46 protein-coding genes and 1 pseudogene (1 of these 47 running past the window's edge) are annotated in these 57,671 nt (G+C 41.2%); 25 read left to right on the forward strand and 22 right to left on the reverse strand.

Annotated features, from left to right (window positions below; genetic code table 11):
* Positions 1 to 209 (forward strand): annotated as a pseudogene (locus tag UYK_RS24385) (hypothetical protein); the annotation flags it as partial.
* A 342-nt stretch (positions 210 to 551) separates the two neighbouring features.
* Here the strand turns inward: UYK_RS24385 and UYK_RS0119050 are convergent.
* A complete protein-coding gene (locus UYK_RS0119050; protein ID WP_009454097.1) occupies positions 552 to 2,945 on the reverse strand; it encodes a CHASE2 domain-containing serine/threonine-protein kinase in 2,394 nt (797 codons plus the stop codon).
* A 765-nt stretch (positions 2,946 to 3,710) separates the two neighbouring features.
* On the opposite strand from UYK_RS0119050, the gene UYK_RS0119055 reads away from it, so the two are divergent.
* From UYK_RS0119055 to UYK_RS0119070, 5 genes are all read left to right on the forward strand, one after another.
* Positions 3,711 to 4,235: a LabA-like NYN domain-containing protein gene (locus tag UYK_RS0119055; protein WP_009454098.1), complete on the forward strand. Its 525-nt coding sequence runs from the start codon at positions 3,711 to 3,713 to the stop codon at positions 4,233 to 4,235.
* A gap of 90 nt (positions 4,236 to 4,325) precedes the next feature.
* The gene (locus tag UYK_RS0119060; protein WP_009454099.1) at positions 4,326 to 5,921 is read left to right on the forward strand and encodes a 2-isopropylmalate synthase; all 1,596 of its coding nucleotides are present in this window, start codon (positions 4,326 to 4,328) and stop codon (positions 5,919 to 5,921) included.
* 129 nt (positions 5,922 to 6,050) lie between these two features.
* A complete protein-coding gene (locus tag UYK_RS27390; protein WP_143766825.1) occupies positions 6,051 to 6,230 on the forward strand; it encodes a hypothetical protein in 180 nt (59 codons plus the stop codon).
* Positions 6,231 to 6,249: 19 nt separating this feature from the next.
* Complete coding sequence (locus tag UYK_RS27605; RefSeq protein WP_257998895.1) at positions 6,250 to 6,372, forward strand: hypothetical protein; 123 nt, start codon at positions 6,250 to 6,252, stop codon at positions 6,370 to 6,372.
* A 222-nt stretch (positions 6,373 to 6,594) separates the two neighbouring features.
* Positions 6,595 to 7,461 carry a hypothetical protein gene (locus UYK_RS0119070; protein WP_016871970.1) on the forward strand — a complete coding sequence of 289 codons (867 nt, stop codon included), beginning with the start codon at positions 6,595 to 6,597 and terminating at the stop codon, positions 7,459 to 7,461.
* Positions 7,462 to 7,565: 104 nt separating this feature from the next.
* Here the strand turns inward: UYK_RS0119070 and nadA are convergent, their stop codons facing one another.
* The 4 genes from nadA to UYK_RS0119090 all read right to left on the reverse strand — a co-directional run bounded on the left by nadA (position 7,566) and on the right by UYK_RS0119090 (position 11,741).
* Positions 7,566 to 8,540 carry a quinolinate synthase NadA gene (nadA, locus tag UYK_RS0119075; RefSeq protein ID WP_009454102.1) on the reverse strand — a complete coding sequence of 325 codons (975 nt, stop codon included), beginning with the start codon at positions 8,538 to 8,540 and terminating at the stop codon, positions 7,566 to 7,568.
* Between the two features lie 259 nt (positions 8,541 to 8,799).
* Entirely contained in the window at positions 8,800 to 10,107 is a 1,308-nt protein-coding gene (locus UYK_RS0119080) for a dihydroorotase (protein WP_009454103.1), read from the reverse strand.
* A gap of 10 nt (positions 10,108 to 10,117) precedes the next feature.
* The gene (locus UYK_RS0119085) at positions 10,118 to 11,473 is read right to left on the reverse strand and encodes a histidine phosphatase family protein (RefSeq protein WP_009454104.1); all 1,356 of its coding nucleotides are present in this window, start codon (positions 11,471 to 11,473) and stop codon (positions 10,118 to 10,120) included.
* A 73-nt stretch (positions 11,474 to 11,546) separates the two neighbouring features.
* Positions 11,547 to 11,741 (reverse strand): class I SAM-dependent methyltransferase, encoded by a 195-nt coding sequence (locus UYK_RS0119090; protein ID WP_016871972.1) that lies wholly within the window; start codon positions 11,739 to 11,741, stop codon positions 11,547 to 11,549.
* 60 nt (positions 11,742 to 11,801) lie between these two features.
* Between UYK_RS0119090 and der the strand changes: the two genes are divergently transcribed.
* The 4 genes from der to UYK_RS0119110 all read left to right on the forward strand — a co-directional run bounded on the left by der (position 11,802) and on the right by UYK_RS0119110 (position 16,416).
* Positions 11,802 to 13,163 carry a ribosome biogenesis GTPase Der gene (gene der, locus UYK_RS0119095; RefSeq protein WP_009454105.1) on the forward strand — a complete coding sequence of 454 codons (1,362 nt, stop codon included), beginning with the start codon at positions 11,802 to 11,804 and terminating at the stop codon, positions 13,161 to 13,163.
* A 73-nt stretch (positions 13,164 to 13,236) separates the two neighbouring features.
* Positions 13,237 to 14,178 carry an energy-coupling factor transporter transmembrane component T family protein gene (locus UYK_RS0119100; protein ID WP_009454106.1) on the forward strand — a complete coding sequence of 314 codons (942 nt, stop codon included), beginning with the start codon at positions 13,237 to 13,239 and terminating at the stop codon, positions 14,176 to 14,178.
* A 236-nt stretch (positions 14,179 to 14,414) separates the two neighbouring features.
* Positions 14,415 to 15,506, forward strand: coding sequence for a 4-hydroxyphenylpyruvate dioxygenase (hppD, locus tag UYK_RS0119105; protein WP_009454107.1), 1,092 nt, complete (start codon positions 14,415 to 14,417; stop codon positions 15,504 to 15,506).
* 205 nt (positions 15,507 to 15,711) lie between these two features.
* Positions 15,712 to 16,416: an HAD family hydrolase gene (locus UYK_RS0119110; RefSeq protein ID WP_009454109.1), complete on the forward strand. Its 705-nt coding sequence runs from the start codon at positions 15,712 to 15,714 to the stop codon at positions 16,414 to 16,416.
* A 42-nt stretch (positions 16,417 to 16,458) separates the two neighbouring features.
* Here the strand turns inward: UYK_RS0119110 and UYK_RS0119115 are convergent, their stop codons facing one another.
* Positions 16,459 to 17,088 (reverse strand): CPP1-like family protein, encoded by a 630-nt coding sequence (locus UYK_RS0119115; protein ID WP_009454130.1) that lies wholly within the window; start codon positions 17,086 to 17,088, stop codon positions 16,459 to 16,461.
* A gap of 688 nt (positions 17,089 to 17,776) precedes the next feature.
* Here UYK_RS0119115 and UYK_RS0119120 point away from each other — a divergent pair.
* Positions 17,777 to 18,496, forward strand: coding sequence for a response regulator transcription factor (locus UYK_RS0119120; RefSeq protein WP_016871974.1), 720 nt, complete (start codon positions 17,777 to 17,779; stop codon positions 18,494 to 18,496).
* 463 nt (positions 18,497 to 18,959) lie between these two features.
* Here the strand turns inward: UYK_RS0119120 and UYK_RS0119125 are convergent, their stop codons facing one another.
* From UYK_RS0119125 to UYK_RS0119135, 3 genes are all read right to left on the reverse strand, one after another.
* Positions 18,960 to 19,157 (reverse strand): DUF2811 domain-containing protein, encoded by a 198-nt coding sequence (locus tag UYK_RS0119125; protein WP_009454132.1) that lies wholly within the window; start codon positions 19,155 to 19,157, stop codon positions 18,960 to 18,962.
* Between the two features lie 545 nt (positions 19,158 to 19,702).
* Positions 19,703 to 20,353 carry a bifunctional phosphoribosyl-AMP cyclohydrolase/phosphoribosyl-ATP diphosphatase HisIE gene (gene hisIE / locus UYK_RS0119130; protein WP_009454133.1) on the reverse strand — a complete coding sequence of 217 codons (651 nt, stop codon included), beginning with the start codon at positions 20,351 to 20,353 and terminating at the stop codon, positions 19,703 to 19,705.
* Positions 20,354 to 20,452: 99 nt separating this feature from the next.
* Positions 20,453 to 20,641: a ChaB family protein gene (locus UYK_RS0119135; protein WP_009454134.1), complete on the reverse strand. Its 189-nt coding sequence runs from the start codon at positions 20,639 to 20,641 to the stop codon at positions 20,453 to 20,455.
* A 108-nt stretch (positions 20,642 to 20,749) separates the two neighbouring features.
* Between UYK_RS0119135 and hemL the strand changes: the two genes are divergently transcribed.
* Positions 20,750 to 22,048 (forward strand): glutamate-1-semialdehyde 2,1-aminomutase, encoded by a 1,299-nt coding sequence (hemL, locus tag UYK_RS0119140; protein WP_009454135.1) that lies wholly within the window; start codon positions 20,750 to 20,752, stop codon positions 22,046 to 22,048.
* A 64-nt stretch (positions 22,049 to 22,112) separates the two neighbouring features.
* Here the strand turns inward: hemL and UYK_RS25275 are convergent, their stop codons facing one another.
* A complete protein-coding gene (locus UYK_RS25275; RefSeq protein WP_009454136.1) occupies positions 22,113 to 22,274 on the reverse strand; it encodes a metallothionein in 162 nt (53 codons plus the stop codon).
* A gap of 592 nt (positions 22,275 to 22,866) precedes the next feature.
* Between UYK_RS25275 and UYK_RS0119150 the strand changes: the two genes are divergently transcribed.
* Positions 22,867 to 24,483: a serine/threonine-protein kinase gene (locus UYK_RS0119150; RefSeq protein WP_026086518.1), complete on the forward strand. Its 1,617-nt coding sequence runs from the start codon at positions 22,867 to 22,869 to the stop codon at positions 24,481 to 24,483.
* Between the two features lie 652 nt (positions 24,484 to 25,135).
* Positions 25,136 to 25,864, forward strand: a complete 729-nt coding sequence (locus tag UYK_RS0119155; protein ID WP_009454138.1) for an FHA domain-containing protein — start codon at positions 25,136 to 25,138, stop codon at positions 25,862 to 25,864.
* A 226-nt stretch (positions 25,865 to 26,090) separates the two neighbouring features.
* Here the strand turns inward: UYK_RS0119155 and recA are convergent, their stop codons facing one another.
* The gene (recA, locus tag UYK_RS0119160) at positions 26,091 to 27,170 is read right to left on the reverse strand and encodes a recombinase RecA (protein WP_009454139.1); all 1,080 of its coding nucleotides are present in this window, start codon (positions 27,168 to 27,170) and stop codon (positions 26,091 to 26,093) included.
* Positions 27,171 to 27,556: 386 nt separating this feature from the next.
* On the opposite strand from recA, the gene xseA reads away from it, so the two are divergent.
* Both xseA and xseB read left to right on the forward strand, forming a co-directional pair.
* A complete protein-coding gene (xseA, locus tag UYK_RS0119165) occupies positions 27,557 to 28,825 on the forward strand; it encodes an exodeoxyribonuclease VII large subunit (protein ID WP_009454140.1) in 1,269 nt (422 codons plus the stop codon).
* Entirely contained in the window at positions 28,818 to 29,057 is a 240-nt protein-coding gene (gene xseB / locus UYK_RS0119170) for an exodeoxyribonuclease VII small subunit (RefSeq protein ID WP_009454141.1), read from the forward strand. The genes xseA and xseB overlap by 8 nt, the downstream gene beginning before the upstream one ends.
* A gap of 46 nt (positions 29,058 to 29,103) precedes the next feature.
* Here the strand turns inward: xseB and UYK_RS26885 are convergent, their stop codons facing one another.
* The 7 genes from UYK_RS26885 to UYK_RS0119205 form a co-directional block, all read right to left on the reverse strand.
* Entirely contained in the window at positions 29,104 to 29,277 is a 174-nt protein-coding gene (locus UYK_RS26885; RefSeq protein WP_009454142.1) for a hypothetical protein, read from the reverse strand.
* A gap of 63 nt (positions 29,278 to 29,340) precedes the next feature.
* A complete protein-coding gene (locus UYK_RS0119180; protein WP_016871976.1) occupies positions 29,341 to 30,348 on the reverse strand; it encodes a glycosyltransferase family 2 protein in 1,008 nt (335 codons plus the stop codon).
* Between the two features lie 137 nt (positions 30,349 to 30,485).
* Entirely contained in the window at positions 30,486 to 31,763 is a 1,278-nt protein-coding gene (locus tag UYK_RS0119185; protein ID WP_009454144.1) for an ABC transporter ATP-binding protein, read from the reverse strand.
* A 2-nt stretch (positions 31,764 to 31,765) separates the two neighbouring features.
* The gene (locus UYK_RS0119190; protein ID WP_016871977.1) at positions 31,766 to 32,626 is read right to left on the reverse strand and encodes an ABC transporter permease; all 861 of its coding nucleotides are present in this window, start codon (positions 32,624 to 32,626) and stop codon (positions 31,766 to 31,768) included.
* Positions 32,627 to 32,777: 151 nt separating this feature from the next.
* Positions 32,778 to 34,268 (reverse strand): asparagine synthetase B family protein, encoded by a 1,491-nt coding sequence (locus UYK_RS0119195; protein ID WP_009454146.1) that lies wholly within the window; start codon positions 34,266 to 34,268, stop codon positions 32,778 to 32,780.
* A gap of 36 nt (positions 34,269 to 34,304) precedes the next feature.
* Complete coding sequence (locus UYK_RS0119200; RefSeq protein ID WP_009454147.1) at positions 34,305 to 35,378, reverse strand: glycosyltransferase family 2 protein; 1,074 nt, start codon at positions 35,376 to 35,378, stop codon at positions 34,305 to 34,307.
* 77 nt (positions 35,379 to 35,455) lie between these two features.
* Complete coding sequence (locus tag UYK_RS0119205; protein ID WP_016871978.1) at positions 35,456 to 36,745, reverse strand: glycosyltransferase; 1,290 nt, start codon at positions 36,743 to 36,745, stop codon at positions 35,456 to 35,458.
* Between the two features lie 546 nt (positions 36,746 to 37,291).
* Here UYK_RS0119205 and UYK_RS0119210 point away from each other — a divergent pair.
* Positions 37,292 to 38,854: an FAD-dependent monooxygenase family protein gene (locus UYK_RS0119210; protein ID WP_009454149.1), complete on the forward strand. Its 1,563-nt coding sequence runs from the start codon at positions 37,292 to 37,294 to the stop codon at positions 38,852 to 38,854.
* A gap of 150 nt (positions 38,855 to 39,004) precedes the next feature.
* On the opposite strand, the gene UYK_RS0119215 is transcribed toward UYK_RS0119210, so the two are convergent.
* Positions 39,005 to 40,291, reverse strand: coding sequence for an aspartate aminotransferase family protein (locus UYK_RS0119215; RefSeq protein ID WP_009454150.1), 1,287 nt, complete (start codon positions 40,289 to 40,291; stop codon positions 39,005 to 39,007).
* A 141-nt stretch (positions 40,292 to 40,432) separates the two neighbouring features.
* On the opposite strand from UYK_RS0119215, the gene UYK_RS0119220 reads away from it, so the two are divergent.
* The 7 genes from UYK_RS0119220 to UYK_RS0119250 all read left to right on the forward strand — a co-directional run bounded on the left by UYK_RS0119220 (position 40,433) and on the right by UYK_RS0119250 (position 53,241).
* Complete coding sequence (locus UYK_RS0119220) at positions 40,433 to 41,497, forward strand: potassium channel family protein (protein WP_009454151.1); 1,065 nt, start codon at positions 40,433 to 40,435, stop codon at positions 41,495 to 41,497.
* A 694-nt stretch (positions 41,498 to 42,191) separates the two neighbouring features.
* The gene (locus UYK_RS0119225) at positions 42,192 to 43,421 is read left to right on the forward strand and encodes a transaldolase (RefSeq protein WP_009454152.1); all 1,230 of its coding nucleotides are present in this window, start codon (positions 42,192 to 42,194) and stop codon (positions 43,419 to 43,421) included.
* A gap of 10 nt (positions 43,422 to 43,431) precedes the next feature.
* Entirely contained in the window at positions 43,432 to 44,070 is a 639-nt protein-coding gene (locus UYK_RS0119230) for a histidine phosphatase family protein (protein WP_009454153.1), read from the forward strand.
* An 83-nt stretch (positions 44,071 to 44,153) separates the two neighbouring features.
* Entirely contained in the window at positions 44,154 to 45,377 is a 1,224-nt protein-coding gene (locus tag UYK_RS0119235; RefSeq protein ID WP_016871979.1) for an acetate/propionate family kinase, read from the forward strand.
* Between the two features lie 502 nt (positions 45,378 to 45,879).
* Entirely contained in the window at positions 45,880 to 48,435 is a 2,556-nt protein-coding gene (locus UYK_RS0119240; RefSeq protein ID WP_026086519.1) for a dynamin family protein, read from the forward strand.
* A gap of 126 nt (positions 48,436 to 48,561) precedes the next feature.
* The gene (locus UYK_RS0119245) at positions 48,562 to 51,978 is read left to right on the forward strand and encodes an acetate and sugar kinases/Hsc70/actin family protein (protein WP_026086520.1); all 3,417 of its coding nucleotides are present in this window, start codon (positions 48,562 to 48,564) and stop codon (positions 51,976 to 51,978) included.
* Between the two features lie 123 nt (positions 51,979 to 52,101).
* On the forward strand, positions 52,102 to 53,241 hold the full coding sequence (locus UYK_RS0119250) for a hypothetical protein (protein ID WP_009454158.1): 1,140 nt from the start codon (positions 52,102 to 52,104) through the stop codon (positions 53,239 to 53,241).
* Positions 53,242 to 53,272: 31 nt separating this feature from the next.
* Here the strand turns inward: UYK_RS0119250 and UYK_RS0119255 are convergent, their stop codons facing one another.
* Positions 53,273 to 53,560 carry a hypothetical protein gene (locus tag UYK_RS0119255; protein ID WP_009454159.1) on the reverse strand — a complete coding sequence of 96 codons (288 nt, stop codon included), beginning with the start codon at positions 53,558 to 53,560 and terminating at the stop codon, positions 53,273 to 53,275.
* 339 nt (positions 53,561 to 53,899) lie between these two features.
* Here UYK_RS0119255 and UYK_RS0119260 point away from each other — a divergent pair, with 339 nt between their 5' ends.
* A complete protein-coding gene (locus UYK_RS0119260; protein WP_016871982.1) occupies positions 53,900 to 54,094 on the forward strand; it encodes a hypothetical protein in 195 nt (64 codons plus the stop codon).
* 245 nt (positions 54,095 to 54,339) lie between these two features.
* Here UYK_RS0119260 and UYK_RS0119265 read toward each other — a convergent pair whose 3' ends face one another.
* Positions 54,340 to 56,181 carry a cyclase family protein gene (locus UYK_RS0119265; RefSeq protein ID WP_016871983.1) on the reverse strand — a complete coding sequence of 614 codons (1,842 nt, stop codon included), beginning with the start codon at positions 56,179 to 56,181 and terminating at the stop codon, positions 54,340 to 54,342.
* Between the two features lie 358 nt (positions 56,182 to 56,539).
* Positions 56,540 to 57,671, reverse strand: the 3' portion of a protein-coding gene (locus UYK_RS0119270) for a PAS domain S-box protein (RefSeq protein WP_009454162.1). It continues 3,155 nt past the right edge of the window; only the last 1,132 of its 4,287 coding nucleotides appear in the window; the start codon falls outside the window, past its right edge; it ends in the stop codon at positions 56,540 to 56,542.

Below are 57,671 nucleotides of genomic sequence, written 5' to 3' on the forward strand. Positions count from 1 at the left end.
ATTCAAACCCACCTACTTCAACTGGGGTAAACCCAACACCAGTAGAAACACCAACACCTCCAGTAGAAACACCAACACCTCCAGTAGAAACACCAACACCTCCAGTAGAAACACCAACACCCCCAACCCCAATTGAGTCTACTGGTGTCAATAAAACTCCACTTCCGGAGGAAACACCAACACCTCCAGGCCCTCCACAAAATCAATAGCTCAAGGGGAGAAGTGCTAATTTTTACAATCAAATTAAAAGCCCTCGATTCAAAATCGGGGGCTTTGCGTAAGTACTAATACCGATTTGAAAAAAGAATGCGACAAATAGATATTGTAGAGACGAGCTGTTTGAAGCATCTCTACATCAGGATATGTTGCAAATATTTATTGAATCGGTATGAGGCGAGTACATTCCGATAGGACTAAAAGCTTTGCCATATAAGGCTGATAAAATGTGCAAGTTAGGAGCGCCTTAGCGCTAAAGCGCTTACTAAGATCTAATTTCCAGGCTTTACTTTTCTTTACATGGTTAGATTTTTCTCGCCTACTTACTTAGTACGTCAGCTTTTATCTGTTCCGTCTTCTTGCTGTCTATTTTCTTGTATTAAAGTTTCTTTTGGGACTTCAACCCAAGGTGTAGTAGGGATTTCCGACTCTATAAAATAAACAGAATTTAACAATGATTGATTGTGGGGTGAAGTATATCTGTTTTGACGAGTAATTAAGCTGTTGAGTGCTTGTAGTGGTTCTGTTGCGGATTGATATCGCTGTTGAAAGTCTTCCTGCACCATTTTAGAGATAATTTCAGCAAAGGCAGGGCTAATATTTGCTCTGTGCATCCATTGCAATTCACCATTAGGATCTTTTTCCAGTTCGTGAGGAGGGATGCCGGTTAGCGCTTTAATGGCAATCATACCAATTGCATAAATGTCACTATTATATTGCGGACGCCCAAAACATTGCTCAGTAGGTGCATAACCTTTAGTACCAATGCCAATTGTAAAGGCGGTTTGTTCTTGACTACCCAATATTTGAGTGGTTACTTCTTTAACAGCACCGAAGTCAATCAGTATCAACTTGTTATCTGATTCTCGGCGGATGATATTGCTAGGTTTAATATCTCGGTGAATCACACCATTTTGGTGAACAAATATCAATATTTGCAATAATTCTCGCAAAATCTCGATCACTTCGTCTTCTGCAAGTTGTTTGCCCGGTAGCATTTCTTGACTGAGAGCATGACCATCAATGTATTCTTGAACTAAATAGAATTCTTCATCTTGTTCAAAATAAGCCAACAGTTGGGGTATTTGATCGTATGTTCCCAATTTTTGCAATGTTTGAGCTTCTGCGTTAAATAATCGTCTGGCAACTGCCAATTGTTCTGGTTTATGAGTAGCTGGTTTTAGTTGTTTGACTACACACAAAGGATTACCTGGGAGTTGGATATCTTCAGCTATGTATGTTTCGCTGAATCCTCCTGCGCCAAGTACTTTGACAATTTTATAGCGTCCGCCCAAGATTTTTCCTGATAATGCTATGTCCAGTTGTTGAAGTAAATCTTGTAAGTCATCTTGCTGGCTGATAATTTCTTGAACAACAGGAGAAGATTTGTATTTATTAAAAATGATTAATAATTGATGTTTTCTCAAAATTTCCTTAGCTGCTTCCGTTGCCAAATAGGAGAATCCAATTCCAGCGATCGCTATGATTGGGATGCTAGCAGGGAAAATTAACTGACCGTAGATAAATAATACATAACAAATTCCTCCCCAACTAATAGCAAGAATTAAACTGTACAAAAATCTTCTAATTACATGCTTGCTTTTAGCAATAACTATTGCACATATGCCTACTAAACTAAACACGAATAAACCACGTAAAGGTGCAGTGTGAATAGCTTGGGCAATGCTTTTTCCTTCCATCAAAGTTGCGATCGCATTGGCATGAATTTCTACTCCTGACATTGGTTCTGGATATAACCAACTAGAAGCCGCTGGTACTAAGTAATAATCTTTCGCTGATTGGGATGTGACTCCAATCAGGACAATTTTGTCTTTGAATACCTTGCCTTGTTGTAAATAAGTATTCCAATTTTCTGGGTCGAGTACATGCCAAAATGGATACATTTCAAAAGTACCCGCACTACCATAAAAATATATGCGATCGCCTTTTGGTCGAGGATAATTGATTTGAGCTGCCCTTAAAACTGCTTCAGTAAAAGAGGGAATTTTATCGGTAGGAACAAAACCTTCTTGAGCCTCTAATAATTTGGGAAACTCACTAGCTAAACGGTGTACTTTATCATCAACCTCTTTAGGAAAATTCACTGAACCTATTGACACTGAACCTGTGCGAAACATCTGATGAGGTTGGGTTAATTGCCAAAAAACACCTTGGTGAGTTTCAGAATTTTCGTAAATTGCCGCTAAGGAAACCTTATTTCCATAACGTTGCAAAACCGCCTGTAATTCGCGATCGTTTTTATTATTACTTGGTAAGTCGAATAATATATCTACGGCTACATGACGCGCTCCTGCTTGCACTAACTTTTCGATGACTTGGGCATATGCTACACGTCGAAAAGGAAAGACTTGCAGGGGTTCTAAGTAAGCATAGGCTTGCGGATTTGTTTTGTAATACTGTCCTGGTACTGATATCGACTGTTCGTCAATTGCCAAAATCACGATGTCTTCGTTGGGAACTACAGACCCTCGGACAATAAAAAAGACAGAATATGCTTGATTTTCTAGTAATTCTACCCAGCCAACACTGGAAGCACTCAGCAGTGCTGCTGCAATTGCCCAACTACCAGCAAGTAAATTACCTAAGCGCCCCATTAGCTTTGTCTGGCGTACTGATGTAGTCAGAGTTGCTTTTGTTGATTTACTTGAGGTTTGATTAGCAGCTGAGACATCTTTTTTAGCTAATGTATATATAGGTTCTTCCGGCATATCGTATTGCTGATTGACTTACTGTGATTTTATTTAATTACGCACTCTTTTAGGACAATAATCTTGAAATAAGGCTTAAATGGAAATCTTACACATTTGTAAACTAACCTCTATTTATCATCAAAGTTGCATTAGCACTGAACAGAAAATATCTGACATATTAGCTAGACAATACCTGAATTTTGACTTAACTTAGCCATTTGAGTTATTTTTGCAAACAGACATGGGTTGCAGCGAAATATTACTGCTATGAAGTAAGCTGCTATTCCATACCAAGGGATACACTTCTACAGAAGTTGCTCCCGAACCTACACTATTAGCTGTATGTAACAGTGCAATCCTTGGTCTACCTGAAGAAGTATTCTCTGTTTATAGGCTTTACTGAAAAGTAATCTCGTATCGTGTGCAATCCTTGCTCTGTCCCAAAAAATATTCTCAACCTCAACTTTACACTAAGCCTGATTACACCACTTTAGGAGTAAACTTAATTGATATACAGCCCAAGGTAAGCTGTTACTTAGTCAATTTGATTGGTAGATTTTGACTAGAGGGTGCAATTAACAGCGCCGAGTGTGAAAAATGTTAAGCACCCGGTTATCCTTAATAACTATGTTTCTAGCAATTTTATACTTTAAGAGGGGTTAAATATAACTTATATATGACATTATAATTTATAGATAATAGCAAGTCTTTCATTTTATAATTGCTATAATCTATTGTTCAATCTAAATTCTTCTTTATCTATATTTTAGGTGTAACTTTACTATGGGTTCCTCTATGAATCGTCTGTCTATTTTTGTAGACGGAAATAATATGTTCTATGCTCAACAAAAAAATGGCTGGTTTTTTGATCCGCGGCGAGTTTTAGAATACTTCAGACATGAACAGCCAGACACAACCTTAATAAATGCATTCTGGTACACTGGCTTAAAAGATCAACAAGATCAGCGAGGTTTTAGAGATGCTTTAATAAGTTTAGGATATACAGTTAGAACTAAAGTTCTTAAAGAATATTATGATGATTCTTCTGGTCGTTATTCCCAAAAAGCGAATTTAGATATAGAAATTGTAGTAGATATGTTTAATACAGTAGATCAATATGACCGAGTTGTTTTATTTAGTGGAGATGGAGATTTTGAGAGAGCAATAGAGTTATTACGTTCAAAAAATACTCATATTACAGTGGTATCAACAGAGGGGATGATTGCTAGAGAATTACGGAATGCTACGGATAGATATATAGATTTAAATGATATTCGTGATCAAATAGAAAAAGTAGACGCGTTATAATTTTAATACTTTATTTACAAATTATAAAAGCACAAAAATAAGTTTTAAGGTATTTTAAACCTCAAGTAAACACTAAACAACAAACAGCCAATGAAAACTCAACCAGAAAAAATTATTATCTTTGACACCACGCTTAGAGATGGTGAACAATGCCCGGGCGCAACTTTGAATATTGATGAAAAGCTTGTTATTGCTAAGCAACTAGCGCGCTTGGGTGTAGATGTAATTGAAGCTGGTTTTGCCTTTGCAAGTCCTGGAGATTTTGAAGCAGTTAATAAAATTGCTCAAATTGTAGGGACAGAAAATGGGCCTGTAATTTGTAGTTTAGCAAGAGCAATACAAGAAGATATTAAAGCTGCTGCCCAAGCCATCGAACCAGCTGCAAAAAAGAGAATTCACACTTTTATAGCTACTTCTGATATTCACCTCAAATACAAACTGAGAAAAAGTAGGCAAGAGGTGTTAGCGATCGCAGAAGAAATGGTGGCTTATGCAAAAAGTTTTACTGATGATATAGAATTTTCTCCTGAAGATGCGGGACGTTCTGATCCAGAATTTCTCTATGAAGTTTTAGAAAAAGCGATCGCAGCTGGGGCGACAACAGTTAATATTCCTGATACTGTTGGTTACACAACTCCAACAGAATTTGGAGCATTGATCAAAGGAATTAAAGAAAACGTTCCCAATATTGACCAAGCAATTATTTCTGTTCACGGACATAATGACTTAGGTTTAGCCGTTGCTAACTTTTTAGAAGCAGTCAAAAATGGTGCGAGACAGTTAGAATGTACCATTAATGGCATTGGGGAAAGAGCCGGAAATGCAGCCCTAGAAGAATTAGTCATGGCATTGCATGTGCGGCGGCAATATTTTAATCCCTTCTTGGGACGCCCAGCAGAATCTGAAGAACCACTCACAAATATCGACACCAAGCAGATATATAGAACCTCACGCATGGTTTCTAATTTAACAGGAATGCTGGTGCAACCAAACAAAGCAATTGTCGGTGCAAATGCCTTTGCTCACGAATCAGGAATTCATCAAGATGGTGTCTTGAAAAACAAGCTCACCTATGAAATTATGGATGCCCAATTAATTGGTTTGACAGAAAATCAAATTGTATTGGGTAAGCATTCTGGTAGAAATGCTTTCCGTACACGCTTGCGAGAATTGGGTTATGAACCAACAGAAACAGAATTAAATAAAGCATTCGTCAGATTCAAAGAAGTAGCAGATAAAAAGAAAGAAATTACAGATTGGGATTTGGAAGCTATAGTTAATGATGAAATCCAACAAGCTCCTGATTTGTTTAAATTAGAGTTGGTACAAGTTTCCTGTGGTAGCAACGCCAAACCCACCGCCACAGTCACCCTACGTAACCCAGAAGGTGATGAATTAATTGATGCTGCGATTGGTACAGGCCCTGTAGATGCAGTTTACAAAGCTATTAACCGTGTTATCAATGTACCCAACCAATTAATAGAATTTTCTGTGCAGTCAGTCACAGCTGGAATTGATGCTATCGGGGAAGTGACAATCCGTCTGCGCTATCAAGATAGAGTCTTTTCTGGTCATGCAGCAAATACAGATATTATAGTGGCATCGGCGCAGGCGTACGTTAACGCGTTGAATAGACTATATGCTTGGCTGCAAAATCAACCCAAGCAAGAAGAAGTCACTGCTTAGAAAATACTAAGATTGTAGTGAGGACTAGAGGTCTGATAAACAATATCAATTTACTGATGGAAGTTCAGCAATATAGAAACGATCTGGGTATCGCCCTCACTTATAACTGATACCTAGACGTTCCAGCAGTTGCGATCAGCCCGCTTTGGTTGTAAACTGCATTTCCCGATAGCAATGAGCGATCGCACTGTTGTCTCCACTGACTTTGAAAACCTGCACCTTGTCATTGAACTTGATTTGGCAATGGCATTAAGCCGTTGTGCCAAGTTGGAAGATATTGATTCTAGTTTGTTAGTGGTTGGTTGTTGATGGTTGTACCAGACGTGCCATGGCACGTCTGGTACATTGGTTAGTGGTTAGTAGTTATGGCTACTACTCCACCCTACGGGTTCGCCAGGTGACGCCACGTGCTACAACTCTTGGAACCCCCAAGGGCGCAGTGGCTCCTTAATGCCGGGGAAAGAGTCCACCGCACTGGCTCACCGGTACGCGTCTACACACTCCTCACACCCCTACACCCTCACAGCTATTTTCAAGACAGATTTGGCAAGCTGGTGTTTTTACCCATACAATCAAGTACAGGCTTGGTTGCATCCAACACAAGCCTGAATGTATTTCACTGATTTTTCGATTAATAATTTCGGCTGAAAAGCGATTGCACTTTCCCCAAATGATGGTAAACAGAGTCAATGACATTGCTTGGCAAGCACGTCAGGGTAGCGTTGCTGCAATTATTCAAGTGTTAAATGAAAGATTAGCCAATTCTGGTGTGAGAACCAGAGCAATTTATCATGATGGTGTATTACAAATTTTGTGTGAGGCTTCCACGCTAGATAAACTAGAGCAATCAACTTTAGTGAAGCAAATTCAGCAAATTCTCGAATCAATCCAACCTCGTAATCTTCGTAAAGTTAATATCAACAGTCGCATAGTCCAGGAACAGCAATTGTTATGGTTAGAAGAAATTATCCGTGATCCAGAAAACCAATTGCTATGGTCAGAAGAAATCATATTAGAACAGCCTAATATTTTCCAAAAATTAATTAAGAATTACCAAGAGCAAAAAACTGAAGCAGGAAAAATACACTTAAGTAAAACTCAATTATCTAAACCAATACCAATTAATAATAAATCCAAAAATTATGCTTGGAACTGGAGATTATTTTCTTTAAGTTTAAGTTTATTGTTACTCTTATCAAGCTTGATTATTTATGCAGTGTTAAATGGTAAATTACAAAATCCCTGGCTACCAGAAACAACAAGTTCTCTCACCCCAACAGCAAAATCTTCAAATTCAGAAGACTCATTTACAATAGCAGTAAGGATTGCTAACCAAGCTTCCGACGCAGGGAAAATAGCTAAAACTTCAACTCAATGGTTAGAAATAGCAGCCAACTGGCAAAGAGCTTCCGATTTAATGGCTAATGTCCCACCCAGTCACAGTCGTTATCAAGAAGCACAAATTCGGACTAAATTATATAAGAAATATAGTGAAGCGGCGCAGAAAGAAGCGGAGAAGAGTAAGGATGTAGGGATGTAGGAAGAGTCATATTTTCATGTTTGGTTGTGAGATTTTCTCGTGAATGGCTAACTTAAAAAATAGAGATGCGACAACAAAACCGCATCTCTACCAACCAAACTTAACTAAACACTCATCTCCAACATCCGTTGAATTGGACGCAACGCCGCTAGGCGTATCTCTTCAGACATCGTGATTTCCGGCGCACGATTTTTCATGGCCAAATACAATTTTTCCAAAGTATTCAACCGCATAAATGGACACTCATTGCAGTTGCAATTATTGATTGGTGGCGCAGGAATAAAATGTTTTGATGGTGCAGCTTTCTGCATCTGATGAATAATTCCCGGTTCTGTAGCCACAATAAATTCTTGAGTTGGACTTTGTTGACAATATTTAAGTAAAGCGGCTGTAGAACCGATGAAACTAGCGTGACGCAAAACAGCAGGTTCACATTCTGGGTGAGCGATCGCTTCTGCTTCTGGATGTGCTATTTTCAACTGGACGATTTTCTTTTCTGAAAAAGTCTCATGGACGATACAGCTACCTTGCCATAACACCATATCTCGCCCAGTCTGTTCCATCACATACCGTCCCAAATTCCGATCTGGAGCAAAAATTATCGGCACATCTTCGGGTATCTGCTGCACAATTTTGACAGCGTTGGAACTGGTACAAATAATATCGCTCATCGCCTTAATTTCGGCAGAGCAATTGATATAAGAAACTACTAAATGTCCGGGATGGGCTGCTTTAAATTCTGCAAACTCTTTTGGCGGACAGGTATCTGCTAAAGAACAGCCAGCATTCACATCTGGTAACAGCACTATTTTATCGGGATTGAGAATCTTGGCTGTTTCAGCCATGAAGTGAACGCCAGCGAAGACGATCACATCAGCATTGGTATCAGCTGCTGCTTTAGAAAGTTGTAGAGAATCGCCAATAAAGTCTGCAATATCTTGAATATCTGGCTCTTGATAATAATGAGCCAGGATTACCGCATTCAATTGTTTTTTTAAACTCTCGATCGCTGCAAATAAATCTAGTGGTAATGCACCCGGTTGGGTTTGATCTCGTTGAATAAGTGCAGTTGTAAACACAGTTAGGCGTAGCTTGATTTTACGAATTGTTGTCTTGTCTAAGTAATTATAGTAGTTTTTACCAAAAATGGAAGGAGGGTAACAGTCCTTAGACTCGAATTAAAGATGACGCTTCATGTAAATTCAAGCGGTGACAAAAATCATGTTTTATTATTCGACCACCGTACAAGGTGATACACACCGATAGACACAGATAGATTATCTGTTGGTAGTCCAGTGGTGTGTGTCTGGGTAATCGTGGCTAATATACCGATAATTATTAAGGTATCCAAATTTTCACTACCCTACCCGTCAACTGTTGTCCCAACCAAGGCGTATTCTGTGAGAGGGTACGAAGATTTTGTCTGTCAACTTTCCAGCTTTGCTGCGGATCAAATAGTGTTAATTCTGCCTTTTGACCAGGAGCGATCGCACTCAAATTCTGTTTTAAACACTCCGCCGGACGGCTACTCAGTGCTTGCCACAATTGTAGGGCGCTAAATTCACCAGTTTCTACCAAATGTTGCCATAACAAAGGTAGCGCTAACTCTAAACCTATTGCCCCCGGTGGTGCTTCGGCAAATGCTACAGTTTTTTCTTCGTAGGTATAGGGAGCGTGGTCAATAGCGATCGCATCTACAATACCTGTGCGTACTGCTTGCCGCAATGCTAACAAATCACTCGGATTACCCAAGGGCGGATCTAAATTTAGGTTTGGATTATAGCTTTTAAGTGATTCTGTGTCAAGTAAAACATGCATCCAAGTGGTGCTAGCGGTGATTGGTAAGCCTTGACTTTTTGCCGATGCGATTAGTTCGACGCTGCGGGCTGTGGAAACGCGCATAATGTGTACAGGCGTCTCTGTAGCAGCTACCAATTCTATTAAAGCAGCGATCGCAGAGGTTTCAGAAGTAGCAGGATTCCCTGGCAAGCCAAAGCGGAGCGAGTCTGGGCCTTCGCGCATGACTCCATTAGACTTGAGTTGGCGATCGCAACACCACAGTGCCACAGGCTTTCCCAAGGGCTGGAGATACTCTAACACGCGCCGTACCAGTGCCGTATTTTCCAAAGGCTGACCATCAGCAAAACCGACTACCCCCGCCACCGCTAAATCGGCGAACTCCGTCATTTGCTTACCAGCAACATCAAAGGTGATTGCGCCCCAGATGTTGAGATGGGGGGGAGATAAGGGAGAAAAATTGCTTCCTTGTCCCCCGTGTCCCTTTTTTCCTCCTTGCTCCCGCATCTTTTCCCAAAACTGCGCCACTACCGCCGGATTATCTACAACCGGGGATGTGTCGGGTAAGATGCTAATTCTTGTGAAGCCACCAGCCGCCGCTGCTTTTAGTAGAGAACAAAGGGTTTCCCGTTCTTCAAATCCCGGTTCTCCGGAATGGCTATACAAATCTATCAACCCTGTTCCTAAGACTAATCCACTACAGTCTTGGATGTAAGTGTCTTGTGGCACATCAGAAATATTATTGTTTACTGATTGGATATAACCATCCTCAATCAGCACATCAGCTACTTGGTCAGTACCAGAAACCGGGTCAATAATCCGTACTTGTTGTAATAATTCACTTGTCATAGCATAACTCTTACAAAGCCCCTGCTGCGGTTTTATCTAGCACCCCTCCACCCAAATGAGTGGTAATATTCATTGCTTGCAACACTGGTACACCATTCAATCCTGAAGGGTAATCTATAACACTGACTGCGCCATTACCCTGACGGAAATTCCAGAAATTATCTGGTGATAGACCTAGAATATGGCAAAGCAGAGTTTTGTTAGTAGCATCATGAGCAACAACTATACCGGTTTGGAGTTGATTTGCCAATGCTGCTTCTACAACTGATTGCCAAGTTGCGACGCTGCGTTCCCATACCTGTTGCAAATTTTCCCCTGCGGGCATTTGTACTTGGGCTGGTATTGTTCGCCAACGTTCTAGCTCTCCCGGAAATTCTTGTTCAATTTCCGATTCTAATTTTCCTTCCCAAAGTCCGTGGCTAATTTCTCTAAAACCATCTTGCAATTCTAACTTGATACTGTTGTGGTTCTGTAAGATAATTTCAGCTGTTTCCTTGGGACGTAGCATCGGACTGCTAACGGCAAAATCAAGTTTCACATCTTTGAGAAATGCGGCAGCTTTTTGTGCCTGTAGTCTACCATTTTCGTTGAGAGGAACATCAATTTGACCTTGAAATTTACCTTGGCGATTCCACTCGGTTTCGCCGTGACGGATTAGCAATAAACGTACACCATGATGATTTGGTCGCACAGAGGGGAGAATATCTCCTAAGTGTTGCGTTTGGTTCATGGATTCTAGCTGAACTGCATCTCCTAAATTACCCGCAAAATTAAGCACACTGACGCCGCAGTTAGATTGCTGGATGGAATGATAGCGAGATGGAGAAATTCTCAGTGCTGTGCTGATTAATGCTCGATTAATGCCGTTATGTCCTACTATTAAGATCGTTTGCCCCGGATGGCGGGGCAGAATTTCTTGCCAAAATTGCCGTGCTTGTTCGTACAAAGCTAAGACAGGATAATGTTCTCGGCTATCTCCCTCACTGTTTGGAACAAGCATCTGGAATTGATGGGGCGACTGTTTCCAAATGCGGTAATCTTCAGGAAACTTCTGCTTAACTTCTGCTACAAGCATTTTCTCCCACAAAGGTAAGTCAATCTCTAGCAGCAGATCAGAAGTTTGAGGAACAACAGACTGTGCAGAATTGTTTTCTTGCGATCGCCAGATGATCTGTGCTGTTTGTTTGGCTCGCTGTAGAGGACTACTATAAATAGCATTGAATGAAATATTGCTGAGGGCTTTGCCGACTAAACTGGCATCGTTACAACCTTTTTCAGTTAATTTAGACGCATCGGTGCGCCCTTGAATACGTTTTTCAGTGTTATATGTGCTTTGACCGTGGCGCACGATGATGACCCGAGTCACTTTTTGCCCTCCTCTCTCTAAAGGACTAATTCTACTGCAAAGTGTTCCAAAATATTCTCTTTACGAGATTTTGTCAGTTATGGTTAATCCAAACATAATCTTGTCTCAAATCAGAATGAAATACATAAAAACAGCCTCGATCAAATCCAAAATCAAACTCTTGATCCAAACGACTCTTAAAAATATCATCCTGTATAAAACTAATATCTAAACCTTCTTCCTTAGCCTTACTGTCAGCCTGAGTGATAGCAGCTTCAAAAATAGTCAACAGACAAAAAGCTCATCTCTAATCGCTACAATAAAGATTTGCAGTATTCTGCATCAGCTTATGAGACTTCCTATCGTAGCTATTATTGGTCGCCCAAATGTGGGCAAATCGACTCTTGTTAATCGTTTGGCAGGGGAGCAATCTGCTATTGTTTATGATCAACCAGGAGTAACACGCGATCGCACTTATTTACCCGCCTTTTGGCGTGATCGTGAATTTATGGTTGTCGATACTGGTGGTTTAGTTTTTAATGATGATACTGAATTTTTACCACTAATTCGTCAACAAGCTATGGCAGCCCTTGCGGAAGCCAGTGCAGCTATTTTTGTAGTTGATGGTCGCACTGGTCCAACAGCCGCTGACGAAGAAATCGCTACATGGTTGCGACAACAACCCGTACCCGTACTGTTGGCTGTGAATAAATGTGAATCTCCAGAACAAGGTTTAATCCAAGCTGCCGAATTCTGGAATTTAGGGTTAGGTGAACCTTTCCCTGTCTCTGCTATTCATGGTAGTGGTACGGGAGATTTACTAGATAAGCTGATCAATTATTTACAGCCAGTCCAGGATCTTCCAGATATCAATGAAATCAAAATTGCAATTGTCGGACGCCCAAATGTAGGCAAATCCAGCTTATTGAATGCTTTTGTTGGTGAAGAAAGAGCAATTGTTAGCCCAATTTCCGGTACTACTCGTGATGCAATTGATACTGAGATTGAACGTAACGGACAAACCTATCGTTTGATCGACACCGCCGGAATTCGCAAAAAGAAAAACGTAGAATACGGTCCGGAATTTTTTAGTATCAATCGGGCTTTTAAAGCAATTCGTCGCGCCGATGTCGTTTTATTGGTCATCGATGCTATTGATGGTGTCACCGAACAAGACCAAAAGTTAGCCGGACGGGTAATCGAAGAAGGTCGGGCTTGTGTTGTTGTGGTGAATAAGTGGGATGCGGTAGACAAAGACTCTTACACCATCTACGATTACGAAAAACATTTACAAGAAAGGCTGCATTTTACTGAGTGGTCAGAAACTATCTTTGTCAGTGCTTTGACTGGACAAAGGGTAGAGAAGATATTGGAATTAGTAAACCAGGCAGCTGAGGAACACAAGCGCCGCGTCAGTACCTCAGTCATCAACGAAGTTCTCGAAGAAGCAGTTCGCTGGCATTCCCCACCAGTCAGTCGCAGTGGCAAACAGGGCAAAATTTATTACGGTACGCAAGTTAGCACTCAGCCACCTACAATAGCATTGTTTGTCAATGATGCTAAACGTTTTAACGATAACTACCGTCGTTATATTGAGCGACAATTCCGGCAACAACTGGGATTTAAGGGTACTCCAATCCGATTGATCTGGCGGAGTAAAAAAGCTCGAGATGTGGAAAATGTTAATAACAACAGAGCTGCCCGCGTATAAAATTATGAATTCTGAATTATGAATTCTCAATTCAGCAATTCATAATTCATCACTCATCATTCATAATTTCACAATGGATTTACTGCGATCGCTACCAATAGGTCTTTATCTAGAACAACCACAAACTTGGTTACACAAACTCGATCCGCGTATCAAGTTTATCTGGTTGATGAGCTTTCTAACTACCTACATTTTTGCTAACAACTTGTGGCGGGTTTTACTGGTTGTATTGTTGATTATTGCTACCTTAATCGCCAGAATTCCCAAGCGAGTTTGGCAGCAGCAGATGGGTTGGTTATTAATGCTATGCTTTTTTGTGTTAGTGATTGCTGCTATTAGCCCTGATGGTTTGGGTATAAGCTATCAACCCCGCCTACCAGAAAACGATCTTATCTCAACCGAACAATCAAATCCTGCTACTTCTACTACTCCAACTCCAACTATTGAAACTTCACCTACTCACGATCAGCAGAAATATAGTTACGTACTATTTGAAAAAGGGGCAATTAAAGTAACTCGTCGTTCTTTGGATTTAGCAATTAGCCTAAGTACAATATTATTTACTGTTATTTATAGTACAAATTTATACTTACTGACAACCGCAGCAGAAGAAATCACAGCTGCACTTGAAAGCTTGATGCAACCACTACAAAGGTTTAATATACCTGTCACTGAAATCACATTAATGTTAACATTGTCGTTACGTTTTATACCTTTAGTGCTAGAAGAAGTACAGAATTTAGTTCGCTCGATCATGACAAGAGCTATCAATTGGAAAAAATTAGGATTAAAAGGAGCAGTTAAAGTTTGGATGCTTGTAGCAGAGAGACTTTTGCAGAACCTGCTACTGAGAGCAGAACAAATGGCAAACGCCATGATGGTCAGAGGTTTTACTAGTCCTAATGAACATCGAGTCCAATGGCACGACTTACGCCTCAAAAGACGCGACTGGCTAGCGATCGCTACTTTAATTCTGTTTTGGGGAGTGCGGCTGGCGATAGGTAATGAAGTTTAGTGGAAGTAGTGGAGATGGGGTGGTGAGGAGTGTGTAGACGCGCTTTGCGCGGCTTCCCGTAAGGGTGGAGTGTGAGGAGTGTGGAATAACTACTAACTACTAACCACTAACCAATGACAATTGAGAATTGACAATTGACCAATGACAAATAATCTTGCTTAGGAATGACCAGAAAATCCAGCAAAAAAGGCAAAATAACGAGACAGATAGGCTGTCGTGCTGGATTCTCCTAGCTTATGAAAATTAATTGGGTTCACTTTTACGTGGAAGATGCCAAAGCTTGGCGTGATTGGTTTGTCAGTCATCTTGGTTTTCAGGTGGTTGAAAGTTGGGCAGTTTTAACCCCCTTTATAAATACAAACAACGGGAGTTGTTTTCACACTTGTACAGAAGCAGTCAAAAGTGGTTCAGTTTGCTTTTTGTTATCTTCACCACTTTTACCCATCAGTCCAGTGGCAGATTTTCTGCATCAGCATCCCCCCGGTGTAGCAGATGTTGCTTTTGTCATTGAAGATGTAGAAGCTGTGATCGCTCGCGCTCAAGCATACGGTGCTAAAGTCTTACAACCCATCCAACACTATCAACAAGGAGACAGATACATTAAGTGGAGCAAAATAGCTGCTTGGGGTTCTCTGACACATACGTTGATAGAACAATGGGAAGATAGGGAGAAGATTTCACTCACCACCCCACCACCCCACCACCCGATCACCGCCATAGATCACATTGTCCTCAATGTTGCAGTGGGTGATCTTGAGCGTGCAGTGACTTGGTATGAAAAAATTCTGGATTTTCAACCCCAGCAGACATTTAAAATTCAAACCGATTACTCGTCTCTGTACAGCCAAGTGATGGTTTCTCGCCACGGTGATGTCCAATTTCCGATTAATGAACCTGCTTCAGCTAATTCGCAAATTCAGGAATTTCTCAATGTTAATCGAGGCCCAGGAATTCAACATATTGCTTTACGAACTGCAAATATTGTAAGTGCGATCGCTCAATTTCGTGGTTGTGGTTTATCTTTGCTCCCAGTTCCCCAAAGCTATTATTTACAGCTTAAAGAACGTCTAGAGTTTCCCCTTTCTAGTGCAGAACTAGAAGCGATCGCTCAACAAGAAATTTTGGTGGACTGGAACCAAAAGACTCCCGATGCTTTACTACTGCAAATTTTCACCCAGCCTATATTTGGACAACCCACTTTTTTCTTTGAATTTATAGAACGCCGTCGCCAAGCTCAAGGTTTCGGTGAAGGCAATTTTCAAGCTTTATTTGAAGCGATCGAACGAGAACAAATTAAACGGGGTAGCTTGTTAGAACCTAAGGAGTAGGGGAAGTGTAGTTCAGTTATCAGTTATCAAATTCTATTACTCACTGCGGCTCCTACTAACCAACCACTAACCACTAACTACTAACAGTCAATAACCAACAACCATCTGATTAGTAATTCTAAACACATTCATCAAATATTTAAAACTCAAACACCACTGCATCTGGGCTAGTCTGAAGGTAAATTTTAATGTTGTTTTTAAAAAAATGTTAAGACTTATTACAGACTTCGACGGCCCGATTATGGATGTCTCAGAACGATATTACCGCGTATATCAGTTCTGCCTAGAGGAGATCCGCCGTCCGGGTCAAAAAGTGCAAGAACTTTCTAAAGCAGAATTTTGGCAAATGAAGCGTGAACGTGTGCCAGAAACACAAATCGCTATAATTTCTGGTTTAGATGAGTTACAAGCACAAGAGTTTTCTAGCCTGCGTCGCAAAACAGTACATACAGAACCTTATTTCCAGTATGATTGCTTAGCAGTTGGCGCTGTGGATGCGCTGTTAAAAATTCAACAAGCTGGCGTTGATTTAGCGGTTATGACTATGCGCCGAGTTTGGGAGCTAGATTATGCTTTTAAACAGTATGATTTAGGTAAGTTTTTCCCCGAGAATCGCTGTTATTGTTTGAGTAATAACTATGTAAAAACCCGTGACATTGATGATAAACCCTTATTAATGACACGAGCATTAAAAGAACTACCAGCTGCTACAGATACATGGATGGTAGGAGACACAGAAGCGGATATTACTGCTGCCAAAAAACACGGTATAAAAGCGATCGCTGTGGAAAGTGGTATTCGCGATCGCTCGCAGTTAAAACTTTATCAGCCAGATTTTATTGTTAAGGATTTCAGGGTAGCTGTTGATTTAGTTTTAGAGCAAGCGTTACAACTGGCTGGAACCTGGTAATAGGTAATGGTAATAGGCGCTCTACCAATTACCTATTACCTATTACTTAAGGAAACTACTAATCAACCACAATAATACAAAAGTCAATACCGTAGAAAACTGATTTGGTGTCAGACTCACAAATTGCTGTATTTGTGGTATTGCCCAACCAGCAATCATTCCTCCGGCAATTAAACCTGTGATTAAACCAAATAGGATAAATAAAACTGCTCTACCAAACTTACCTTCCTTGCGATTGATGAAGTAAATGCTAATACCTACGCCAACTACTAACGCCATCGATAAAACTTGATCGCCGCCACCTGGATAAAATACGCTGATCGCACTTAAACCCAGATACCAAATACCAGGTAAAAGTACATCGGTTGGTGTTGGTTTATCTAGAAATTTTTGCAGCCAGGTAGGTGACTGTTCGCGAGAGACAGGAGTTTCTTTAGGTGGTGCTTGTACAAGGCGTTCTGGAAATCGGATACGTTCTGGGACTTTAATCTTTCCTTCTTGGCGCATCCGCAAGCGATCCATCAAAATCGCATCGTAAGCTGCTTCGATGACTTCTACACGCTTGCTATCGCCGCTATATTGCTGCAAGAGGCGATTACGAACATCTTGAATTTCATCGAAGCTAGCTTCTTCAGATACCCCAAGTTTTTCGTAGGGACTTTGCTCGCTCATGGTGAGTTTATTAATTTAGCCTTACTCGGCAGCAGTCTTTAAATTTGCAGAAAAATAACTCGAGATTTTGTGTCAGTCGAAACCAATGTTTCGGTCGATTTATATATCATACCTGGATAGTAGCATGGGTAAGCAGAATCGACCTGGCAGTTTTAACTATAGACACTTTAACATATTGCCATAACTCCGTGTATCCCCTCATGTCGTTCATAATTTCAAGCTCTACTCTAGAATTTGAGTTAAAAATACCTAAAAGCCTTTCTTTTATGAAAGAAATACCTTTTATATTTCAAATTTGGTTGTTGACTGTACCTTGATTCAGTTTTAATTAGGAAGTCTGACATTCTCTTGTGTCATAAAGCCGCATATGGATTTAAAATTGATAGCGTTGAAAATACTAAGTAAGTGAAATACAAAAGTATTTTACTTGACTTAGCTTTGCGGCTGAAGTGAGAGCATCTACTTAACTATAAACCAAGGTTAACAACTATTAGCCTAAAACACTTCAGGGTGGCATTATGATAATATTCGCACTCTAGTTGTCGAAAATCCTGATTAACCTAATATTTGGATTATCAGGAAATTTATGCCTTAACCTTGTAGATTTAATTTTCTCCTAAGCAGGTAATGCGTTATTTAACGCAACCTGTTGTTTATCCTAATTAACTTTTTGTGCAAAGTGATGGTCATGGCTCCCGCCAAGATTCTTGTAGTTGATGACGACCCTGCGGTTCGGAATTTAATCCAACGCTTTTTGATGAAGCAGAACTATCAGGTGGAGGCTGCTGAAGATGGTAAAGCTGCTCTAGCTCTGTTTGAGCAATTTAATCCAGATTTGGTCATTCTGGATGTTAATTTACCAGACGTAATCGGCTTTAACCTCTGCCAAGAAATGCAAAGCCGCAATGGTGTTTTTGTTCTGATGTTAACTAGCCGTGCAGATGAAGCTGACAAGATTCGCGGCTTTTCTAAAGGTGCTGATGACTATCTCACCAAGCCATTTGGTCTGGGAGAATTGGAAGTCAGAGTTGCAGCTATTTTGCGGCGTCAGCGGGTTGTAACCACAGCAGAACAAAAACGCCTCATCTTTGAAAAGTTGATGATTGACCCGGTGCGGCGAGAGGTGACGCTCAACCATGAACCAGTACCTTTAACCGCCCTAGAGTTTGACTTATTACATTTTTTGGCTAGTCATCCAGGTCGAGTTTGGCGAAGAGCTGAACTAATCCAGGAAGTGTGGGATTATGAATACGTCGGCGACCAACGGGTTGTGGATGTACACATAGGTCAAATTCGCAAGAAAATAGAAGCTGATGCTAGCCAACCAGCATTAATTCAGACTGTACGTGGTGTAGGCTATAAATTTGAATGTCCTCCTCAATCTCAACAGCCTGACAAGCCACAGTAGTCATTAGTTGTTAGTTGGTAGTTGGTAGTTGGTAGTTGGTAGTTATTTGTCATCATAATCAACAATCAACAATGTATAAGCTGTGAGCGGCGGAAGCCGCCGCTCAATTATCAAATTTGTCTTTTTGGTAGATAGCTACATCTAAGCACTCTTAACGACATTTGGGTGATTGGCACTTGAATTTTACAGATACTTATACAGGTGCAATCAAAGAGTCAGTTGTTTTGCTACCTAAAGTAACTACTTGAAATTTCATACAGCTTTGCTTGATTTTTTGGTTTCGATGCTTACCCTAAACCAATGGCCGCTTCTATTCACGAAAATCTAGCTTTTTTAGGATCCTAAGTGTTAAATGTGACCTAAAGAGCATAATCCATCTATAGCACTACTTATTGAAGCACCCATGATCAAGCTGTCTACTATATTAGCTTCTGGGCATACATTTAGTCAAAAGTATTTCTACTTAGCAGTGATGGAATAAAGTTTCCAAGTATACACGAGCAGCGCGGCGATCGCTATCCCCATTTTGGAGCAAAAACAACGATAGCGCTGCCGTTAAGACTCGGTTTTGATCCCAATCAGGATGCTTTTCTAAGTAGATTTTGAGTGATTCGTGTAGTGTTTCAGGAATTTCTGTAAAAATGCTGACAGTTGTATTCATGAGGTTTTTCTCCTTGGCAGTGTCCATTGACTAGAAAATCTTGCTTTGAGTTAGAGCCACAGGATGAGAGTGTGTAGTCCTTTGCCTGTCCAATAATTCTGTTGTCAGGTCAATGGTCATTTCACACAGACATCAGAGCAGACTAAAAAGGTAAGCCGCATCATTTTGCGGCAAAGGGGGGTGGGGTTGTCAATGCTGCGAAATGTTAAAAATAAGTTTATGAAAAGTATATACTTACGAAAGTATAGGACTTTTAAGCATTTTTTTTAAAGTTCTTAACATAAACTCAGTCTTATATATCTTCACCCGTTGTGAATAAACAATCCCCAGGCAAGAGTTAGGAAGCCCATACCATCGTCGAGTCTCTGTGGAAAACTAGGAAAAAGCCTGTGGAAACTCTGTGGAATCAGTGAGGAAAATTTCATAGAATAATTAAGAATTACAAAAAGATTAGATTAATTTATTTGGGTGATTACTTTTTAGTTATAGGTCTCTGACCAAAGGCGACTACGTAATTAGTGATCAGTGATCAATCATTTCACTGGTTAGCGACGACGCTCCTGTAACTTGCGATACACCGATTTCAAGTCAACTTGATGGTGAGCAAGAGCGACCAGGGTATGATAAAACAAATCTGCAACTTCTGCTGCGATCGCATCGTCATCACGATCCTTAAACGCCATGACGACCTCTGCGCTTTCCTCGCCAATTTTTTTCAAAATCTTGTTATCACCACCTGCCAATAGTTTACAAGTGTAGGAACTTTCCTGAGGATGATCACGGCGATCGCAAATCACAGCAAATAATTGTGACAAAGTATCAGCAGGTGGTGGAGTGATTTTCCCTTCTACCTGATGAAAACAACTACGTTCACCAGTATGGCAGGCAATATCTCCCACCTGTTCAACTCCAATTAATAGTGCATCACTGTCACAGTCATAACGAAGACTTTGCACCTTCTGAACGTGACCAGAAGTTCCTCCCTTGTGCCATAACTCCTGACGGGAACGACTCCAAAACCAAGTTTCCCCTGTTTCTAAGGTCTTTTGTAATGACTCCCGATTCATCCACGCCATCATCAAAACAGTGCCATCTAGATAGTCTTGGACAATTGCTGGGACAAGACCATGGGAATCGTAGCGAATTTGATCAACAGGGATAACTTGGTGTTCAGGATTGCTTGCAGAAAAAAACATACCAGCTGCTAAAAAAAGCGAGAATGATTCATGGGTTCACGATACCATTCTAAAGAGAGCAACTGGCATTGTTCGTCTGAAAATATTTTCTATTCAGCCTTAGACAACAGAACTCTTATGCACAGCAGACTGCATCTTAACAGCACTTAAAGCGACTTGATGAGCCTTTGTAGCTTCACCATACCAATGAATAGCCGAATTGTAAGCCGCCCGGTAAATATCCTGGTATGCCTCGGACAAGCGAGTGCGAATCTCCACAGGCAAGTCTTGGTTGGACTTGTATAACATATTGTTATTTTCTTGGTTCGGGTGATTTTATACGATATAAGTTCTGAGAAGACTTTACGCCTATCCCAAGACAGACCTTTATTATTTCCCACCGTTTAGGAGAGAACCTTGGTAAATACAACAATTAAAACAACAAAATCACAAGAAATCTTCGCTGCTGCTCAAAACCTCATGCCAGGAGGGGTAAACTCTCCAGTTCGCGCCTTTAAATCTGTGGGAGGACAACCGATAGTTTTTGATCATGTTAAAGGCGCATACATTTGGGATGTAGATGGTAATCAATACATCGACTATGTGGGTACTTGGGGACCAGCTATTTGTGGTCATGCTCACCCAGAGGTTATTGCAGCCCTGCATGAAGCCCTAGAAAAAGGCACCAGTTTTGGTGCGCCTTGTGTGCTGGAAAATGTCTTAGCAGAAATGGTGATCGATGCTGTTCCTAGCATTGAAATGGTAAGATTTGTTAACTCCGGCACTGAAGCTTGTATGGCAGTATTACGATTGATGCGGGCTTTTACCGGACGGGAAAAAGTTATCAAATTTGAAGGTTGCTACCACGGTCATGCTGATATGTTTCTGGTAAAAGCAGGTTCCGGTGTTGCAACCCTGGGTTTACCAGACTCCCCTGGTGTTCCCAAATCGGTAACAAGTAATACTCTAACTGCGCCGTTCAATGATTTAGAAGCCGTCAAAGCTTTATTTGAAGAAAACCGTGACCAAATCGCTGGAATCATTCTAGAACCAGTAGTAGGTAATGCTGGGTTCATTCCTCCTGATGCTGGATTTTTAGAAGGCTTACGGGAACTTACGCAGGAACATGGTGCTTTATTGGTATTCGATGAGGTAATGACAGGCTTCCGTATCGCCTACGGTGGCGCCCAAGAAAAGTTTGGTATTACCCCTGATCTGACAACCTTAGGCAAAGTTATCGGTGGTGGTTTACCCGTAGGAGCCTATGGTGGTCGTCGGGATATCATGTCAATGGTCGCCCCTGCTGGTCCGATGTATCAAGCAGGGACTCTTTCTGGTAACCCCTTAGCCATGACTGCGGGTATTAAGACCCTGGAATTACTGCAAAAATCTGGTACTTACGAGTACTTAGATAAGATTACCAAGAAGCTGGCAAATGGTTTGTTGCAAATTGCTCAAGAAACTGGTCATCCAGCTTGTGGCGGTTCCATCAGTGCTATGTTTGGTTTGTTCTTTACTGCTGGTCCGGTTCATAACTACGAAGATGCCAAGAAATCTGATCTGGCTAAATTTGCTCGTTTCCATCGCGGGATGTTAGAGCATGGTATTTACTTGGCACCATCACAATTTGAAGCTGGATTCACTTCTTTTGCGCACACAGAGGAAGATATTGACAGAACGCTAGAAGCGGCTAGGGATGTCATGTCTCAACTGTAAAAATATTCAACCCCGCCTACTAATGGGCGGGGTTGAAGTTTATATAGGCAGGAATAACAGCTAACTAACAGCCACAACCAGTGTGACCACAGCCTTTAGTGGTTTGATGACCGTCAGCGCAGGCTTCAGAGCAGTAGTATTTATTATCTTTTTGAATCGCATCTTCAATAGAAACGATGCATAGGCAAGATTCACAAGCACATTTCATTTGGGTTACGGTAGTCATTGCTCTCTCCTTTATGTCCTCTAGTCAATTATAGTACTATATCTGAACATATATTCATACATTTGCTTAATAAAAGTTTAATTGGTAACATAATCTACTTGGTGCAATAGATGTTTGATCTTAGGGCATGGGCAAATTACCTATCATATCATGTTCTGTTGAATACTTATACTGTCGCCTAGGCTGGTAATAGGTAATTGGTGAGACTACTTGCCGTCTTGGCTTATGCCGAGATGGCAAAGTAGCGAACCCGAAGGGTAATGGGGAAAAACCAATGACCAAAAGCGAAGCATAATCATAATATCGTAAGCAATTAGCCGAACTTGATATTACCCATTACCCGTTACCCATTACCTATTACCAAAGCGACGGGAAACACTATCCCCTCGTGAGTGGGGGGAAACCGTCCCGCCGCTTTTAATAAAATTACGTAAGTCTACTATTGCTTCACATCAGCTTAGCCTAGCTTTAGCAACTCTTCAAAGGATTTCCAGCAAAAATAACCTGGTGAAAGTAGCTTTTAATATAAATAATTGAGATTGGAGTGAGTGTACCACTCCCCATGAATCTTCGTGCAGCGAGTTGACAGTGCATGAGCTACTGCGTAAATCCTAACTGTCCCAATCCAGAAAACTTGGCATATAGCGAGAGGTGCCAGTCTTGTGGCTCGCGATTGCTGCTACGTTCGCGCTACCGAATAGTGAAAGCTTTAGGCCAAGGTGGTTTTGGAGCAACCTTTTTAGCCAGCGACGAAGCTCTACCAGGCGAACCAAGTTGCGTAATCAAGCAATTACGTCCATCAGGAACCGCACCCCACGTTTTAAAAATGGCACGGGAGTTGTTTGAAAGAGAAGCAGTGACTTTAGGCAATATTGGCAATCATCCGCAAGTGCCACGCTTGCTAGATTACTTTGAAGAGCGTGAACAATTCTATTTAGTTCAGGAATACATTAGCGGTTCCACCATACAGCAAGAGGTTAAACATACAGGAGTATTCACTGAAGCAGGAGTGAAGCAATTTTTGAGCGAGATTCTGCCATTACTGCAATATATACATGAACGCAAGGTAATACATCGCGATATCAAACCTGCTAATATAATCCGCCGTGCTCAAGATAGTAGACTAGTTCTCATAGACTTTGGTGCTGTTACCAATCAAGTCAGACAAGCTGTGGTAAATCAATCAGAACACACAGCATTAACTGCATATGCAATTGGTACTCCTGGTTTTGCCCCTCCCGAGCAAATGGCAATGCGTCCAGTCTACGCCAGTGATATTTATGCCTTGGGAATTACATGTATTTATCTACTAACTAGCAAATCTCCTAAAGATTTAGACTATAACCCCACAACAGGGGAAATTATGTGGGAACATCACGTACATGTGAGTAACCATCTAGCAGACGTTTTGCGGAAAATGCTGGAAGTTTCTGTACGCAATCGCTACCAAACAGCTGAAGAAGTACTCAGAGCATTAGAACTAGAACCGTATCTAGAGAGTTTGTCGAAAAGTTTGGTTTCTCAACCAAGCGGCGGCGTTAAAGAACGAACAGTTCACCGTTTAGAAGATTCTGGTATTTACAGCAGCAGTCCTTCCGGTGTTTCTGGTATGAGTGTGGCGCAGGTAGCAGCAGCAATTCGAGCAAGACGGGCTAAAATCGCAGAAGCTGCTGGTGTTACCTATGCAGGGGAAACACGACGACGAATGCTAACAACAAAATCAACGACTTTGGCTAGTAGTTGTGGTAGTTCTCAAGGTCAAAAAGCTCAGGCTATGCGCCAATTAGATAGCCAAAATTTGATTGCAGCTTATCTAAAAGGGAGACGGGATTTTGCCCTACACAATTTAAATCTGCTTAACTTACAAGGTGCCAATCTATCAGAAACAAATTTCCATTCTTCTCAACTGCAAAGAGTCAACCTCCAAGGAGCTAATCTCCACAATAGTGACTTTGGCAGAGCTAGTCTCAATCGAGCGAATCTTAGAGATAGTAATTTAACCAAAGCTTACTTGAATAATGCTGATTTAGAAGGAGCAGACTTACGAGGCGCGGATCTCAGCTATGCTTATCTGCAAAACGCTAACTTGCGGGGAGCTAATTTGTGTGGCGCTAATTTGACTGGTGCGAAAATTTCTGAAGAACAACTAGCACAAGCCAAAACGAATTGGATGACGGTACGTCCCAATGGCAGACGAGGGTTGTTGTAAGTCCTCTGTTAAGAAAGAAGGCAGAGGGCAGAGGGCAGAGGGCAGAAGGGAAGAAGATTTGCTTTGTTTCTTTCATTCGTAGCGGGTAGTGTACCACCAGTGCGCCTGCTGCTAAAAAACATTTCTGTTTCTTTAACGTGAGTTTGATTAATATTATCAGACTAAAAAATTGAATTGTCCGCAAGTAAATAAGTGAACAGTTATCACCCTCGTCACCAGGTTGAACCTGGTAACAAGTTGGGAATTGCTTCGTGTAAATTCAATTGTTTAATCAATATTATTTAAATAAACTGTCATATAGCATTCCTAAATCATTCGTGAAAGGCAATATCCCCAAATTCTGAAAGAAGTCGGGGATCTGGGCTTTGCTATTCTCACAAATCATATAGGACTGCTATATATTATATATTATTGTTAAACTAACTAAAGCAAATATTCTAAATCTTTTCTCAACATTAAGTAGTATTGCGGTTACTTTAAACTGGAGAGAAACTTTAATCTGGGATAGGGAAAACTTCATAATGTATGTTACTTGATGCTCAAACTCACAGCATCAAGTATGTCAGACACTATTTCAAATTATAAAATTCAGAATAATTGTTCATAACTGACTTCAAAAATAGATATTTGTTAGCAATATAAAGGCTAAGCTATGATTGCTGAATTTTCAGAAAAGGAATTAGAAAAGCGGCTGAGTTTATATCAAGTATTCCTTAAGTTGTATGAACACCATAGTAGCTTTTTAGATGAAATTCTTCAGTTAGAAAATTTACCTCAGCCATTGTCTACAGGAGTGCAGGGGTGTTACCTACAAGGTGTAATCGATAGTTCTGATGTTTATGTCATTACTAATTTATCTGAGGGTAAGACGCAGAAATTATTACAACCACAGTATATTTGGACTATAGGCCGCGATCGCACCTGTGGTATTTGTGTTTGTGACAGACGCGTGTCTCGTCGTCATGCAGCTATTCAGTATATTGAAAATGCTGATTACTCAGGCTTTTACCTAGTTGACTTTAGTAGTACCAATGGTACTTTTGTGAATGGTGAACCTGTTTATCGCCCAATCAAACTACAAGATGGTGATCATATTCGGCTAGGTAGCATGACTTTTTCTTTTTATATGAATTTGACACCACCCCAAGTATTGCCTAGAGTTGCAGTTGAGTTATTGATGCAACTAGTTACACGCAAAAGTGGTGATGAGGTACAAATAAATAGAAAAGTATCTCTGGAGAACTTAGATCATACTTTAGAAGCTTTTAGACAGATTCCAATACTTAATAGTGAAGAAATTGCGGTATCGCTAAGTCAAAAACAGCAATCAGAAATTTTAGATAATTTCTTTAGCAAACAAATGCCTAGTAATTCTAGATAATAGCTGTTTTTACAGATTTGATGATTATTTTATTAACTTTGACTACATAACCCCGACTTCTGAAAAAAAGTCGGAGTTCGTATTTTTCTGACAGAAAATCCTTAGCACTTAGCAGTTAGTTTTTGACTAATAATGTACAGACGCGAGGAACATCGCGTCTGTACCCACTAACTAATAACTACTGTACAGACGTGCCATGGCACGTCTCTACAACCACTAACCAATACTATTCTTCTTCAGAAGCATCATCCATATCTTCGTCTTCCTCTTCGTTTGTCTTCCTGACAGAGTTAGCAGAAACAACAGCTCCTTTTTCTAATTTTTCCCGTACTAGTTGCTTAATTTGTTCAGCAAATTCTGGTTTTTCGTCTAAGTATTTAATGGCGTTATCTCGACCTTGAGAAATATTGTCGCCATTGTAGCTATACCATGCTCCCTTGCGGTTGAGTACGCCAGTTTCTTCTGCTAAATCTACAAGACAACCCAAAGTAGAAATACCTCTACCAAAAATAATGTCAAATTCTGCAACTCTAAAAGGTGGGGCGACTTTATTTTTAGCAACTTTGACTTTGACGCGATTACCGAATTCCTCAGTTCCTTTTTTCAGGGTTTGAATCCGACGGATATCCAAGCGTACCGAAGCGTAATATTTGAGAGCATTACCACCAGTTGTAGTTTCGGGATTACCGTAGCTGACACCAATTTTTTGTCGTAACTGGTTGAGGAAAATTACTGTGCAGCCAGATTTACCAATATTACCAGTGATTTTACGCAGAGCTTGGCTCATCAATCTTGCCTGAAGACCAACGTGGGCATCGCCCATATCACCTTCGATTTCCGCACGGGGTACTAGGGCTGCTACCGAGTCAATGACGACTATATCTACTGCTGCTGAGCGAACGAGTTGATCAACAATTTCTAAGGCTGCTTCTCCTGTATCTGGTTGAGAAACCAATAAGTTTTCTATATCTACGCCTAAAGCCGCAGCGTAAGTGGGGTCGAGGGCGTGTTCTGCATCAACGTAGGCAGCAATACCGCCATTTTTTTGTACTTCTGCAACGGCATGTAGTGCTAAGGTTGTTTTACCAGAACTTTCTGGACCATAAATCTCTATGACTCGACCTTTGGGTAAACCACCGCCTAATGCCAAATCCAATGTCAGCGCCCCACTGGAAATGGTTTCTACCCGCATCCGGGTAGCGTCGCCCAAGCGCATGATTGTTCCTTTGCCAAAAGTACGCTCAATCTGGTTGAGTACCATGTTGAGCGCTTTTTGCTTGCCAGCATTATCAGTATTAACAGCCATTCCTACCTCTATATATATGGATTTAGGGAGTGTTGCTTGGGAAGATTTAATAGAACAGATATACTATTTTGACATTTTCCTGCGGCTAATCGCTACATAGTTTAACGCGGGCTGATCAATATTGCTAGGACAGGGGATCATGCCATTTTAGATTTTGGATGAGGACACCTGATCTGGGTATAGGTTCTGTAGATTTATATCTGTTGCAATCATTTCTAAAATTGGTATTTGGTATTAAATTTTGTATTGTCTATCTTGGTTATTATGCAACATGTAGTAGCAATATGCCTGCTCAAACGCTACTACGATGATATTTTTACTTTTATTTACAGAACTTTATGGGTATATACCCTGAAATCAATTAAAAACCAAAAATCCAAAATCAAATGACTGCTGATGTTACTGACTTTTTGATTCCTGATACAGCTGTTAGCGTCGCCGGTTTAACTGAGTATATCCGCTCGCTACTAGAACAAGATGAACAATTGCGGCAAATTTGGGTAATTGGAGAAGTTTCTAGTGCTAACAACCACCGCAGTGGCTTATTTTTTACTTTGCAAGACCCCGATGGGCAAGCAGCAATTAAATGTGTGGTGTGGAATGGGCAATTACCTAAACTAATGCAAAGACCAACTGTAGGGGAGCAGTTGATTGTTTTAGGTAGTATAAGGCTATACCCAGCACGGGGTGAATATCAACTGTCTGTTTGGCAAGCTTTACCTGCTGGTGTGGGTTTGCAGGCGCTACGTTACCAACAACTGCGAAACCGTCTAGAAGCAGAAGGGTTACTTGATCCACAAAGGAAGCGATCGCTTCCTTCTCATCCCCAAACGATTGCTGTTGTCACTTCACCTACTGCTGCTGCTTGGGGGGATATCCAAAAGACTCTCAGACAAAGATACCCTGGTTTACATGTTTTATTTGCTCCTGCTACCGTTCAGGGTGAGCAAGCACCGGAGTCTATTGTTAAGGCTATTGAACGGGTAGAAAAAGATGGACGAGCCGAGGTGATAATTTTATCGCGGGGAGGGGGTGCGGTGGAGGAATTGGCTTGTTTTAATGATGAACGAGTAGTGCGAGCAGTGGCTAATTGTACAATCCCTATTATTACTGGAATTGGGCATCAAAGGGATGAGTCTTTGGTAGATTTAGTTGCAGATGAGAATGTGCATACTCCCACTGCGGCGGCAGAACGAATTGTTCCGGCACTGGCGGATCTATATAATCAGCATCAACAGAGAGTTGTGAGTTTGCAGCAAGCTGTGCAACGGGAGTTGGAAACTGCTGATGATCAACTGCAAGGACTGCGAGAACGTTTGCAGCGTTTACGCTTGGATAAGCAGGTACAGCAACAAATGCAGGCGCTGATTTGGCAACGTCAGAAATTGGTGCAAATCACGTCTGTTAAGTTACAACAAGCAACTCAGCATTTAGAGATGTTACGACAGAAGTTAACAGCTCTTGACCCCAAGGCTGTGTTACAACGTGGTTATGGGGTGGTCAGGCAAGAAGATGGGATGATTGTTCGCAATGCGAGTGAGTTAGCTATGGGGCAGGAGTTGGTGATACAGTTGGGTCAGGGTGAGGTGAAAGTAAGGGTTACGGAATTAATTAAACCACCAAGGCGCCAAGGACGCCAAGATTTGCATGGTTAAGCGTAATAGTTCTTCTAATTCTAAGTCTGTGGAGGCTGAGGTCTGGAATTATGAGGCGAAGGTTGCTGAGATAGAGGGTATTATTAATCGGATTGAGGGGGGTGAGTTGGATTTGGCTGATGTGTTCGAGCAATTTGCTCAAGCTGTTGAGTATTTGCGTGAGTGTGAAAGTTTTTTACGTCAACGACAACAGCAAGTAGATTTGTTGATTGAAACTTTGGATGATCAGTAGTTGGGGATTTGGTTTGAGTAATTGACTGTAGATGCTACGAGTTGAGTCAGTTGTTTGTAGAGGTGGAGGTAACTATTGATACTGGCTCTTCTATTCCACTGGTAGGAGCGGGTTTCATTTCGCCGCGAAAGTCTAGTATTTGCACCAGAAGCAGATAGGCGATCGCTAAAATTAAAGAAAAAACGCCTGTAATAATTGCGACAATTTTTGAACGATTCATTTGCATTTCCTATATGGAAGTTAGAATGAGAGAGCAGCTTCATTGGGTTCTATTTTCTACTAACTATGATATTACACTGAATTTTCTTTTTGTGTTGAGCAAGTATTGATTCAGGGAACTGATAATATTTTTGATAAACAACATTATAAAAAATATTCTTTCTGTATGTCTAAATCCAAAAACATTTTGAATCAAATTATATGCTGTTCGTTGACTGTTATGTTTAAAATCAGGAGATAATATTAAAGTTTTTTCCAAGAATTGCAGGTACATTCCATAGTCAAATTTTAATGATTCTCGTGCCAATTCAAAATAAGATAAAGCTAATGCACGACGATACTTAATTGTTAATTGGTTTGACTGTATTAGCTTGTTTTGTGCTTTTTGTAATACTAAATTTTGGCATTCTATCCAACGAGATTTGCTACAAGTGGAAACTGTCACATTGCCGTATCTTCTATACACTGAATAGCAACCTGGTTGATATACTACTTTAGCACGATTCATTACTACTGATAAGAAAAAATCTCGATCCTGTGCAGCTGATAAGCTTTCATCCCATCCACCACTGTTTTCGATGGCGCTTCTTCTGTAGAGTAAAGAAGCAACCGCAGTCCACCAATTTGCTAGTAACGACTCAAGAATATCAGCTTGTGTCGCAGCAATTTCTATGGAACCTAAAAAACTTGTTCCATCTCCATTGTGATATTGATGTCTCCAATCACCATAAACAACATCTGCTCCAGTTGTTTCTAAATAACTTACTTGTCTGGCAATTTTTTCAGGTAATATGTAGTCATCTGCATCTAGGTACTGGATATACTCTCCTTTTGATATCTGAAAGCCATAGTTTCTGACATGATTTCCGCCTTGATGAGGTAGAGATTTCCAGATAAGTTTATCACCGTAGCTTTTGATAATTTCTAATGAATTATCAGTTGAACCATCATCAATAACAATAATTTCGATATGAGGATATGTCTGCTGTAAGCAGCTATCAATCGCTTCCCTTAACCATTTTTCTGCATTAAAACAAGGAATGATGATTGAGACAAGTTTTGGCATTTGCATTTGACTGGATGTGTTGGAATATATTCATCAGTAATTAAAAACACAGAAATAATATGGTTCTGAAATTATGCAAGATACAGTTAATATTTTGAATATAGCAATGTTAAACTGGGAAATATGATTGGGTGCAGTACTATTTAATTCATAACTTTCCATTCTCGGGGTTGATAAAACAAAGATTGACTAGTAATCGTATTTGATTTCACTGTGAATCTAAAAGATTCGACTGCATCAAAAGAGTAAGCACCTTCTTTAATAAAAACTTTAGTATTGTAGACACCAGGATTCAAACAGCAAAAAGGCATATACATTTGTAGTTCATTTTTGCCTGGTAAAACCTCTAAATACTCATTATCGTTGGCAGCAGTGAGATATAAGATCCGTCCATTTTCTCCACCAACATCTGTAATTGTGATGCATAAATTAGCATTAGTGACTCTCCGATGCGCTTTGCATTCTACACATAGAGAAATAGGCTCACCGCTTGTAGGTGTTGCTACGATATTGCCTTGTGCATCTTTAAAATATACAGAAGTAATATCTATACCTGTACTTTCATTCTGAGATTTCTCTGGCAAAACTAAATAACCTGGAGATTTTTCTGTCCCAGCTAGACACAAATCTTCTTCATATTTACGCACTACAGTATCTATATCGCCGGTAGTAATTAATTTACCTTTTGATATATATACTGCCGAAGTACAGACATTTAAAATTGCTGGTGGATTATGAGAAACTAAAATAAAAGCAGTGCCGTTATCTCGAAGTTTTGCTAGTCTGCGATGGCATTTCATTCTAAACTTAATATCCCCAACTGCTAAGACTTCATCAATTAGTAAAATGTCTGGCTCGATATGGACAGCACAAGCAAATCCTAGTCGTGCTGCCATACCAGAACTATAGGTTTGTACAGGTGCATCAATAGCATCGGCAATTTCAGCAAAATCTATGACATCCTGAAATCTTTCTTCAATTTCTTTGGTAGATAGACCCAAAATTGACATATTGGCATAAATATTTTCTCGACCCGTCAAAATTGGATTAAATCCTGCTCCCAGGGCAATTAATGGTGCTATTCTACCTCTGACTCTGACTCTACCAGTATCAGGCTTAATCAAACCACTAATAATGCGTAGTATGGTACTTTTGCCAGCTCCATTTGACCCGATTAACGCTAGCGCTTCTCCTCGTCTGAGTTGAAAGCTAATATCTTTCAATGCCCAAAATTCTTTTGGTCTTAAGACATCACTATTTCTATTGACGCCAAACAATTCTGTAGTGATATCTTGCACACCATATAATAAAGATTGTTTTAAGTTTCTACAAAATTTTTTAGAAACATTCTCTACTGAGATGACTACCTCAGAATCGTCTGGAGGCTGGATAGAAATCTTTTTTTCGATTAAATCAGTCATGATTAAGAACTTACTCTTTCAACTACGAAAGGCATGGCAAGACGAAAGGCGATCCAAGTCAGTAGTAAACCAATAATAGTAATTGCACTGACTACCCAAAATCCTAAAGGTTCTGATACTACTCCTGTGGTTGCTAACTCTCGAGTTGTGACTAATAGAGGAGTTACAGGATTAAGCTTAACTAAATATCCAAATGTTCCTTCATTAGGAACTGCATAAACTACTGGAGTTAAAAACAGCCAAAATCCTGTGATTAAACTTAGCCCTTTAGATACATCTTGATATAAAACTCCAAAAGGGGCTAATAAAATACCGATGAATGTTCCTAGTAAAACTAAGTGAATTAATGCTACTGGCGCTATAATCACCGTCCAACTTACGGAAACACGAAAGAATATAAATAATGCCACTATCAATATTGTTTTAATGCCAAAGTTAAAAAACACTTCACCTAGCTTTGCTAAAATCAGTGCTTCTCGGGGGAAATTAACTCTGGCTAACATCGGCTTGGCAACTGTCACTGCTTGCACTGGGCCGTTTAATGCTTCTACAAATGTTTGCCACAGAGCAGTGCTGAACATGACGTAAGCTGGGTAGGGTATATCTGTCACCCCGACATTGATAACTTGGGCACCCTTGGCAAGGGTAAAGCTAGCTGCCATAACAATAGGGGGTAAGAAAGCCCAGGCTATTCCTAAAAATGATTGACGATACTGGGCGCTAATATCACGTACCATTAGCCGCCAAGCGAGTTCACGAGAAGCAAGTAAGTCTCGCCACATTTGTTGGAGTAATCGGAGGGGATGCTTCAGACTACTTTCTGGTGTATGAATCACCTCGGGTAGCTGATGTTTTGAATGCATGTTTGGCTTCAAAGTTTTTCACCCTACTACACTGTAATACATTGCCAATCACAGGTGGGTTTTATCCACTATATCTATATGACTGAGATATTCTCAATTTAGACTGTGATGTGGCAAAATTTGGATTTTTATTTACTGACAATAAAAAAGACTACCGCGATCGCAGTTTTCTGGCAACGATCCGGGGTATATATAAAGGGTCATATGAAGATTTGATGATCATTGCCCGTAGTTTGCCAAAATATTCGTCACTGGGGTTGCAAGGGTAACAAGATATTTGAGGGACGGCTTGAGAAATCAAATCGAGCTGATACTTGGCATTGAGGCGGCGGTTTTCGGCAATGCTAAGCATTAAGGCATAGGTGCGGGCAGCGTTAACAATGGGGATTCTCTGGATATTACTGAGGTCATACAACTGTTCTTTGGAACTTTGCCACCCAGCTAGGCGTTGTTCGATGTAAAACCTATCTCGCCAATCCATGTGTGCTTGGGGAGTTTGCTTCACCCATTCTAACCACTGACGCATACCTGCGATCGCACTTGAGTTTAACGGTTCCCCATAATTTCGGGCAATTTGTTGAGCGCAGATTTCGGTGTCGTCTATGGTATCAGGTAGGGAATTACGCCACATTGCTTTACCCACTTCCATGCACCAACCACCAACAGAAATACCCTCTAGGGAATCTCGTACACTTTGAAGAAAAGGCAAGGCGTCACCCTGTGAGACATGTCCTGCGCTATGTTCTGTAACGAGATGCTGACGGTTGGCTAGACTGTTGCGTCCATGCAAAAAGATGTGCTGATATCCGAGTTTTTTTGCTAGGGTAGCTGGGAGAATGCGATCGGCTACTGACATTCTGGCAGCAATCCGGGTAAAAGGTGCGATGTTGACACTGCCACGATATGCCATTGCTAGTACCAATCGTGAGTCAACACCCGCCGAAAGTCCCAGCCACAGTTTGCTCTGTTTTTGATAAAGTCGTCGCAGTGCTGTGATCATACTTTGGCTCAAAAGTTCCAAAGCCTCTTCATAGTTAAGATCAGGATTGATTGGCGGTAGCAAAGGTCGGGGTTGAATGCTACCGTCTTTGAGTTCAATAACTTGACTAGGTAAAAGCCGACTGATGTCTACAAAGCGCGAAAGTGGTGGTGTAAACCACGATAGCCCTTGTTGGTAATATAACTGCCGAGAATCAGCCTTGGGTGAAAGTATATCAGCAAGTAAAGCTGGACTGCTCGATACCCAAACTTGACCGTCGCGTGTTGTACCATAAAAGCAACCGAGAAGTCCCGAGGCATCCATATGTACCTTGCCATTACCGATTAACACCCAACGACCTGCCCAACTGGCATAGAGGTTAGGTACATCGGCGCTGGCTGTCTGAGCAATCTCTGCTAATGGTTCGGAACGGGATTCTAGGGTTTCCACAGCCACTCCCAAGATTACCCAAGTAGTCCCGTTGGCATCGATTGTCCAACTAGCAAGGAGTTCGGGACAATAGGAAATCCATGTGGAGGCATCCAACTGGCAACAATGCCAATCGTCATACACACGAAAACTTTCTGATCCAATCACAAACTGGCGACGGTGAGGCCGCATCATTAATGGGGAATTAGTAGTAAGCACAGATTCTTTTTGCATGGAGGTTGTGTCCTTGGTTTGGCAGGCACACCCTGATTAACTCTGGGATGAGGCTGTCATGGTAGATGTTGGCGGCTGTTGTGGAGGGATTTGATTTGGCAGTCCTTGCAAGTATTTTTTGGCATAGCGAGAGGTAAGATAATGGTTTAACACCTTATCTATTTGTCGCAGAATTTTGCCCACTACTCGAGAACCAAGTTTGCCAAGGGGAATTTTACGGACGAGGGGGTTGACAATTGTCATATCTCGCCGCCATCCTAAGCGTTTGTACTTGTTTTGGAAGTACTCATCTTCGCTGAGATTCCACTTGTCACGTAGATGTTTCAAGCTTGCTAGTTCCCAAGCATCACTCCACCGCAGCATATAAAAGTGTAGGTCTGTCCATTTTAAGGGCGGGCCTGGTACATAGGTTACTAAGGATTCAGGTTCCAAGTAGACTGTACCGCCAGCCTCGTTAACCATAATACACAAATCTACGTGTTCTTTCGTATTCAACAGTCCTTCATCTAAAAGACCAATCTGAGCAAATATTTCTGTGCGTACCATCATACAGTGAAACTCTGCTAACCCGGTTTGTTGCCGTTGCAGTTGGGGACGTACATCTGCTACTTTCCGTCCTTGTTTGTAAATTTTTTCAATTATTCGCCGTCTGGTAGTCTCGCCTTTAGTTTCTACTTTCACACCAGATTCTCCACCTGCACAATGCACTTCTGTGTGTAGTGGTAGGTATTGACAGATGAGGGGACTAACTATAGTGGCCCCAGTTGCTTCAGCACAATCTACTAATGGCTGCAACCAACCAGGTGTAACCACAACATCGTTGTCTATAAAGACAACATATTTACTGTTAACTTGACGTAAACCGATGTTTCTTGCATGGTTGGGGGAAAGGTAGTGATCAGTGCGAATTAGTTGAAATTTCTTCTCAACTGCTTGAGTAGCGAGGTAATTTTTGATGTGAGTAGGTGAACCTCCATCAACATAGATTAACTTGAAAGGGTAATTTGTGTTTTCGTAAATACTTTCCAAGGATTCGCGAGTGTAGCTAAAACGCTCACGAGGAACAACGACAATAGTAACTTCTGGCTCAAGAAATTGAGATTGATTCATGGTTTCAGCCTTTTTGAAATATGCAGAAAAAAGTTAAGTGAACTGTTGTGAAGAATTTTGACCAGCCTTTATCTGTTTTAGGTGTATTTAGGGCTAGCAGCCGAATCTATGCTTTGCTCTGAGCATGGCTGTAATTTATCTACTATGACTTGCTGATAAATTTTTACTAGTTCATCATTGAGGTGATTAATGTCGTAATGTTTTTCTACATAAGCACGACCAGCTTTACCCATTTGTTCCCATAACTCGGGATGCTCAATTAAATAAGTCAATTTATCTGCGATCGCATCTGCATCTCGCTCTGGAACTAATAATCCAGAAATACCATCTTGAACTAGTTCTGGAATGCCACCGTGCCGAGTAGCAATGACTGGTAAACCCATAGCCATTGCTTCTTTGAGGGTATTTACAGGAGCATCTTGATTACCATCTTTAGCGGTGACACTGGGAGCAATAAAAATGTGGGTATTATCGATAATTTGAATAATCTCTTCTTGATTTTTCCAACCTAAGAGTTTGACTTTATCTGCCACACCCAGTTCTGTAATTACTTGCTGCAAATGTGCTTTTAAGTGTCCATCGCCAATGATATTGTATTCTAGACTGGGATAGTTTTTTAAAACTTGGGCGACGGCACGAATCGCATACTCTATGCCTTTCTTTTCAACCAAGCGACCAGTCGTAGCAATATAAATTTTACCATCTGCTAGAGGCTTGCGTACTCGAAAATTAAACCGACTACAATCTATTCCAGAACCATGAACAATTATCCTCTTTTGATCACAACCTAGTTGAATTGCTCGCTGACGAAAAAACTCACAATTTGATAGAAAAAAATCTCCTTTGATAAACAACTGATTGTAAACTTTCTCTCCATACTCTTTGACATACCAGCTGATATCATAGCCCCGAAAAGAAGTGACTAACTTACCTTTGATAGCACCAATGTCACGATAAATTATTCCTGCGTTGCCCAGGATACCAAATTGACAGTGAATGATATCGTATGGTTCTGCACCTAACAAAGGAATAATTGAGTATAAAATTTTTAGAGCTGGTGTATCTTTATTGGACTTTAAAAATTTGAGCGATCGCAATATTACTAATGGAGCTTTATGAAAATTGATAATAACTAGCCACAGTGCTTTGAGCAGCCGCCAGACTTTATTATGAGGTATTTGAGGGGCATAAAAAGTATATTTTAGCAAGTCATACTTTTCTACATCTGGATGAAATTTAGCGTGATCATCAGGTCTATCACCGTAAATGTGAACTTCATGCCCTCGACAAATTAAGCCTGTAATCTGATTCAAAATAAATGTTTCCGATATGACCGGAAACTTATTAACTATGAAAGCTATTTTCATATGCTGATGTCATCACTCACTAGTTGTTGATCAACAGACAAACTGTTTAGTTGCACTATATTACATGTACTTTTAAACCTAATTATTTTTTGCTAATCAGAAATACTATCAAACACATCTTCATTATTTTTTTACAAAAAAGCAGAATAATTAAATCTTTTTTGAATTAAAAAAAACATGTTGATAAAATACCGATATGTGATAGATACAATGTTCAAAATCAAAATATTTGTGGAAAAATCGCGTAATTCAATACGGTTAGATTAAAGGCTAAGGGGAATTCAATGTATTTGTCTGTTGTTATTTTTTAACCCAAGCTCAACTTTTTCATAACCATTACTTTTAGACACAAACCGTATTGAGTCATTATCTAGCAGTGTCAAGATGATATCTGAATAAAAAATTTATGCACGTTTTTTGTGCTCTGCTGGTTTAATAATCATTTTTTAACCACGAAGACACGAAGTTCACAAAGGTAACAGTCACGACCTTATGCTTGTGGAGTCGCTACGATCAAGATCAATGACTTTGCTGGAATCAAGTTCTATGTCTTTAACCGAGGAAATTCTTTCGCAATTACCAGGTGATGTTTTAGGGGGGTTGCGTCGTAGCGATCGCCTTTTATCATCCATCAGAGAAGGTAAAGTCCCAGTACCGACGGTAGTCAGAGAAAATCAACAAGAGTTGGGTGCTGTCGATTGGGATGTTTTAATTTGCGGTGGTACTTTAGGGATTTTAATTGGCTGCGCCCTTGCCCTGCAAGGATTACAGGTAGCATTGATAGAACGGGGTAGATTGCGGGGGAGAGATCAAGAATGGAATATTTCCCGTAAAGAATTGCAAGTATTCTTAGAATTATCTCTATTAACAGATGCAGAATTAGAAAAAGCGATCGTAACAGAATATAACCCTGCCAGAGTCGGCTTTGATAACGGTGTCGAAATGTGGGTAGAAAATGTATTAAATATTGGTATAGATCCAGTATATTTACTAGAAACTTTAAAACAAAAATTTCTGGCAGCTGGTGGAAATTTATTTGAAAACACACCTTTTAAACAAGCAGTAGTTCACCCAGATGGAGTGATGATCAACAATCAATACAAAGCTAGATTGTTAATCGATGCAATGGGACACTTTTCTCCCATTACCCAACAAGCACGACAAGGACAAAAACCGGATGCAGTGTGTTTGGTAGTTGGTAGTTGCGCCCAAGGTTTTCCAGAAAATCACACTGGCGATTTAATCTTGTCTTTTACACCGATTCAAAAGCAGTGCCAATACTTTTGGGAAGCTTTTCCTGCTAGGGATGGCAGAACTACTTACATGTTTACCTATATGGATGCAGATCCACAACACATAGGATTAGAAACTTTGTTTGAAGAATATCTGCGTTTAATGCCAAAATATCAAAGCGTGGAATTACCACAACTAACATTCCAACGGGCGCTATTTGGCTTCTTTCCCTCCTATCGTCAAAGCCCCCTACATACACCTTGGAGTCGCATTCTTCCCATAGGAGATAGTAGTGGGAATCAATCTCCTTTAAGTTTTGGTGGCTTTGGGGCGATGGTGCGTCACTTGCACAGATTAACCCAAGGTATTCATGAAGCACTACAAACTGATCAATTATCTGCCAGCGCATTAGCACTACTGCAACCATATCAACCCAGCTTGAGTGTAACTTGGCTATTTCAAAAAGCCATGAGTGTTGGAGTCAATCAAAAAATTGCCCCCGAACAAATCAACGAATTGCTATCAGCAGTATTTCGGCAAATGCAACAGTCAGGTGACATGGTTTTAAAACCATTTTTACAAGATGTGGTACAGTTCCCAGCCCTAACGCAAACCTTGTTAAAAACAAGTATTGCCCATCCAGGCATTGTTGCTAAAGTTATTCCCCAAGTAGGTTTACCAGCCTTATTAAATTGGATGGTACATTACGGAAACTTAGGCATTTATTCTGCATTATTTTGGCTCAGTCAAAGATTAGAACCGTGGGAAAAATATTTACCCAGCATTTCTCAATACTATTGGCATCGCTGGATTGATACTTGGAAATATGGTTCTGGTAGTGATTATTTGGATTGCTGTAGGGGTGTAAGAATGTAAAGTATTCCTGTCAATGCATAGCTTCCCGAATAAAATTTTCTTGGTGTCTTAGTGTCTTTGTGTTTCAAAAATAATTCTTTTCACCACCAAGACACAAAGACACTAAGAAGAAAACTGTTTGTAGTAAGCGCCAAGGCGCTTACTACGAAGTTATAAAGTAGTAAGACTCGCCATTACGCGATCAACAATCTGCAACGCTGTATCTACTTCTTTTTCACTGACAATTAGGGGTGGTACAAACCGGATGACTTTAGGTCCGGCTGGTACAAGTAATAAACCTTCGTTAATAGCTGCTGTGACAACATCGCCTGCGGTAAGTTCAATGTCTGCTTTTAATTCCATACCGTTGATTAAACCCCAACCGCGTACATCAACGATGTGATTTGGATATTTGCTAGCCAAAACTCTTAAACCAGTTCGCAGTTGTTCACCCCGTTGTTGGACATTGTGTAAGATATTTTCTTGTTCTAATGTCTGGCAGACAGCTAAAGCCACACCACAAGCTAAAGGATTGCCCCCAAAGGTGCTAGCATGTTCTCCCGGTTGAAAGACATCACAGAATTTTTTGCTGATCATTGCGCCGATGGGAACACCACCACCCAAACCTTTGGCACTGGTAAAGATATCTGGTTCTACGCCAAGATATTCATAACCCCATAACTTGCCACTGCGCCCCATTCCGACTTGCACTTCATCGAAAATTAGTAAGACGCCTGTCTCATCGCAAATTTGCCGTAGTTTCTGGAAGTAGTCCACATCTCCTGGACGAACTCCGCCTTCTCCTTGTAATGGTTCAATTAGAATTGCGGCAACGCGGTAATCGCCTTCATCTAATTCGCTAATTGCTGCTTCTACTGCTGCAATATCGTTGTAAGGTACATAGTGGAATCCCGGTACTAGGGGATCAAAGTTCTTTTGATACTTCGGCTGTCCTGTGGCGGTAATAGTTGCTAGTGTACGTCCATGGAAGCTGGAGTGAGTGGTGAGAATAATAGGACGTTCGATTTGTAGTACTGTATGTGCGTATTTCCGCGCCAGTTTAATTGCAGCTTCGTTGGCTTCTGCCCCCGAATTGCAGAAAAACACGCGATCGCCACAGGAATGCTCAACTATCCATTTTGCCAATTCTCCCTGTTCGGGGATGTAGTATAAGTTAGAAACATGATGCAGTTTTTGCATCTGGCGTGTCACCGCTTCTACCATTGCTGGATGAGCATGTCCCAAGGTACATGTAGCGATTCCTGCCACAAAATCCAGATATTCCCGTCCTTGGGTATCCCAAACGCGGCAGCCTGCACCCCGTTCTAAAGCGAGGGGAAACCGCCCATAGGTAGACATCACAACCGCATCAAAACTATCAGCATCAAAGGCGCTAGATAATGTAGAACCTGACTCTGAAGTAATGGGGTGTTGTTGAACAAGAGTTTCTAGGCTCACCTGCTTAGCTCCCTAAATTCTTTATTGTAGGGTGATTCACTGGTCTGATAGAAATCTGTCAAAATTTCTTATCCTTACCTAATAGTTCATCTTAAGCTGTCACTCAGCTATCCTCAAAACGAGTGGCGATGGTGAATAATTGTGTACTCAACTCTGGAACAGAAATATCAACGCATTCAAAAAGAGTTAATGGCAGGAGCACTTGCTCTTGCTGGTGTCTTTCTGATTGGTACTCTATGGTACGCCTTAGTTGAGGGCTGGTCATGGCAAGATGCAGCATATATGACAATCATAACTTTAGCTACTGTGGGTTATGGTGAAACAAGACCACTAGGCGATCGAGGACGATTATTTACCATCGCCCTAATTTTAATGGGTGTAATCACTATAGGTTACATCGTCAACCGATTTACAGAAGCAATCATTCAAGGCTACTTTCAAGAAGGAATTCGACTTCGACAACTGCGGCGGGCAATGGAATCTTTATCAGGGCATTACATCATCTGTGGATTTAGTCGGACTGGTCGGCAAATTGCTATAGAATTTCAAGCAGAAGGGGTCTGTTTTGTAGTTATTGACTCTGATGTCGAATCTGTACGGAAGGCACAGGAGCAGGGTTATACCATATATCAGGGCGATGCAACGTTAGATGAAACTCTCATAAGAGTCGGCGTTGAAAGAGCAATTTGTATAGTCGCAGCCCTTCCTTCTGATGCAGAAAATTTATACATAGTCCTTTCAGCAAAATATCTAAACCCAGGTATTCGAGCGATCGCCCGCGCTAGTACAGAAGAAGCTTTGCAAAAGTTGCAACGCGCTGGTGCAGATGCTGTTATTTCTCCTTATATCACCGGTGGGAAGCGCATGGCGGCAGCTGCCCTCAGACCCCAAGTGATGGACTTCGTTGATGGAATTATCTCAGGTACAGACCGACAGTTATACATGGAAGAATTTTTGCTTGACCCAAAAGTTTGTCCGGTAGTAGGAATGACTTTAGGACAAGCCAGGTTGCGGGCGCAAACAGGTGCATTAATACTTGCTGTCCGACGCAATGATGGCACTCTCATCGGCGGCCCCACCCCTGATACAGTATTTATGCCCGCAGATGTGTTAATTGCTATGGGTACACCAGAACAGCTGCGCACCCTCAATCAACTTTTGGGGCCAATTGGTTCTAAGCAGTTAAGGAGACCAAAAAAGATTTAAGACTCTCTCTTATTGCCCTCTGCCTTCTTGGGATGTTGATATTGAATGGTAAATCAGTCAGTTAACTCAATTAAGGAAAAATCATTAGATCTTTACATTATGAAAATATTTTTACCATATCAATTCGTATTTACTAACTAATCGGATTGATAGTATTCCAATGCCAAATCAACTAGTAGTCCGCTAAACAAATTATGAAAGGTCATAGATCCCCGACTTTTTGAAAAAATCCGGGATCTGAACAACCGCAACCTCTCAAAATCAATTGGGTGGACTACTAGATTTATTTTTAAATAATTATTTGTTGTTTTATTCTCAAAGTTCAGAATTTCACAAGGATTTACTTTCTATATATCCTTAAACAAGGAAAAATAAATGCTTAACTGGCTTATCTGTTCTTGCATTCAGTTTCAATATTCATCAAAAATTACAATATCTATCAAATAGATGATTATCAAAAATCAGCAATGCTGGTAAGGTGTTTGATAGCAGTCCCACGCAAGCTAGTAAGTTTAGTTTTTTAACCTTTGTCTACTAGATATTTATTTCTAACCTACTATATTAATCACTTATGACAAAGATAAATATATCCAACGGATAATCAGTGAAAGGCTTTAACTAAAAGGATTTTTAGCTTTTGTAGAGATGCGATGAACTGCGTTTCTACAAACTTTTGACTTTAGGGTATGGAAAGATGTCTAAAACTTGGCTAGAGCAACTACAGCAAATAACCATTGTGGTTGCAGATGCGAGGGATATCAGAGCAATTGAAAATTTGAAGCCGCAAGATGCTATAACTAATCCTGCTTTGATTACTGCTGCTGCTCAAATGCCTGAATACAAAGATATATTTCACCAAACTTTGTTGCAAGCAAAGCAAGACGCAGGTGCAGGAGCGACAATTGATCAGATTGTGTCTCTGGCAGTGGATCGTTTGCTTGTGTGGTTTGGACAGAAAATTCTCAAAACAATCACAGGTCGAATATCAACACAAGTTGATGCACGGTTGTGCTATGATACGGAAGCAATTATTGCCAAAGCGCGTTATCTTGTTTCTCTGTACGAAGCAAATAATATTTCCAGAGAAAGAATTTTAATGAAAATAGCCTCTACCTGGGAGGGCATTCGTGCTGCTGAGGTTCTAGAAAAAGAAGGGATTCATTGTCATTTAAATTTACTATTTGGTATTCATCAAGCGATCGCCTGTGCGGAAGCTGGTGTGACTTTAGTTTCTACTTTGGTGGGGCGAATTGGAGATTGGTTCAAAAAAGAATCGGGACGTGAATTTTATCCAGCCACTAGAGATCCGGGAGTCTTATCAATCAGCCAATTCTATAACTACTATAAAAAATTTGGCTATCAAACCCAAATCATGGTGGCTGGCTTTCGTAACATTGACCAAATTGCAGAGTTAGCAGGTTGTGACTTACTAGCAATTTCACCTGTGCTGCTGAAAAAATTGCAATCCACAACAGGAGAATTACCGCGTCAACTTGTTCCCGCCCATGCAGCCGAAGCTCATTTCAGAAAAATACATATTGATAAATACACTTTTTACAATATGCATGAAGCCGATCGCATGGCATACCAAAAACTAGAAGAGGGAATTGTTGGTATGTCCAAAACACTGGTTGCTCTGGAACAACTTTTAGCGCAGTGGTTGGAATGTTTGGAAAACAAGTATATAAATAGCTGTAGTTGTCTCAGTTTGGGAAATATCTTTCGAGTTTACGACTTTGACGGTGATGGCTTCATCAGCCGTGAAGAGTGGACAGGAATCGATGCAGTATTTGATGCTCTTGATGTAAACCATGATGGGATCATCACTCCTGAAGAAATGGCAGGTGGATTAGGAGCAGCCTTTCACTTGTCATTCAATTCCCTTGGGTTCGCTAACAAAAGTTATGAGATGAAAAATTTATAGAGGAAATTCTGTGGTTTTAAAACTATATTTGCTACGGCACGGCGAAACAATTTACAGCCAAACCGGAGGATACTGTGGCGAACTAGACCCAGAGTTAACACCAGAAGGAACACTCATGGCTAAAGCATTCGCCGAAGCACACAGTTCCATACCTTGGACAGCAATTTATGCCAGTCCCAAAAAGCGAACTGTTGCTACAGCTAAACCATTGTGTGATGCCATAGGGATGAAAATGGAACTGCGCGATGGGCTAAAAGAAATTAACTATGGCAAATGGGAAGGTCAAGATGTCGATTTTGTCAAACAGTACTACCTAGATGATTATCTGCGTTGGTTAGCTGAACCAGCTTGGAACCCACCTACAGGAGGAGAAACAGCAGTACAGATTGCTAGTCGTGCTTCCCTTGTGATTGCAGAAATTCGGGAAAAATATTCAGATGGTAATGTTTTAGTAGTTTCTCACAAAGCAACCATCCGAATTATACTTTGCAACTTATTAGGTATTGATTTAGGACGCTATCGCGATCGCATCGATATGCCAGCTACCTCAGTCAGCATCGTCAAATTTGATACTCATGGTCCGATGCTGCAAGTCTTAGGCGATCGTAATTACATGCCAGAAGAATTGCGCTTACGACCAGGGACTTAGGAGGTGGGGAGTAAGAGATAACAACTAACAACCAACAACTAACTACTAACTACTAACTACTAACAAATGACAAATGACTAATTATGAAAATTTTAGTACTCAATTCTGGGTCGAGTAGCCAGAAAAGTCGTTTATATGAAATAGTTGGGGATCAATTATCAGAGCATCCGCCAAAACCTATTTGGCAAGCTAGTGTAGACTGGACTCATCATCAAGGATTTGCTGAACTCGAAGTTAAAACTGCTGAGAACGCGGTTTTCAAAGAAAAAATTCAGGCTGATTCCTATGCATCTGCAACTGAACGTCTGTTGCAGACTCTGCTTGAGGGTGAAACACAGGTAATCAAAGCAGCTAGGGAAATTGATGCTGTTGGTCATCGGGTAGTACATGGTGGTCAAGAATATAATCAGGCAACTTTAGTGACAGAAGAAGTCAAAGCAGCCATTAGACGTTTAGCAAGTTTTGCCCCAATTCACAATCCAGCCAACTTAGAGGGAATAGAAGCAACTGAGAAGGTATTTCCTGAGGCTGCCCAAGTGGCAGTATTTGATACAGGCTTTCACAGCCACATCCCTCTAAGCGCGGCTATTTATCCCGGCCCCTATGTGTGGTACGAAAAAGAAGGTATCCGTCGTTACGGTTTTCACGGTATTAGTCATCAGTACTGTTCCCAACGGGCAGCGCAATTATTAGGAAAAGACTTAAATTCCTTGCGACTGATTACATGTCATTTGGGCAACGGTTGCTCTTTGACAGCAATTAAAGATGGCAAGAGTATCGATACAACAATGGGATTTACCCCCTTGGATGGGTTGATGATGGGTACTCGTAGCGGTTCCCTGGATCCTGGTATTTTAATTTACCTTTTACGTAAGCAAGGGATAGATGCTGACAAAATAGATGATATTCTCAATTACGACTCTGGATTGAAAGGTATTTCGGGCATATCTGGTGATATGCGTGCTATTCAAACTGCCATTGGTGAAGGTAATACCCGCGCCCAGTTAGCTTTTGATATGTATATTCATAGATTGCGATCGCACATTGGTTCGATGTTGGCTGTACTGGGAGGATTAGACGCGATTGTCTTTACTGGTGGTATCGGGGAAAATCATTCTTTAACGCGATCGTCAGCCTGTGAAGCCTTTGCCTTCTTAGGACTAAAACTTGATGAAACCAAAAATCAAGCTTCACCCAAAGATCAAGATATTGCAGCAGTAGATTCCAGTATTCGCGTTTTAGTCATCCAAACTCAAGAAGATTGGGCGATCACGCAGGAATGCTGGCATTTATTGTACAAAAGTTAATAGTTAGTGGTTTGTCGTTAGTGGTTAATAGTTGGTTGTTACTCCTGCCGTTAAGTCAGGGCTGGCAAAGAAAGGTGTACGATTTGCGATCGCTTTCACGTTTATAGCAAATGTTGTCGTGTTAATAAACAACTCTGCGTTCAAAAAGATTACGACTTTACGCAAAACTGTACTAAGACACCAAGCATTTTTAAGACATTTATAGAAAAATCTCACAACACTTACCTCACCCCATCCTATCGGACACCCCTCTCCGATCTCGCGGAGAGGGGCGGGGGTGAGGTTTTTTATTGGAACTACCTTGATTCAATACAAATTTATGCAAACTTCTACTAAGTTTTGCAATTTGGAAACAATCAGAACAAACAAATTGCTAAACTTTTTTGATTAAAAACCAAGTTATAACTATGGCTATTGCTGTAAATCGAAAATTCACGGCTGTCCTACGTAGTAACTAACTAATAACTCATAACCGACAACTGATAACAGCGTGGGAATTAGTATGAAAAGTGACATGGCGATCGCACAACTAAGGCAGTACAAAGAATATGGGGAATCCGTTCTCCAAAGCCTGGAGTTAGTATCACAAAATCCACCTCCCCAGGAAAGCTGGTTTCCTAATAGTATCCATGAAAACATTCAAAGGTTAAAAGCATCTGCACAAAGGGTAGTAGAAATTGCTTCTTCACCTGTGAAAATAGGCGTCATGGGTGAATTCAGTAGTGGCAAAACTTTATTAATTGGAAGTCTCATTGGCTACGCCGATGCTTTACCTGTCAGTGAAACCCCTACCACTGGCAACGTTACCGCAATTCATTTGCGTCAGCAACCAGACTTACAAACAACACAAATTGGTAAGTACACCGTTCATTATCTCTCAGACGAGGGTGTGAAAGAGTGTCTGCGCTTTATGCTACAGGAAGTTGAAGTCCGAGCCAAAGCAGCTGAGTTATCCTTGGAATTGCTGGCTAGTCTCAAAAACTTGCACCCCACCAAAATTGTGGATAGCAACGGAATTTTGAGATGGTGTGAACAAGCTTGGAATCAGACGCAAAGTTTAGAACTGCGATCGCTACTGCGCGAGTTAGTAGTGTATATGCGTACCTACAACGCTTACGGTAAATATATTGGCGGTAAAAGCTACGAAATCGATCATACTACTGCCAAAAAAGGGTTGAGACTGGCTGAACCGCCGATGAATATCTTAGAACTCAGCTTTGATCAACTACCAGCACCTCCCCAACCTTGGGCAAATTTTGCTCAACCATCAGCCGTAGACTTACACAAAAGCTTTTCTTTGATTCGCCGCATTGATGTCACCGTCGAAGTATGCAAAGAAATTTGGGATTTATCTGCACTCCAGGGAACAAATGAATTTGTCTTGTTAGACTTTCCTGGTTTGGGTTCAGCCGACTCTGGCGTACGAGATACCTTTTTGTCACTGCGCGAACTTACAGATGTGCAAACTCTGCTGCTGCTACTCAACGGTAGATATCCTGGTGGTGCGATCGCTTCCAAAATTCGCACAATGTTGGAACGCGACAAAGGACAAGACTTAAGAGATAGAATTATTGTTGGTGTCGGACGCTTCAATCAACTTCCCCTTACCCAGAGTGACGAACGCGCCCTTGATGAACTCATAGACGAACCATTACTTTCCGAAGCAAATATATTAGAAAGCCTGGGCATTCTCCAACTTACCATTGCCAGTGCCAGCAACTTAACCACAGAGAAAAAAAATATAGTTCTACTATCCCAGCTCCACGGTTTAGCCAAACTTGCCGAACTTTCCTCCCTCATCCAAGTTTCATCCCCAGAGTTTTTGCCAGAATTAGACATACCCAACAAACTTTCAGAAGTCGAATTGCGGGAAAAATGGCAGCAACTAAGTAAAAAGCTACCACCATCCAGCACCCTGCACAAACAACTGAGTGACTTTGCAGAAGACGGTGGAATTAGTAGATTGCGATCGCTACTCAAAGAACACGTAGCACAACACGGCTTAAAACAACTTGTCGAAGATACCCAAAGAACCGTCAAAGCACTGCAAAAAGAACAAGATAACCTCAAAATCCTCCTCGAACAACTTCCCACCTATATCCCCGTCGAAGAAAACCCAAAATTTATCGAACTGCGCCACGGAATAGAAAACCTAGTAACAATTTACCGACAATTTCAAGAAGAACTAGAAAAACAACCAATACTAAAAAACCGCGACGGAGTCGCCGTGAGTGATGTGGTCAAAGACGAATTAACAAATAAAATCTTCTTTGAATGGAGCGAATGGACACTACTATTCGATCGCACCAAAAACGGAACAATTTCCCTCACCAAAGCCGACAGCATTTTTGGTGACGAAGAAGTAGAAGACACCATCCCCACCAAAAGCGATGATTTCCACTCCGCCTTCGTCCAAACCATTCAAGAAATGCAAACCTTTGCTCACGATCGCACCACCGAAGCAGTAACCGACTTTTTCAAAAAACTATCCATCGAAGTCGCCGACGAACGTACCACAGTCAATTCTGTCCTGTCACCAGACATCGAACAGTACATTCAAAACAACTTTGGCAAAAATCAACTCCGCTTATTTCGTAACCTTTTGCGCGCCGTTGATCCCATCAACAAATGGCAAAAGCTCATTATTGAACACAGTGGATTAGCCACCAATCATCATACCATCAACGCCGACACCTTATTTCCCCTAGCGCGCCAAGATGAAAAACACCCCAACGGACAAATCTTCGACTGGAGTCCCGATAAAAAATATCCGACTCCTCCCAGACCATTCAATCATCAAATAGCCGTTTTACGACTGCGGGACGAAATCACCGCCAGCGCAGGCTTACACCTAGTGCAATACGTCAGTCAACTAACCAAACAAGTAAAATTTTCCTTTTCTCGGGCCCTCAAAGAAATCGTAGATAGTCTACAAGAACTATTAAAAACCAAACACGAACCCTTACTTCGATATATCGCCGACACAGACAAAGATAAATCTACATCCATTCCCCCTTGGTTAGAAACCCTTTCTCAAGTAGCGACGATTAGGGATTAAGTCGATCAAACTCTCACCTCTCCTCTCTGTGTACTCTGCGTCTCTGCGGTTAAATAAATAATTTATCAACCGCAGAGACGCAGAGAACGCAGAGGAAAAATGAAACAAAATTTTATATTTGAGAAAATGCCAATCAAAATAGAACTATTTAATCGTTACCAACTACGTACCCATCCCAACGATTCATCTTTATTACTATTACCAGCAATTGAAATTAGACCAGTTCCTAATCCTCATTTTCCTCATATTTTCCGCATTAATATATTTGTTACTGGTATCCCAGAAGACTTAGCAGCAGCGATGCAATCTGCTTATAAAAGTGTAAACTTTGGTACTAACAAGCTATTACAGCTTACTACTCCCCAGCGATTAAGGCAAAGTGATTGTCGCTGGAATGAACCATTACCAACAGGTGTCAATTGTAACTTACAAGTCACGATCGAGTATTTTGAATCCGGGGCGACGGGTGATCCTCTTTTATCTATTAGCAAACACATCAGCGCTGAATGCAATATCTGGACTTATCCCATCAAAGAATATTCAATCAAAAATCCACTCATGTCTTTTACAGATTCAGTCATCAACTCATTTAAAAGTACAACACCCCAAACTTTACTAGATGAGGAAGTAAAGTTAGATGTTGAGACAGTTAAGCAAGTTGAGCAACAACCAGAAATTACTTATCCTGGTTGGTTTGCGATCGATTTTGGCACATCTAATTCCACAGTCACGCTTTACGATCCGAAGGTTATTGTGACACCCCATAGTTTACCTAGTGAACAAGAGGTGAGGTTACGCGATCGCCTATCGACATGGTTAACTCAACGTCCCGTGGATAATATTGCTGGTGTGACTCAGGATGCGTGGGCGCAGGAATGGCAAAGATTTTTAATTGAAGTGAGTAAGAATTTCCAGGGTGAGAGTAATGTCAATTTACGCAATTTAAACGGAGAGCAATTTTTAGAAGCAATTCGCCAAATTGAAATTGCCCTGAGTAAGCGTTTACCTTGGTTTCGTCGGGCTGCTAGTAAACGTTTAAATCAAATTTATCATGAAGTGTTTCGGGTTCCACCTTTGGAATGGCAAAGTTTGATATCGGTAGAGTTAGATAAAGACCGACGTTTGAGTGAAATTGCTAGCGAGTTGGAAGTTGTTGGCTTAGAACCGTTTTTACCAACCAACGATCCGCTAAAAGTCAAAGTTAGTTTGGGTGAACAAGCAAAACAACATCGTCTGGATGCAATTAGACAAGGCGAAGGAATAGATAGCAGGTTTTTGCATTCACCAAAACGCTATTTTGGACAAGAACGTTCTTTTCAAATTACTCTCAATGGTAAAGAAGCTTCCATCCCTGTTAACAAGTTGTTGCAAGCGGCGTATGCGCAATTAATCGAGTTAACAGAAAAATATCGCCAGCGTTCCGGTAAGTGTTCCCAGGGTAAATTTTATCGCACGGTGGTAACTTACCCTACGATCGCTTCACCTTTTGTCCGGCGGGAAATTGAACAGTTGGTAAAACAGCTAGATATCGAAGACGTGCAAATGGCTTATGACGAAGCTGTTTCGGTAGCGATATTTTTCCTGTGGCGAGAATTTGGTGGCGATTTAAATTTAGGAATCGAATCTTTCAAGACTCGCTGTCGCCGGGATGGGGACAAGTGGTGGCAAAATGTCATGGTGTTGGATATTGGCGGTGGTACTACCGACTTAGCCTTAATTCGTCTTTCCCTAGAAGAAATCAACCCCTTTGAACCAGGAGAAGACCGAGGCGACGGCGGACGCTACTATAAACTTACACCGAAGTTACTTGGTTCCTCTGGACATCTGCAACTGGGCGGCGAACTCATAACCCTGCGCCTATTCTTATTGTTAAAAGCAGCGATCGCCGACTGTTTACTGACTGCCATTGTAGACGAAACCCTACCCAGAGACATCTTAAAAGTCCAACCAGAAGAACTAAGCGATCGCTTCCTGCAAAACGGAAAATTCCAACCAGGTTCCCTCTTAGCTTGTGTCGATAACGAAGTCCGCGAAGGCGAAGCCTACAAAGAAGCACTCAACGACGCCGAAAAAGTCCTACCTACCCGGTGGAAAAACGCCCCATCCCGCGCCCAAACATTCTACACCCTTTGGGAACACGCCGAAGCAGCCAAACTCACCTTCGGACAGAAACACCAAACCCTCGATACACCAGTATTTATCCTCGATGGGCAAAAAATCTCCGAACTCCTACTACACAACGATATTACCTTACCTACCAGCACCAGCGATCGCCTCAGCGTCACCCTCACCGTCGAACAATTTGAAAAAGCAGTCGCACCCGTAGTTCGGGAAGCCGTCGGTATCGCCCAAGGATTAATCGAAAACGCCTTTAAAAACCAATCCCTCAACCCTGGTAACTCCCCCGAAACAGTCGATTGGCTCATCCTCTCCGGGAAAACCTGCAACTTAGAAATCGTCGAACGCGAACTCTACCGCGTCTTCAGCAAATCCGACTACTTCCTTTGGAACGAAGAACGCGTCACCTTTGAACCAGAATACACCAAACTCGCCACATCCGCCGGCGCTTGCTTCGCCGAAAAACTCCGCCAACTCAGCTTCTCCCCCCAACAAGCCAAAGACTTACTCAAAAAAGGCGCCAACCAACTATACATAGACGTCAAAAACCTGTTTTACTTTCTTCCCTGTTCCTTCGTCCGCGAAGTCATCGGCGGTAGTCCCGATCCCATCTTCCACGCCGGACAAGAACTATATCAACTGCAAGCCACAGATGCGATCGCCAAATATCGCAGTCGCTGGATGGGGATGCAATTAACCAACAACATCAGGCGTCAAGACTTCGAGAACATGAAACTGCAACTTTGGGGTAGCTACAACGGCGACATCCTGATGAAAAAATTAGGCATGAACGAAGAAGACTTCAAAAACCACATTCAAGTTCAATTTGAAATAAACCAAAAACTAGACATAGATCTATTATTATCCCGAGGCAAACCCCATTATCTCATCCCCGTCAATATACCTTGCCTTGATGCAGCCCAAGCGATCGGTACACAAACAGTAATTTCTGATCAAGGCGAAGTCGTTTGTGACATCGCCGTCAACGTCGCCGAATCAGCCAACGTCTTCAAAACCGATGCTCACACAGTACTCTTTTCCAGCAATCAAAACCAAGACCTACACACCTTCCGCTACAACGAAGCCGACACCCAAATCCAAGGACTAGGCTTAATCGCAGAATTACCCCCTTTCCCCGCCAGTGGTAAACACACATTTTACTTCCAATTTCGTCACCCAGAATCCAACAAATGGGAACTCATCGGTGAACTTCCCCAACCAGAAATTCAATCAGAATATCCTTGTAAATATTACGTTTCCCTCAACAAACAAGGTATCCTGCGCATCCACCCCTTTGAAGTACCATACTGGACATCAACAAACCCCGAATGTCTGAAAATAGAGGGATGTGTTTATCGAGATTCCCTCCAAGCCCAGTCTAACAACGTCGAGACAGAACGCGATCCATTTTGCGGATTGCATTAACTCTACATCTTGGCGTTCTTGGCGCCTTGGCGGTTTATATAAATAACCGCCAAGACGCCAAGACGCCAAGGAAGAAAGAAGAGAGGGATTTTGCGTTAGTTTTGCAGAAATAATGGAGAGAACATGCAGCACCTCAGCAAGTTATTGGAAATAGAGGATTCACAATTAGCTTGGGTACTGCGGTTAGGTTTACATGGACTGCGGACTCAATTACAAGAAGCACTTAAGGAAGCAAAAACAGATTCCGGTCAAAGTTCTTGTCAGGAACTTGTACGCGAATTAGATCAACTTCTGCAACCACAAAAATTAGAGGTTATTACCCCCCCCACTCCCCCCACCTGGGAGGAGGTATTTGAACCAATTCACTTGGAATTATCAGGGGAACAGAAACTGAAACACATTGCTGATGCTTTGTTGGCTGATCAAGAATTGTTGCAACATATTGGTGCATACAAGTTTCACAGCAACAATGATGTTGATTTGTGGAATGAAATTCAACGCTTGCTGCTACGGGTTCCGGAAAAACTTGCTCATACTTGGCGGGAATGTATTTTGGCGGAGGCGAGTCAGTTAGGCGCTTTGGAAGATAAGCTGGCTGTACAACAGTTTGGTTTTAGTCGGAATGAGCATGTTTACTCTGGTTTGCAGGGGAGTGTTTATGCAACTGGATTGTGTCTATCAGATCAGGTCGGTTTTGATCCCCGATTGCAAGTAGAAACAAGGGGCGGGGAGTTAGATTTATTGGCGGGAATTGTATCTGTTTGTTTAAAGTTTATCGATATAGATACGTGTTTACACCATGCTCTAAAAAGTGTAGATCGTTTTGGTGTCAGGTCTTTAAATTCGGAGTCGGAAAAGTCTAAGTATGTTACGGCACTTCTCGACCGATTTCAGCGTGTCCTTATCACTACCGATGCTGACCCAGCGATCGCACTCCGTGCCAGACTAGATTTAGATGAGGCAATTCATTCTTTGGTATATTTGCCACCGTGCGATCGCTTTTCTTGGTGGGGGAAACTCCAACAAGAAGCGCGGCGCACTCTTGATAGTGTGGTGGAAAAAGCGCGTGATGCAGGTTATCAAGTGCAAATACGGCCATTGTGGGGAACCTACGCCGATATCTACACTTGGTCAAAAGACGATTTACAACTAAATATTGGTGGTGTACCAGGAGAAGTTTCCGCCTGTCTACGGGTGTGTGCCAAGATCAACGATGAGGTAATTCCAGGACGTGTTTTGTTCCGTTCTTCTTCGGAGGCGTAAGGTGAAATAATTCACTTGCAACTATACAATTCTAATCTGAATTTTTATCCTGTAAATTTTTCAGATAACTTGTCAATACAACAATACTAAACACACCCAGTATTGTCCCAATGGGAATACTAATTAAATTTAGGGATGCTGCAACCCAGTTGATAGTCTGAGGCTTTGAACGCCAGTAGTTGTAACCAGAAAACAGGTTAGTAATTGCATATAAAGCCATAAATAGCAGCATAAAGATACTAAGAAACACAATCCAAGTGTCACATGATTTACCTACAAAAGGTTCCCGAATGCACATAGAAGAACCATACTTTGCCATAAACGCTCTGACGCAGAAAAATAAGCTAACAAAATTCCTACAAAATAAAAGCTCCAAAATCCACCCCAGATGTAATGTAAAATGCTCAATAATTTCCGATATTTCATAAAATTACCAGCCTCTCATCAAGCTTGAATTTGTTTATAACTCATCTCCAGAAAATATTTAATTAACTTTTACACTGGCTTTTGAAGGCGTTCAAACACAACATACTCATTCCCTAATAATTGTGTTGCTCATCACAATTTAACGTTTGACAACTGTATTAAATTCGACTGATAGCCTCATTCATCTATGCCAGCTTTAAAGGGATGTTTTAATCCTTAAAAAGAAAAACTCATGCCGGTTAAGGTAGAGGTTTTAGTCAAAGTCGGTAATCTCATTGTTAAAGTTCGTGTCTTGGTCAAAGAAGGCGTCGGCGTTCGAGTTAACGTTATAGTCAAAGATAAGTCAAAAATGAATGATCACGTAGAAAAGAAGGACACGGGGGACAAGGGAGACTTTGTAACTAATTTTCCGGGCGATCGCATTTAAGAAAAATATGGAAACGCGAATAATCTTACTTCTTTCACAAAATTATTGATACAAATTCTCTCCCTTGTCTTCCAGTTCGCCAAGTCTATCAGACTTATGGTGAAATGGTATCACTACCCTTGTTACAGTCCTGTTTTGAAATGAATCTTTCTTGGAGTCTTGGAGTCTTTGTGGTGAAAAGGATAACCATTGAACCACCAAGACACTAAGACACGAAGAATTTGATGGTGTTTTCTACGCTGGAACTAAATCAACGCCATCACCCCAGCAGGGGAACCGGAACCATCTCTTAATCTCAAAATTCCAATCACGAGAGTTGCACCCTTGGGTGGTAGTTGATCTAAATTGGTGAGATTTTCCAAGACAATACGCGGTTTTGCTAATACAAGATTGTTGATTGTAAAATTAGTGTCTTGTCCAGAGTCTATGCCGTGAGTATCAATTCCAACTCCGGTAATGTGACGCTCATTCAATAGAAATTCAGCTGCATCGCTGCCAAATCCAGGAAAATGCATGTTTCCTTGAGCATCTTGATTTATGAAGGCAGTGCGATCGCACCATTTTTCTTGCCAACCTGTGTACAATAATACTAAATTTCCAAGGGGAATTTCTCCGTGTTGCTTCTCCCACAACAGAATATCAGCAACAGTGAGGCTATAGTCCGGGTTAATTGCTACTTGCTGTTGTATGTTAATTACCACCGCAGGTAAAACTAGTGATTCTGCGGCGTATTGATCAATGGCAGCACCAGAATTATAAAAACTCTTTGGGGCATTAACATGGGTGGCGCTGTGTTCACCTAAGGAAAAGCGTCGGAGATAATACCCATCTGTTTCTATTTCTGCGACGGTCTCAAACTCTACCGCAGGATCACCCCGCCATTGGGGAATGTTGGTATCTATAACATGACTCAGATGGATGACTCGTGAATAAGTAATTGTTTGTATTTGAGAAGATAAATCACTATTTTCTCCCCGATCTCCCCACCTCCTACTCAACTTCTCCAGTGTCGCCTCCATCACAGCGCTTGTCTGCCCAGTGACGGTAAATACCAGTGCTTCTCTGTAAACGCGCTGTGCAGGATGATGTAAATAATTAGCAGCACCACTAGAAACGGTGACGGCTGCGTGAGCAATGCGTGTTGCTAAATCAATTGCCCAGGCTCGTAGTTGTAGTTTTTGTGACAGCTGGGCGTGGGTATTTTTCTGTAGCTGACGAATGGCAGTGCGACAGTGGTTTAATTCTTGTTGCAAAGCGGTCAAAGCCGCCGCGATCGCAGGCAATGATTTTGTCTGTAGGGCGGATTCGATAATATCTAAACCAGCGAAGGCGCAACCTGTAGCTAAAAAGGTGGCACGAAGGATGTTATTTTTGTCGTTTTCATGAATCCATCCGCCTGGTTTAATGGAAACTACGCGCTCTTGAGGTAGAAAGTAGTTATTTAAGTTGGCTGTGACGGTATTGGTTGATGTCATTGCTGCTAGTTCAGCTGGGGAGGTAAATGTAATCTTGCTTGTTGAGTTTTGGTAGGTGTCTTGAAAAGGAACTACGCCGAAAACAGCACGCCCATCGGGAAGGGTAGCAGCAACAATAAAATCATCAAACATTCCCCAGCCTGTTACCCAAGGTACGATTCCATCTAATTGATACCCTCCTGGAACAAGTTTAGCTATTGTTAGCGGTTCACCTCCCCGCCTTAACTGCGAAAAGCCGACACCAATTAAAAGTTCACCTTTACCTATACGTGGTAAATACTCCTGCTTCAGAACAGAATTACTGCTAGCAACTAGCATTGCAGCAGCGCTTTGGTGTTGAGTTTGCAAAAAAGCTAAAGCACCAGAGTATCTTGCTACCAGTTCTTGAAAATCACTAAAGGTTTCTTCACTGATTTCCTTACCACCCCAATTCTGGGGAACACGTAACGCCAGCAAGCCTAAATCTCTAAGTCCTTGCAGTGCGTGCATCAGCGCATCCGGGTTGCTGTCTATCTCGTTAGCTTTGACTGCAACTGAGTTGAGCAAGTAGGAATGGGCTATTTCTAAAACAGAATGGTTTTCCTTGGGTGACACTTGGCGATCGCAATTCATCAGCTTTCGCTAGCTTAACAAAATTTAGAAGCAGGACAATAAACACCGATCACGGATTCCCAATCTCCAATCCCACAAAAGAATCCCCCCAAATCCTGTAAGTCACAGGTTTTAGAGGGTTCAAATGTTGCAGCAAAAAGTGAATTAGTAATAGGTTAGCAGCCTGTAAGTTAATTTTTGACTAAACTTTAATTAAATTTACGTAAAAAGTTTGTTTTTTTTGCGTACACTATAAGTCATATAGAGAAAAATCTAATACTTAATTTACTGGAAATATTACTATTATTCTATTTAAGTAAACTTTTGTTATTAACTTGGAAATTTAGTTTTGAGCGGAATAGATCACGTTTATCTAAGATTATGACTGCTGTTGAGGAATCGCAACAATAAACTCAGTACCTTGACCAGGTGCTGAAATACACTTAATTTTGCCTTGATGCTTTTCAACAATAATTTTGTAGCTAATTGACAAACCCATACCCGTACCTTTACCTACGGGTTTAGTAGTGAAGAAGGGATCAAATATTTTTTGCCGCACATCTTCAGTCATTCCTATGCCGTTATCGGCTATACAAACTAACACCACATCATCCTTAATTTCGGTGCGGATGCGAATCGTAGGAGTTTGGGATTGTTGATCAGGAAAAAAGGCAGAAATGCTTGTTTGTCCTCCCTGTCCCCTAAGTCGTCCCTCTTCCAAAGCATCGATCGCATTTGCCAACAGATTCATAAACACTTGATTGAGCTGTCCTGGATAACAATCTACCAGTGGTAGGTTGGAGTATTCTTTAATAACCTGAATTTCTGGATGATCCGGTTTTGCTTTCAGGCGATGTTGTAACAATAGCAAAGTACTGTCAATGCCTTCATGGATATCAACCGCTTTCATTTCTGCTTCATCCAAGCGGGAGAAATTACGTAAAGACAGAACAATCTGACGAATGCGATCAGTGCCAATCTTCATTGAAGCCAACAGTTTAGGCAAATCTTGGCAGAGAAACTCTAGATCGATCGCTTCGATTTCCTCTGCTATTTCCGCCACTGGTTGAGGATAGTGTTGTTGGTAAAGTTCCACTAAATGCAGTAAGTCTTGGGCGTAGTTACTAGCGTGTGTAATGTTTCCGTGAATAAAGTTCACTGGGTTATTAATTTCATGAGCAATACCAGCCACCAACTGTCCCAAACTCGACATTTTCTCGGTTTGGACTAACTGTGCTTGGGTTGCTTGCAGTTCCTGTAAAGTTTCTTCTAATTGTTGCGCTTTTTCTTGGGCAGTTTGAGCGGCAATCCGGCTTTGTTTGTAGAGTTCTGCTTGATCAATTGCTATGGCAATTTGATCTGTAACTGCAAGCAATAATTCTACTTCACCATCCAGCCAAGTTCGACAACCAGTAAACTGATTGCACGATAAACCGCCAATTTCACCAGATTGGGTATGGACTGGTAAAATCACTGAGGCTTTAAAGCCCAAACTTAGAAAAAACTGTCGC

Source organism: Fischerella thermalis PCC 7521 (assembly GCF_000317225.1).
Classification (GTDB): domain Bacteria; phylum Cyanobacteriota; class Cyanobacteriia; order Cyanobacteriales; family Nostocaceae; genus Fischerella; species Fischerella thermalis.

Excerpts from the sequence above, each read along its gene's own strand:
- UYK_RS0119200 (WP_009454147.1), bottom strand. The coding sequence starts at position 35,378 with ATGAATCAATCTCAATTTCTTGAGCCAGAAGTTACTATTGTCGTTGTT.
- UYK_RS0119055 (WP_009454098.1), top strand. The coding sequence starts at position 3,711 with ATGGGTTCCTCTATGAATCGTCTGTCTATTTTTGTAGACGGAAATAAT.
- UYK_RS0119235 (WP_016871979.1), top strand. The coding sequence starts at position 44,154 with ATGAAAATTTTAGTACTCAATTCTGGGTCGAGTAGCCAGAAAAGTCGT.
- UYK_RS0119255 (WP_009454159.1), bottom strand. The coding sequence starts at position 53,560 with ATGGCAAAGTATGGTTCTTCTATGTGCATTCGGGAACCTTTTGTAGGT.
- UYK_RS27605 (WP_257998895.1), top strand. The coding sequence starts at position 6,250 with ATGGCACGTCTGGTACATTGGTTAGTGGTTAGTAGTTATGGCTACTAC.
- UYK_RS0119265 (WP_016871983.1), bottom strand. The coding sequence starts at position 56,181 with ATGAATTGCGATCGCCAAGTGTCACCCAAGGAAAACCATTCTGTTTTA.
- UYK_RS0119210 (WP_009454149.1), top strand. The coding sequence starts at position 37,292 with ATGTCTTTAACCGAGGAAATTCTTTCGCAATTACCAGGTGATGTTTTA.
- UYK_RS0119125 (WP_009454132.1), bottom strand. The coding sequence starts at position 19,157 with ATGAATACAACTGTCAGCATTTTTACAGAAATTCCTGAAACACTACAC.
- recA (WP_009454139.1), bottom strand. The coding sequence starts at position 27,170 with ATGGCTGTTAATACTGATAATGCTGGCAAGCAAAAAGCGCTCAACATG.
- UYK_RS0119250 (WP_009454158.1), top strand. The coding sequence starts at position 52,102 with ATGCAGCACCTCAGCAAGTTATTGGAAATAGAGGATTCACAATTAGCT.
- UYK_RS25275 (WP_009454136.1), bottom strand. The coding sequence starts at position 22,274 with ATGACTACCGTAACCCAAATGAAATGTGCTTGTGAATCTTGCCTATGC.
- UYK_RS0119225 (WP_009454152.1), top strand. The coding sequence starts at position 42,192 with ATGTCTAAAACTTGGCTAGAGCAACTACAGCAAATAACCATTGTGGTT.
- UYK_RS0119180 (WP_016871976.1), bottom strand. The coding sequence starts at position 30,348 with ATGCAAATGCCAAAACTTGTCTCAATCATCATTCCTTGTTTTAATGCA.
- UYK_RS0119070 (WP_016871970.1), top strand. The coding sequence starts at position 6,595 with ATGGTAAACAGAGTCAATGACATTGCTTGGCAAGCACGTCAGGGTAGC.
- UYK_RS0119195 (WP_009454146.1), bottom strand. The coding sequence starts at position 34,268 with ATGCAAAAAGAATCTGTGCTTACTACTAATTCCCCATTAATGATGCGG.
- UYK_RS26885 (WP_009454142.1), bottom strand. The coding sequence starts at position 29,277 with ATGAATCGTTCAAAAATTGTCGCAATTATTACAGGCGTTTTTTCTTTA.
- UYK_RS0119110 (WP_009454109.1), top strand. The coding sequence starts at position 15,712 with ATGTTAAGACTTATTACAGACTTCGACGGCCCGATTATGGATGTCTCA.
- der (WP_009454105.1), top strand. The coding sequence starts at position 11,802 with ATGAGACTTCCTATCGTAGCTATTATTGGTCGCCCAAATGTGGGCAAA.
- UYK_RS0119120 (WP_016871974.1), top strand. The coding sequence starts at position 17,777 with ATGGCTCCCGCCAAGATTCTTGTAGTTGATGACGACCCTGCGGTTCGG.
- UYK_RS0119100 (WP_009454106.1), top strand. The coding sequence starts at position 13,237 with ATGGATTTACTGCGATCGCTACCAATAGGTCTTTATCTAGAACAACCA.
- UYK_RS0119245 (WP_026086520.1), top strand. The coding sequence starts at position 48,562 with ATGCCAATCAAAATAGAACTATTTAATCGTTACCAACTACGTACCCAT.
- UYK_RS0119260 (WP_016871982.1), top strand. The coding sequence starts at position 53,900 with ATGCCGGTTAAGGTAGAGGTTTTAGTCAAAGTCGGTAATCTCATTGTT.
- UYK_RS0119190 (WP_016871977.1), bottom strand. The coding sequence starts at position 32,626 with ATGCATTCAAAACATCAGCTACCCGAGGTGATTCATACACCAGAAAGT.
- UYK_RS0119080 (WP_009454103.1), bottom strand. The coding sequence starts at position 10,107 with ATGACAAGTGAATTATTACAACAAGTACGGATTATTGACCCGGTTTCT.
- UYK_RS0119115 (WP_009454130.1), bottom strand. The coding sequence starts at position 17,088 with ATGAGCGAGCAAAGTCCCTACGAAAAACTTGGGGTATCTGAAGAAGCT.
- UYK_RS0119060 (WP_009454099.1), top strand. The coding sequence starts at position 4,326 with ATGAAAACTCAACCAGAAAAAATTATTATCTTTGACACCACGCTTAGA.
- UYK_RS0119155 (WP_009454138.1), top strand. The coding sequence starts at position 25,136 with ATGATTGCTGAATTTTCAGAAAAGGAATTAGAAAAGCGGCTGAGTTTA.
- UYK_RS0119185 (WP_009454144.1), bottom strand. The coding sequence starts at position 31,763 with ATGACTGATTTAATCGAAAAAAAGATTTCTATCCAGCCTCCAGACGAT.
- UYK_RS0119205 (WP_016871978.1), bottom strand. The coding sequence starts at position 36,745 with ATGAAAATAGCTTTCATAGTTAATAAGTTTCCGGTCATATCGGAAACA.
- xseA (WP_009454140.1), top strand. The coding sequence starts at position 27,557 with ATGACTGCTGATGTTACTGACTTTTTGATTCCTGATACAGCTGTTAGC.
- hppD (WP_009454107.1), top strand. The coding sequence starts at position 14,415 with ATGAAAATTAATTGGGTTCACTTTTACGTGGAAGATGCCAAAGCTTGG.
- UYK_RS0119050 (WP_009454097.1), bottom strand. The coding sequence starts at position 2,945 with ATGCCGGAAGAACCTATATATACATTAGCTAAAAAAGATGTCTCAGCT.
- UYK_RS0119150 (WP_026086518.1), top strand. The coding sequence starts at position 22,867 with ATGAGCTACTGCGTAAATCCTAACTGTCCCAATCCAGAAAACTTGGCA.
- UYK_RS0119240 (WP_026086519.1), top strand. The coding sequence starts at position 45,880 with ATGAAAAGTGACATGGCGATCGCACAACTAAGGCAGTACAAAGAATAT.
- UYK_RS0119135 (WP_009454134.1), bottom strand. The coding sequence starts at position 20,641 with ATGTTATACAAGTCCAACCAAGACTTGCCTGTGGAGATTCGCACTCGC.
- xseB (WP_009454141.1), top strand. The coding sequence starts at position 28,818 with ATGGTTAAGCGTAATAGTTCTTCTAATTCTAAGTCTGTGGAGGCTGAG.
- hisIE (WP_009454133.1), bottom strand. The coding sequence starts at position 20,353 with ATGTTTTTTTCTGCAAGCAATCCTGAACACCAAGTTATCCCTGTTGAT.